The 56019-nt window shown below is 62.6% G+C and carries 57 protein-coding genes, 1 tRNA gene, 1 pseudogene and 1 riboswitch (1 of these 60 only partly in view); of the genes and pseudogenes, 34 read left to right on the top strand and 25 right to left on the bottom strand.

Annotated features, from left to right (window positions below; all coding sequences use genetic code 11):
- The 4 genes from NKH52_RS27110 to NKH52_RS27095 form a co-directional block, all read left to right on the top strand.
- Positions 1-64, top strand: the final stretch of a protein-coding gene (locus NKH52_RS27110; RefSeq protein ID WP_352968120.1) for a hypothetical protein. Its footprint begins 10829 nt before the window's first position; only the last 64 of its 10893 coding nucleotides appear in the window; its start codon lies beyond the left edge, outside the window; it ends in the stop codon at positions 62-64.
- Positions 65-321: 257 nt separating this feature from the next.
- Positions 322-1503: a pilus assembly protein TadG-related protein gene (locus tag NKH52_RS27105; protein WP_502908124.1), complete on the top strand. Its 1182-nt coding sequence runs from the start codon at positions 322-324 to the stop codon at positions 1501-1503.
- 19 nt (positions 1504-1522) lie between these two features.
- Positions 1523-1948 carry a TadE/TadG family type IV pilus assembly protein gene (locus tag NKH52_RS27100; RefSeq protein WP_352735298.1) on the top strand — a complete coding sequence of 142 codons (426 nt, stop codon included), beginning with the start codon at positions 1523-1525 and terminating at the stop codon, positions 1946-1948.
- Positions 1938-2345: a TadE/TadG family type IV pilus assembly protein gene (locus NKH52_RS27095; RefSeq protein WP_352735300.1), complete on the top strand. Its 408-nt coding sequence runs from the start codon at positions 1938-1940 to the stop codon at positions 2343-2345. The genes NKH52_RS27100 and NKH52_RS27095 overlap by 11 nt, the downstream gene beginning before the upstream one ends.
- A 45-nt stretch (positions 2346-2390) precedes the next feature.
- Here the strand turns inward: NKH52_RS27095 and NKH52_RS27090 are convergent, their stop codons facing one another.
- The 4 genes from NKH52_RS27090 to phaC all read right to left on the bottom strand — a co-directional run bounded on the left by NKH52_RS27090 (position 2391) and on the right by phaC (position 6984).
- A complete protein-coding gene (locus NKH52_RS27090; protein WP_352735302.1) occupies positions 2391-2552 on the bottom strand; it encodes a hypothetical protein in 162 nt (53 codons plus the stop codon).
- Positions 2553-3369: 817 nt separating this feature from the next.
- A tRNA-Glu gene (locus NKH52_RS27085) sits at positions 3370-3444 on the bottom strand.
- Positions 3445-3684: 240 nt separating this feature from the next.
- Positions 3685-4932 carry a YcbK family protein gene (locus tag NKH52_RS27080; protein WP_352735304.1) on the bottom strand — a complete coding sequence of 416 codons (1248 nt, stop codon included), beginning with the start codon at positions 4930-4932 and terminating at the stop codon, positions 3685-3687.
- A gap of 216 nt (positions 4933-5148) precedes the next feature.
- Entirely contained in the window at positions 5149-6984 is a 1836-nt protein-coding gene (phaC, locus tag NKH52_RS27075) for a class I poly(R)-hydroxyalkanoic acid synthase (protein WP_352735306.1), read from the bottom strand.
- 97 nt (positions 6985-7081) lie between these two features.
- On the opposite strand from phaC, the gene NKH52_RS27070 reads away from it, so the two are divergent.
- From NKH52_RS27070 to recJ, 8 genes are all read left to right on the top strand, one after another.
- Positions 7082-7474 carry a hypothetical protein gene (locus NKH52_RS27070; protein ID WP_352735308.1) on the top strand — a complete coding sequence of 131 codons (393 nt, stop codon included), beginning with the start codon at positions 7082-7084 and terminating at the stop codon, positions 7472-7474.
- Between the two features lie 45 nt (positions 7475-7519).
- On the top strand, positions 7520-8737 hold the full coding sequence (locus NKH52_RS27065) for an LL-diaminopimelate aminotransferase (RefSeq protein ID WP_352440223.1): 1218 nt from the start codon (positions 7520-7522) through the stop codon (positions 8735-8737).
- Between the two features lie 47 nt (positions 8738-8784).
- Complete coding sequence (locus NKH52_RS27060; RefSeq protein WP_352735311.1) at positions 8785-10098, top strand: homoserine dehydrogenase; 1314 nt, start codon at positions 8785-8787, stop codon at positions 10096-10098.
- Positions 10099-10235: 137 nt separating this feature from the next.
- The gene (locus tag NKH52_RS27055; protein ID WP_352735313.1) at positions 10236-10592 is read left to right on the top strand and encodes a hypothetical protein; all 357 of its coding nucleotides are present in this window, start codon (positions 10236-10238) and stop codon (positions 10590-10592) included.
- A 71-nt stretch (positions 10593-10663) separates the two neighbouring features.
- Positions 10664-10831: a Thivi_2564 family membrane protein gene (locus tag NKH52_RS27050; RefSeq protein WP_023810476.1), complete on the top strand. Its 168-nt coding sequence runs from the start codon at positions 10664-10666 to the stop codon at positions 10829-10831.
- Positions 10832-11033: 202 nt separating this feature from the next.
- A complete protein-coding gene (gene glpX / locus NKH52_RS27045; protein WP_352735315.1) occupies positions 11034-12017 on the top strand; it encodes a class II fructose-bisphosphatase in 984 nt (327 codons plus the stop codon).
- Between the two features lie 73 nt (positions 12018-12090).
- Positions 12091-12324: a DUF6434 domain-containing protein gene (locus NKH52_RS27040; protein WP_352735317.1), complete on the top strand. Its 234-nt coding sequence runs from the start codon at positions 12091-12093 to the stop codon at positions 12322-12324.
- A 181-nt stretch (positions 12325-12505) separates the two neighbouring features.
- Positions 12506-14290 (top strand): single-stranded-DNA-specific exonuclease RecJ, encoded by a 1785-nt coding sequence (gene recJ, locus NKH52_RS27035; protein ID WP_352735319.1) that lies wholly within the window; start codon positions 12506-12508, stop codon positions 14288-14290.
- A gap of 7 nt (positions 14291-14297) precedes the next feature.
- Here recJ and NKH52_RS27030 read toward each other — a convergent pair whose 3' ends face one another.
- The 3 genes from NKH52_RS27030 to folE form a co-directional block, all read right to left on the bottom strand.
- Positions 14298-15272 carry a patatin family protein gene (locus NKH52_RS27030; RefSeq protein WP_352735321.1) on the bottom strand — a complete coding sequence of 325 codons (975 nt, stop codon included), beginning with the start codon at positions 15270-15272 and terminating at the stop codon, positions 14298-14300.
- A gap of 81 nt (positions 15273-15353) precedes the next feature.
- Complete coding sequence (gene hisI, locus NKH52_RS27025; protein WP_352440229.1) at positions 15354-15815, bottom strand: phosphoribosyl-AMP cyclohydrolase; 462 nt, start codon at positions 15813-15815, stop codon at positions 15354-15356.
- A gap of 35 nt (positions 15816-15850) precedes the next feature.
- Entirely contained in the window at positions 15851-16486 is a 636-nt protein-coding gene (gene folE / locus NKH52_RS27020; protein ID WP_352735323.1) for a GTP cyclohydrolase I FolE, read from the bottom strand.
- A gap of 239 nt (positions 16487-16725) precedes the next feature.
- Here folE and NKH52_RS27015 point away from each other — a divergent pair, with 239 nt between their 5' ends.
- Positions 16726-17163, top strand: a complete 438-nt coding sequence (locus NKH52_RS27015; RefSeq protein ID WP_352630189.1) for an iron-sulfur cluster assembly scaffold protein — start codon at positions 16726-16728, stop codon at positions 17161-17163.
- 18 nt (positions 17164-17181) lie between these two features.
- Here NKH52_RS27015 and NKH52_RS27010 read toward each other — a convergent pair whose 3' ends face one another.
- Positions 17182-18087 carry a LysR substrate-binding domain-containing protein gene (locus NKH52_RS27010; RefSeq protein WP_352735325.1) on the bottom strand — a complete coding sequence of 302 codons (906 nt, stop codon included), beginning with the start codon at positions 18085-18087 and terminating at the stop codon, positions 17182-17184.
- 91 nt (positions 18088-18178) lie between these two features.
- Between NKH52_RS27010 and NKH52_RS27005 the strand changes: the two genes are divergently transcribed.
- The 5 genes from NKH52_RS27005 (at position 18179) to NKH52_RS26985 (ending at position 22947) form a co-directional block, all read left to right on the top strand.
- A complete protein-coding gene (locus NKH52_RS27005) occupies positions 18179-18337 on the top strand; it encodes a hypothetical protein (protein ID WP_081734812.1) in 159 nt (52 codons plus the stop codon).
- Positions 18338-18422: 85 nt separating this feature from the next.
- Positions 18423-18797, top strand: coding sequence for a membrane protein insertion efficiency factor YidD (gene yidD / locus NKH52_RS27000; RefSeq protein ID WP_127297163.1), 375 nt, complete (start codon positions 18423-18425; stop codon positions 18795-18797).
- 147 nt (positions 18798-18944) lie between these two features.
- On the top strand, positions 18945-19772 hold the full coding sequence (blaOXA, locus tag NKH52_RS26995; RefSeq protein ID WP_352735327.1) for a class D beta-lactamase: 828 nt from the start codon (positions 18945-18947) through the stop codon (positions 19770-19772).
- A 174-nt stretch (positions 19773-19946) separates the two neighbouring features.
- Entirely contained in the window at positions 19947-21923 is a 1977-nt protein-coding gene (gene thrS / locus NKH52_RS26990) for a threonine--tRNA ligase (protein ID WP_352735329.1), read from the top strand.
- An 85-nt stretch (positions 21924-22008) separates the two neighbouring features.
- Positions 22009-22947 carry a lysophospholipid acyltransferase family protein gene (locus tag NKH52_RS26985; protein WP_352735331.1) on the top strand — a complete coding sequence of 313 codons (939 nt, stop codon included), beginning with the start codon at positions 22009-22011 and terminating at the stop codon, positions 22945-22947.
- Positions 22948-22961: 14 nt separating this feature from the next.
- On the opposite strand, the gene NKH52_RS26980 is transcribed toward NKH52_RS26985, so the two are convergent.
- Positions 22962-23924, bottom strand: coding sequence for an RgsD C-terminal domain-containing protein (locus NKH52_RS26980; RefSeq protein WP_352735332.1), 963 nt, complete (start codon positions 23922-23924; stop codon positions 22962-22964).
- 153 nt (positions 23925-24077) lie between these two features.
- Here NKH52_RS26980 and NKH52_RS26975 point away from each other — a divergent pair, with 153 nt between their 5' ends.
- Together NKH52_RS26975 and NKH52_RS26970 are read left to right on the top strand one after the other, a co-directional pair.
- The gene (locus NKH52_RS26975) at positions 24078-24662 is read left to right on the top strand and encodes a nitroreductase family protein (RefSeq protein WP_352735334.1); all 585 of its coding nucleotides are present in this window, start codon (positions 24078-24080) and stop codon (positions 24660-24662) included.
- A complete protein-coding gene (locus tag NKH52_RS26970; RefSeq protein ID WP_352735336.1) occupies positions 24663-25271 on the top strand; it encodes a flavin reductase family protein in 609 nt (202 codons plus the stop codon).
- A gap of 16 nt (positions 25272-25287) precedes the next feature.
- On the opposite strand, the gene NKH52_RS26965 is transcribed toward NKH52_RS26970, so the two are convergent.
- On the bottom strand, positions 25288-26004 hold the full coding sequence (locus tag NKH52_RS26965) for a TetR/AcrR family transcriptional regulator (protein ID WP_352735338.1): 717 nt from the start codon (positions 26002-26004) through the stop codon (positions 25288-25290).
- 108 nt (positions 26005-26112) lie between these two features.
- On the opposite strand from NKH52_RS26965, the gene NKH52_RS26960 reads away from it, so the two are divergent.
- Positions 26113-26787 carry a methyltransferase family protein gene (locus tag NKH52_RS26960; protein WP_352552893.1) on the top strand — a complete coding sequence of 225 codons (675 nt, stop codon included), beginning with the start codon at positions 26113-26115 and terminating at the stop codon, positions 26785-26787.
- 7 nt (positions 26788-26794) lie between these two features.
- Here the strand turns inward: NKH52_RS26960 and NKH52_RS26955 are convergent, their stop codons facing one another.
- Together NKH52_RS26955 and NKH52_RS26950 are read right to left on the bottom strand one after the other, a co-directional pair.
- Positions 26795-27676 carry an HpcH/HpaI aldolase/citrate lyase family protein gene (locus tag NKH52_RS26955; RefSeq protein WP_352735340.1) on the bottom strand — a complete coding sequence of 294 codons (882 nt, stop codon included), beginning with the start codon at positions 27674-27676 and terminating at the stop codon, positions 26795-26797.
- Entirely contained in the window at positions 27676-28128 is a 453-nt protein-coding gene (locus NKH52_RS26950) for a MaoC family dehydratase (protein ID WP_352735342.1), read from the bottom strand. Before NKH52_RS26950 ends, NKH52_RS26955 begins: the two co-directional genes overlap by 1 nt.
- A gap of 150 nt (positions 28129-28278) precedes the next feature.
- Here NKH52_RS26950 and NKH52_RS26945 point away from each other — a divergent pair, with 150 nt between their 5' ends.
- Positions 28279-29403, top strand: coding sequence for a DUF2336 domain-containing protein (locus NKH52_RS26945; protein WP_023810498.1), 1125 nt, complete (start codon positions 28279-28281; stop codon positions 29401-29403).
- Here the strand turns inward: NKH52_RS26945 and NKH52_RS26940 are convergent.
- Entirely contained in the window at positions 29400-31466 is a 2067-nt protein-coding gene (locus NKH52_RS26940) for an FUSC family protein (protein WP_352735345.1), read from the bottom strand. The genes NKH52_RS26945 and NKH52_RS26940 overlap by 4 nt on opposite strands.
- A gap of 45 nt (positions 31467-31511) precedes the next feature.
- Positions 31512-33572 carry a DNA topoisomerase IV subunit B gene (gene parE / locus NKH52_RS26935; protein ID WP_352735347.1) on the bottom strand — a complete coding sequence of 687 codons (2061 nt, stop codon included), beginning with the start codon at positions 33570-33572 and terminating at the stop codon, positions 31512-31514.
- Positions 33573-33810: 238 nt separating this feature from the next.
- Here parE and cpaB point away from each other — a divergent pair, with 238 nt between their 5' ends.
- The 10 genes from cpaB to NKH52_RS26885 all read left to right on the top strand — a co-directional run bounded on the left by cpaB (position 33811) and on the right by NKH52_RS26885 (position 43972).
- Positions 33811-34737 carry a Flp pilus assembly protein CpaB gene (cpaB, locus tag NKH52_RS26930; RefSeq protein ID WP_352735349.1) on the top strand — a complete coding sequence of 309 codons (927 nt, stop codon included), beginning with the start codon at positions 33811-33813 and terminating at the stop codon, positions 34735-34737.
- Positions 34738-34794: 57 nt separating this feature from the next.
- Positions 34795-36213 (top strand): type II and III secretion system protein family protein, encoded by a 1419-nt coding sequence (locus NKH52_RS26925; RefSeq protein WP_502908127.1) that lies wholly within the window; start codon positions 34795-34797, stop codon positions 36211-36213.
- Positions 36214-36217: 4 nt separating this feature from the next.
- A complete protein-coding gene (locus NKH52_RS26920) occupies positions 36218-36487 on the top strand; it encodes a hypothetical protein (protein ID WP_127297211.1) in 270 nt (89 codons plus the stop codon).
- A 49-nt stretch (positions 36488-36536) separates the two neighbouring features.
- The gene (locus NKH52_RS26915; RefSeq protein ID WP_352735353.1) at positions 36537-37751 is read left to right on the top strand and encodes a CpaE/TadZ family protein; all 1215 of its coding nucleotides are present in this window, start codon (positions 36537-36539) and stop codon (positions 37749-37751) included.
- Positions 37748-39169, top strand: a complete 1422-nt coding sequence (locus tag NKH52_RS26910) for a TadA family conjugal transfer-associated ATPase (RefSeq protein WP_027036832.1) — start codon at positions 37748-37750, stop codon at positions 39167-39169. The genes NKH52_RS26915 and NKH52_RS26910 overlap by 4 nt, the downstream gene beginning before the upstream one ends.
- A gap of 4 nt (positions 39170-39173) precedes the next feature.
- On the top strand, positions 39174-40139 hold the full coding sequence (locus tag NKH52_RS26905) for a type II secretion system F family protein (protein ID WP_352735355.1): 966 nt from the start codon (positions 39174-39176) through the stop codon (positions 40137-40139).
- A gap of 1 nt (position 40140) precedes the next feature.
- Positions 40141-41103, top strand: coding sequence for a type II secretion system F family protein (locus NKH52_RS26900; RefSeq protein ID WP_352735357.1), 963 nt, complete (start codon positions 40141-40143; stop codon positions 41101-41103).
- Between the two features lie 96 nt (positions 41104-41199).
- Positions 41200-42006, top strand: coding sequence for a PA3715 family protein (locus NKH52_RS26895; protein WP_352735358.1), 807 nt, complete (start codon positions 41200-41202; stop codon positions 42004-42006).
- A gap of 160 nt (positions 42007-42166) precedes the next feature.
- Complete coding sequence (locus NKH52_RS26890) at positions 42167-42637, top strand: hypothetical protein (RefSeq protein WP_352735360.1); 471 nt, start codon at positions 42167-42169, stop codon at positions 42635-42637.
- 159 nt (positions 42638-42796) lie between these two features.
- Positions 42797-43972: a GGDEF domain-containing protein gene (locus NKH52_RS26885; RefSeq protein WP_352735376.1), complete on the top strand. Its 1176-nt coding sequence runs from the start codon at positions 42797-42799 to the stop codon at positions 43970-43972.
- Here NKH52_RS26885 and gcvP read toward each other — a convergent pair whose 3' ends face one another.
- The 3 genes from gcvP to gcvT are packed head-to-tail and all read right to left on the bottom strand — an operon-like array spanning position 43973 to position 48275.
- The gene (gene gcvP / locus NKH52_RS26880) at positions 43973-46783 is read right to left on the bottom strand and encodes an aminomethyl-transferring glycine dehydrogenase (protein WP_352735362.1); all 2811 of its coding nucleotides are present in this window, start codon (positions 46781-46783) and stop codon (positions 43973-43975) included.
- A 17-nt stretch (positions 46784-46800) separates the two neighbouring features.
- Complete coding sequence (gene gcvH / locus NKH52_RS26875) at positions 46801-47169, bottom strand: glycine cleavage system protein GcvH (protein WP_352735364.1); 369 nt, start codon at positions 47167-47169, stop codon at positions 46801-46803.
- Between the two features lie 5 nt (positions 47170-47174).
- The gene (gcvT, locus tag NKH52_RS26870) at positions 47175-48275 is read right to left on the bottom strand and encodes a glycine cleavage system aminomethyltransferase GcvT (RefSeq protein WP_352735366.1); all 1101 of its coding nucleotides are present in this window, start codon (positions 48273-48275) and stop codon (positions 47175-47177) included.
- Positions 48276-48424: 149 nt separating this feature from the next.
- Positions 48425-48511, bottom strand: a riboswitch (glycine riboswitch).
- Positions 48512-48755: 244 nt separating this feature from the next.
- On the opposite strand from gcvT, the gene NKH52_RS26865 reads away from it, so the two are divergent.
- Positions 48756-49757 (top strand): hypothetical protein, encoded by a 1002-nt coding sequence (locus NKH52_RS26865; protein WP_352735368.1) that lies wholly within the window; start codon positions 48756-48758, stop codon positions 49755-49757.
- Positions 49758-49797: 40 nt separating this feature from the next.
- Here NKH52_RS26865 and NKH52_RS26860 read toward each other — a convergent pair whose 3' ends face one another.
- The 3 genes from NKH52_RS26860 to NKH52_RS26850 form a co-directional block, all read right to left on the bottom strand.
- Positions 49798-50526, bottom strand: a complete 729-nt coding sequence (locus NKH52_RS26860) for a GntR family transcriptional regulator (RefSeq protein WP_128303371.1) — start codon at positions 50524-50526, stop codon at positions 49798-49800.
- A 7-nt stretch (positions 50527-50533) separates the two neighbouring features.
- Entirely contained in the window at positions 50534-51814 is a 1281-nt protein-coding gene (locus NKH52_RS26855) for a D-amino acid dehydrogenase (protein WP_352735370.1), read from the bottom strand.
- A gap of 89 nt (positions 51815-51903) precedes the next feature.
- Positions 51904-52389 (bottom strand): hypothetical protein, encoded by a 486-nt coding sequence (locus NKH52_RS26850; protein ID WP_352968106.1) that lies wholly within the window; start codon positions 52387-52389, stop codon positions 51904-51906.
- 146 nt (positions 52390-52535) lie between these two features.
- Between NKH52_RS26850 and NKH52_RS26845 the strand changes: the two genes are divergently transcribed.
- Positions 52536-52832 carry an aspartate racemase/maleate isomerase family protein gene (locus NKH52_RS26845; protein WP_352630159.1) on the top strand — a complete coding sequence of 99 codons (297 nt, stop codon included), beginning with the start codon at positions 52536-52538 and terminating at the stop codon, positions 52830-52832.
- A 31-nt stretch (positions 52833-52863) separates the two neighbouring features.
- Here NKH52_RS26845 and NKH52_RS26840 read toward each other — a convergent pair whose 3' ends face one another.
- The 5 genes and pseudogenes from NKH52_RS26840 to NKH52_RS26820 all read right to left on the bottom strand — a co-directional run.
- Entirely contained in the window at positions 52864-53655 is a 792-nt protein-coding gene (locus NKH52_RS26840) for a molybdopterin-binding protein (RefSeq protein ID WP_023810518.1), read from the bottom strand.
- Position 53656: 1 nt separating this feature from the next.
- Positions 53657-54538, bottom strand: coding sequence for a cytochrome b/b6 domain-containing protein (locus NKH52_RS26835; RefSeq protein ID WP_352735374.1), 882 nt, complete (start codon positions 54536-54538; stop codon positions 53657-53659).
- A 97-nt stretch (positions 54539-54635) separates the two neighbouring features.
- Entirely contained in the window at positions 54636-55313 is a 678-nt protein-coding gene (locus tag NKH52_RS26830) for a DUF1345 domain-containing protein (protein ID WP_023810520.1), read from the bottom strand.
- A 31-nt stretch (positions 55314-55344) separates the two neighbouring features.
- Positions 55345-55815: a YaiI/YqxD family protein gene (locus NKH52_RS26825; protein WP_127270240.1), complete on the bottom strand. Its 471-nt coding sequence runs from the start codon at positions 55813-55815 to the stop codon at positions 55345-55347.
- Positions 55816-55882: 67 nt separating this feature from the next.
- Positions 55883-56019 (bottom strand): annotated as a pseudogene (locus NKH52_RS26820) (S-(hydroxymethyl)glutathione dehydrogenase); the annotation flags it as partial.

Here is a 56019-nt window from a genome sequence, read left to right as displayed (position 1 = left end):
CGGCAAGTTCGCCGACCGGGTACAGACCTATGGCGGCAATGTCGGGTTCAGGGTGAACTGGTAGGGCAGGATCGCTCGCCGGCACGGTGCCCGGGGCCTGTCGCAAGCCGACGCGCCCGCTCTCGCGGTGCTGGCCTCGCGCATTTGCCAAAATGCGCGCTTGGGAGTTGGTCAGCCAGCGAAACACTTCTTTTTTGAAGCCAATGGACCACTGCTCAAAAATGCAACGAACTTTTTAGCCATTCGTTCATTTATGCGTGCTTTCTAATTTAAGCCATGGCCTTGAGTAGCTTCACCCGTCTTCGGCTTGTAATGGACGCCATGCGCCGGAGCACGGTCGCAAATGTCGCTACCATTTTTGCCCTCACCTTGCCGGTCGTTGTCGGCGCTGCGGGCTTCGGCGTGGAGACGTCCTATTGGTACTACAACAGCCTGAGGTTACAGGCGACGGCCGATGCAGCCGCCTATGCCGGAGCGCTCGAACAGATTTCGGGTTCCGACAAGCAGACGATCGTCGCGGCCGCGACCCAGTCCGCGGCGTCGAACGGGCTGGGCTCGGGCACGATCGTCGTCAATACGCCGCCGGTGTCTGGTCCGAATACGGCGAAAAAAGCGGTCGAGGTGATCGTCGGCCAGCAGCTCGACCGGATGTTCACCCTGATCTTCACGCAGGACAAGGTTCCCGAACAGGCGAGGGCGGTGGCCGTCATTACCGATGCCTCGAGTGCCTGCATACTCGCGCTCGATCCGTCCGCGTCGCAGGCGGTGCTGTTTTCCGGCAACACCAGCGTTAAGGTCACCGGCTGCTCGGTGATGTCCAATTCCATCGCCTCCGACGCCATCAAGCTTCAGGGCTCGGCAGGCCTGCAGGCCGATTGCCTGATATCGGCGGGCGGTGTCTCTCTCAGCAATCCCGTCACGACCGTCTGCGCGGCCCCGATCACCCAGGCGCTGCCTGCCGGCGATCCATTTGCCGATCTGCCGGCTCCGACGTCCTCGGCCCCCTGCCAGAACGACAACAAGGCGACGCTCGGTCCAGGCACCTATTGCAGCGGCATGAACCTGAAGGGCAATGTCACGCTTTCGCCCGGCGTCTATGTCGTCCAGGGCAGTTTCAGGATAAACGCCAACGCGGCCATCACCGGCACCGGGGTGACCATCTTCATGTCGGGCAGCTCGACCGTCAGCATGAATGGCAATGCGTCCGTGAAGCTCAGCGCCGCGACTTCGGGCACCTACTCGGGCGTTCTGTTCTACGGCGACAGGACCGGCATGAGCGCATCCAGCACATTCAACGGCACAGCGGAATCGCTTTTGACCGGGGCCATCTATTTCCCCAAGCAGCAAGTGAGCTATCTTGGCAACTTCTCGGGCAATGGCGGCTGCACCAGGGTCGTCGCCAATACGATTCAATGGTCCGGTAACTCAACCATCAATCAGGATTGCTCGAGCCTCGGAGTGCCCAACATTCCAGCCGCGCGGTCCGTGGCACTGTCCGAGTAGCTCCGTGGGGCGCCGATCGATGCCGATCCTTGGCGATGATTCGGGCGTTGCGGCGGTCGAGTTCGCGATGGTGCTGCCCATTCTGTGCCTGGTGCTGCTTGGTATTCTGGACGGCTGGTCCTACGTAACGAGCTCACTGTCGATGCGCGCCGGTGTGAAGACCGCCGCGAACCTGGTCATGAGCGGATCGACCGATGATGCGGCGACCCAGGCCCTTGCCATTGCGAGCTGGGAAAATCGACCGGAAGACGGCCAGGTCACACTAAGCCACATCCGTATGTGCGGGACGACCGTGGTCGAGGCTTCCACCATGTGCAGTGGGCCGAAGGTGCCGTCGATCTATGTCCAGATACAGGCATCGGGCACCTGGGTGCCGCCAATTGCCTTCGGCGCATTTGCCACTTCCACCGTCATCGGTCACCAGGAGATGATCCGTGTCCGCTAGGGTAAGCACGTTCCGGCGGGATCGATCGGGCGGGGCCGGGCTGGAGTTCGCGCTGATCGCGCCCTTCCTTGTCATGCTGCTGTTCGGAATATTCGCTTTTGGCTGGTCGATGCATTCGGTCTCCAGTGTTCGCTATACGCTGGAGACGTCAGCGCGCTCGCTGCAGCTTAAGAACACGCTGACCCAGGCCGACATTCAATCGATCGCCACGCAGAAATTGCAGGCCTTGGGGTTCAAGGACGTGAACGTCACCATCGCCATCGACCCGGTGAGCGGCGGCTTCCGCATGGCGCATCTGACCGCCGCCTATGCCTTCGTCATCGACTTTCCCTACTTCAGTTCCTTCCCGATCAACTACGCGACAACCGTTACGGTGCCGCTGCTTGGCAGCGGCTAGGCTGAGGCCGACAGCCATCGGCGAGAATGCGCGCTAGGGCTCTGCTTATTTGTACGCTTTGAACGCGATCAGGCCACCGAGAATGGTTATCGCCGTCAGGATCAGCGCCCACGACACGATGTTGTGTGACAGACGCCTGCGGCGACCGCGCAGGGCCCGGTCCCGCCAGCGTTTGGCCTGATCAGCCCCTGTGTTTTGTCGATCCACGTCCTTCTCCGCGAGCAGAATCCGACTATGCCGGCTGGTGTCCAGATCGGCACCGGTTTTGGCGGTCGCGATGCAAGCTTGGCACTCAGCCTGCTTTTGATGGCAGGGGGCTAGATAATATATTCAGTAGTGCTAATATTAAGGTGACGTAAGGTCATATCCGACCATCTGTCGGGTGCAATGTGGGGGTTCCAATGAGAGTGGCTATATTTTGCGCGGCTTTCGTTTTCGCTGCAACTGGTGTCGCTGTTGCCAAGGAAAAGAAGGCGGCGGTCAGTGACGCCGCCGCCTTGTGTTCCACCAACCCGTCAGCCAAGAAGCCCGTTCCAAATCTGGACTGTGGTTTCACGGGAACCGCCAAATCGGAAGATAGCGGCGCAAAGGCAGAGCCGCGTCTTGGATACGACTCCAATCCGTGGATTATAACGGGCTTCTGACTTCGCATTGGCGGATGCCGGTTGAAGCGCTGAAGAGGGGCGTCTTAAGCGGCGGGCGCCCGTTTCAGGTAGGCTCCGCACGCGCACCAGGCAAATAAACACGGACCTACCACTGCGGGTTTTTCCCGTCATCGCAGTGCCCCGAGAGCCCAACTCAACCGTGCAATGAAAAGCCCGCCACGGGGGCGACCTGCGGCGGGCTCTTGGAGCGGCTACATCCCTGAGGAATCGACCACTTTGTAGCGGGATTATGACCCGTGTGACCGCGTTAGCCTATGGTGTGATCGCGGAAGACTGCGCGTCAGTTGAAGACCGCGGCAGAGAGCCAAGCGAAATTGGCCAACATTGGGAGGGAAGTTTGCGCTAAACGCCAATTTTTCTGGTACGCCCAAGGGGAATCGAACCCCTGTTACCGCCGTGAAAGGGCGGTGTCCTAACCGCTAGACGATGGGCGCGCTCAGACGAAGCGGCTTATACTGGCGTTGTGCGCAACCGGCAACCCGTCAGGTGCCACCTTGGACAACTTTTTTCCGGGCCTGCCAAATCAACGATTTCCCGAGGTTGGCGAGCTTGACGATTAGCGGGGACGCCGCATCGCTCTGCTCCGGAATGATGAAGTTGGGAAGGCTTCGGCCAATCCGATATTCGGGATGCCAACGGAACGATCTTGGCCGCCAGCAGATCTCAGATCCGCGCTAGCCGTCACCGCCGCTGCGCCGGCGGCAGCGCCAGTTCCAGTCGCGCTCGGGACCGACGTCGACGTGAACCGATTCTGTGTGGCAGTATGTGCCGACGCCGCCGCGGCCGGGCATGGTCCGGATGTAGCTCGCCAGTTCCCACTTCGAAACACCGGGCACCTGGATGTCGGCGGCGGCGCAATACATGTGCAGCGAATTTTTAGCGCCGTTGGCGCGCCGGTTGCGGGCCGGGTCGCGATAGCCTGACGTCACCATCATCTTGCGGCCGTAGTGACCTTCGATCGTCTTCAGCACGCGCACCAGCGACGGCTTCAGGCAGGCCACGTCGACGCTCTCGTTCTGCTTGAGCAGCCCGTTGGGTGCCAACCGGGCCATGCCGGCGGCGGACGCAACTTGATAGGAGCCGCCGATTGGCCCCTCATCCTCGTTGAGGTCGACGTCGCTTTCGTCGTCGAGGCCGGACTTGCGCTTGATCTCGAACAGGGCCGTCTGGCGCACGCCGGGCAGGGCATCGCTGCCAGTGACGTGGCCGGTATCGCCGCCGAGCGAAGCCAACTGCACCGGCTTGGCCGTGGAATTGGCCGAGGCAAGCGTGATGATCGGCTTTGCCGCTGCTGGCGCCGCTTTTGCCTGCGCCGGGGGCTGCTCGCCCGTCCGGGCGTTGCTGATGAGGGGGGCTGGTGTCGCCGAGGTTGGCGTTGCGCCAAACATCGAGGCCAGGAAGCCTTTCTTCTTTGGTGCTTCGGCCTGCGGCATCTCGCCAGCCGTCACATAGACCGGGTTGTTCATGGCCGGAGCGGCAGCGGGCTTCGGCGCCGCCACGTCGGCATCGGCAGTGGCAATCTGCTGGGCGACCGCGTCGGTCTGCTGCGCGGTCTGTGCCTGCTGCGTCAGCGATTGCGGCGTGTTTCCAACGATGGTTTCGGCGCCCGCCGGCGTGGTGAGCGGAAAGGCAGCTCCCGGTTTGGACACAGGCACATAGGCCACCTTTTCAGGCAGCGCCGTATCGCTTGCCGTCATCACCGTCGTCTGCTCGGTCGTGATATCAGACGAATCGGAGGCGATCGCCTTGCCGCTGGAGGCAGCGCTTATGTCCGATGCGGTGGCATTGTAACCGGGCATTCCGACCGACATTGTCGGGTCGCCAGCCGAAGTGCAGGAGGCCAGAAGCAAGGAGCAGAGCGCAGCCACAATGGCGCGGCGTTCTCCCTTTGCGAGGCTCCATCCTGCTGATTTCAAAGTCAAATTCCCCCTCGATGTCCGGTCGGTATATCCTTGGCGCCACACGCATGCGTCGATGCCAGGGTGACCTTTGTCTCCGATCCGGAAACGAGACCTGTGTCAAATCCGCAAGCCTGAAAGTATTTTTGCGGTGATTGCCGAATTACGGCCGCTTGATGGTTGACGACACCATTTCGCCCGCTTTTGGCGGTCCGTCAACTCACCACACATTACAGTCCGTTACACACGTACTTTCACATAGGTGCCGGGAGCGTCACCCAAGGTTTTCATATGCTTGCCCGGTTTGCGGGCAGGCACGCGGGTGTTGTCCTTGGCCTCTATCCAGTCTTGCCAATGCGGCCACCAGGATCCTGGATGGTCGGTGGCATTGACTATCCACTGGCTGAAGTCGCCCGTCGGCGTACCCCCGGTCCAATACTGGTATTTGTTGGATGTCGGCGGATTGACGACACCGGCGATATGGCCCGACCCGGCCATCACATACTCGACCGTGCCGCCGAAATATTTCGAGCCGAGGAACACCGAAAGCGCCGGCGCGATGTGATCTTCCTTGGAGGCGAGGTTGTAGACCGGGATGGTGATGTCCCCGAGCGAAACCGTGTGGCCCGCCAGTTCCATCGTGCCTTGCGAAAGATTGTTCTCAAGATAGCAGTTGCGCAGGTAGAAAGAGTGATTGGCCGCCGCCATGCGGGTGGAATCTGCATTCCAGTAGAGCAGGTCGAAGGGCAGGGGATCCTTGCCGCGCATGTAGTTGTTGACGACATAGGGCCAGATCAGGTCGCCTGAGCGCAGCATGTTGAAGGCGGTCGCCATCTTGGTACCGTCGAGATAGCCTTTTTCGCTCATCGACTTCTCCACAGCGGCGACCTGTTCTTCGTCGACGAACACTTTCAGGTCGCCGGCATGGGTGAAGTCGACCTGCGTGGTGAAGAATGTGGCCGATTTTATACGGTCGTCGCCCTCTTGCGCCATCAGCGCCAGTGCCGCCGCCAAAAGCGTGCCGCCGACGCAGTAGCCGATCGCGTTGACGTCGCGTTCGCCGGTGGCCTTCTCGACCGTGTCGAGGCCGTATTGCAGACCCTCGCGGATATAGGCTTCCCAGCTCTTGGTGCCGTGGCGCTCGTCCGGATTGATCCAGGAGATGACGAACACGGTGTGGCCCTGTTCAACCGCCCAGCGAATGAAGGACTTCTGCGGGTTCAGATCGAGGATGTAGAATTTGTTGATCCATGGCGGGCAGATCAGCAGGGGCCGCTTGAGCACCATCTCGGTCGCCGGGTCGTACTGGATGATTTCGGCGACGTCGCTGCGGCCGACCACCTTGCCGGGGGTGGTGGCGATGTTCCGGCCGATCTCGAAGGGGGAGTAGTCGGCCTGCCGCAGCTTCAGGTCGCCCTTGCCGGCGGCGATGTCCTCGGCCAGCATCTTCATGCCGCGCACCAGGTTTTCGCCGTTCGAGGCGACGGTTTCACGGAACAGTTCCGGATTGGTCAGGATGAAATTCGACGGCGAGATGGCGTTGGACACCTGCTTGACGTAAAAGCCGGCCTTGTGGCGGGTGTGCTCGTCCAGACCTTCGGCGTGCTCGACCAGATCGGCCGCCCAGCGCGAGGTGACGAGATAGGCCTGCTTGAGGAAATCGAAGAAGGCATTGCGGCCCCATTCCGGGTCGAGGAAGCGCTTGTCGCCGCGCTCCGGCTTGACCGCGTCTTCGGTGTCTTGCGCGGCGTTGCTGGTGCGCTGAATGGCGTTGGCCCAGACCGTCATATAGCCGGAGAACAGCCGCGTCTGCGCTTCCAGCGCGCGCTGCGGATCGGCAAGCCAGTATTCGCTGAGCTTGGAAAAGGTCTTCACCATATCGACAACGGGCTCGGCGACATGGTCGCGCACGTCGCCTTTTTCGCGCGGCTCAGCCCAGGCGGAAGCTGCCTTGCCGGCCTGCTCGATCATGCGCGCCATGTTCAGGGCGAAGCGTTCCGGGTCCTTCACCAGATATTGCTCGACGGTCGAAGGCTCGTCATCTTCCGCTTTGCCCGAATCGGGTGTTTTGGACATGGTTGGCGGGGTTCCTCCCGAGGCCTTTTCTTGACATATTAACATGGGACATCCGACCGGGCCAATCTCGCTCTACCTCGGCTGCCAGGGAAACAATATGACGATTAATATTGGCGAGACTGTTTTTTTCGGTGCCGGACGTTTTTGCCGCATCGGCGCGGCGATCGTCCTCATCGGGATTGCCGGGTGCTCGAGCACCAACACGAATGGCCCGACGCCTGTCGCTGCGGGTACGGGGCCGAAGGATACCGGCACCTTTCCGAACCTGAACATCAAGCCGCAAGTGGCGGCGTCGCAGTTCACCGAAGCCGAGAAGAACGCCAAGCTCGCGCAATTGAAGGCGGATGAGAATGCGCAGGCGGCAAAGGGCGGCGGCCCGAAGGTCGCCAACCAGGCGGCGCTGACGGATCTGGCCAAGAAGCATGGCGACGAAACGCTGAGGCAGATCGAAGCCAAATGCGACCCCACCCTCGACCCTACCTGCAAATAAGTATATAGCGCGCGCCCAACACCCCCTTCGCTGTCTGGAACTGCCATGGAAGAATTTCACAAGGTTCGCCGGCTTCCGCCTTACGTGTTCGAGCAGGTCAACCGGCTGAAGGCCAGTGCCCGATCGCGTGGCGCCGACATCATCGACCTCGGCATGGGCAATCCGGACCTGCCGACGCCCAAGGCTATCGTCGACAAATTATGCGAGGTCGTGCGCGACCCGCGCACGCATCGCTATTCCTCGTCGCGCGGCATTCCGGGCCTGCGTCGCGCCCAGGCCGCCTACTATGGCAGGCGCTTCGGCGTGAAGCTCAACCCCGACACGCAAGTGGTGGCCACGCTTGGCTCGAAGGAAGGCTTCGCCAACATGGCGCAGGCGATCACGGCGCCCGGCGACGTGATCCTGTGCCCGAACCCGACCTATCCGATCCATGCCTTCGGCTTCATCATGTCGGGCGGCGTCATCCGCTCTTTGCAGGTGGAGCCCAATGACGGCTTCATCCCGGCGCTCGAGCGCGGCGTCAAGCATTCGATCCCGAAGCCGTTGGCGCTGATCCTCAACTATCCCTCGAACCCGACGGCTCTGGTCGCTTCGCTCGATTTCTACAAGGACGTGGTCGCCTTCGCCAAGAAGAACGACATCATCATCCTGTCCGACCTTGCCTATTCGGAGATCTATTTCGACGGCAATCCGCCGCCTTCGGTGCTGCAGGTGCCTGGCGCGATCGACGTTTGCGTCGAGTTCACCTCCATGTCGAAGACCTTCTCCATGCCCGGTTGGCGGATGGGCTTTGCCGTCGGCAACGAGCGGCTGATCTCGGCGCTGACGCGGGTGAAATCCTACCTCGATTACGGCGCCTTCACGCCGATCCAGGTGGCGGCGGCACACGCGCTCAACGGCGACGGCGCCGACATCGCCGAAGTGCGCGATATCTATCACAAGCGCCGCGACGTGATGGTCGATGCCTTCGGCCGCGCCGGCTGGACCATTCCGGCACCGGCGGCATCGATGTTCGCCTGGGCGCCAATCCCGGAGCCGTTCCGGCATCTCGGCTCGCTCGAATTCTCCAAGCTGCTCATCGAACATGCCGACGTGGCCGTGGCGCCCGGTGTCGGCTTCGGCGAGCATGGCGACGAATTCGTGCGCGTCGCTCTGGTCGAGAATGAGCACAGGATCCGGCAGGCGGCGCGCAACATCAAGCGCTTCTTGTCGACCAGCGCCAAGCAGCCCAACAATGTCGTGCCGCTCTCCGCTCACCGGTAAGCTTGCCGCACGCAAATTCGATCTGACTTTGAGGGACGTCGCCGGACATGGCTGAAGCATTGCGTGTTGGAATTGCCGGCCTCGGCACGGTCGGCTCGTCGGTGGCGCGTGTGCTGCGCGACAAGGCGGCGGAATTGACCCGCCAGTGTGGGCGTGACGTGATCGTCACCGCCGTCTCGGCGCGTGACCCGAAGCGCGATCGCGGCGTCGATCTCAGCTCGGCAAAGTGGTTCGACGATCCGGTCAAGATGGCGCAGACCGCCGAAATCGACGTGTTCGTCGAACTGATCGGCGGCGACGAGGGTCCGTCGCGCTCATCGGTGAAAGCGGCACTCGAAGCCGGCCGTCATGTCGTCACCGCCAACAAGGCGCTGCTGGCCAAGCATGGCGTTGCGCTGGCCGAAATCGCCGAGAAGAAGGGCGTGCTGCTCAACTACGAGGCGGCAGTGGCGGGCGGCATTCCCGTCATCAAGACGATGCGCGAGGCGATGGCCGGCAATTCGGTCAACCGCGTGTTCGGCATCCTCAACGGCACCTGCAACTACATCCTGACCCGCATGGAGGCCGAGGGCATCTCGTTCGATGCTTGCCTGAAGGACGCGCAGCGGCTGGGCTATGCAGAGGCTGATCCGACCTTCGACATCGAGGGTCACGACACCGCGCACAAGCTGTCGATCCTGACCAGCCTTGCCTTTGGCACCAGGATCGCCGCCAATGACATCTATATGGAAGGCATCTCCAACATCACCCAGGCCGACATCCGCGCGGCCGCCGATCTTGGCTACCGGATCAAGTTGCTGGGTGTCGCCCAGCGCACCGAGAGCGGCATCGAGCAGCGCGTGCATCCGACGATGGTGCCGACCGCATCGGTCATCGCGCAGGTGCATGGCGTCACCAATGCGGTGGCGATCGAAACCGACATTCTGGGCGAGTTGCTGCTGTCAGGCCCTGGTGCTGGCGGCAACGCCACCGCATCGGCCGTCATCGGCGACATCGCCGACATCGCCAAGAGCCGGCCAGGCTTCCAGCATGGTCCGGTCTTCGGCCGGCCGGCGAAGGAGCTGAAACCCTACAAGAAGGCGCAGATGCGCAGCCATGCCGGCGGCTATTTCATCCGCCTGACCGTGCATGATCGCATCGGCGTGTTCGCGGCTATCGCCAAGCGCATGGCCGACAATGACATTTCGCTGGAATCGATCGTCCAGCACGCAGTCAACGGCGAGGCGGCGGCACAGAAGACGGTGATCCTCGTCACCCACGAGACGACGGAGGCGGCCGTGCGCAAGGCCGTCGACGGCATCACCAAGGACGGTCATCTGACCGACAAGCCACAGGTCATCTGTATCGAGCGGGCAGGGTAGTTTTCCGCCCGATAGCCGCACGGGCTCAAGAATCCCGCCAGCATTTTCGCGTCGGTTGATGGCAAGTTGCCACGATCCGTCGGAACGAATTCGCATCGCCGCCGTTCTCTTGGTCAGCAACCAGAGGGAGCCGCTTCATGGCCGATACCAACAAATCCGACACCCCAAACATCGACGAAATCCAGAAAACGCTGGAAAAGCAGATTGCCGAACTGCGCAAGGAGATCACCAAGATCAACAGGAGCATTTCGACACGGGGCGCGGAAATGCTCGATGACGCCAGCGAGCAGGCTTCCGAGTTCTACGACACGGCGGCTAACCGCGCGTCGCGAACCGCACAGCAGTTGCGCAGCCAAGCTCAGTCCGTCTCGGAAATAGCGCGCGAAAACCCCGGTACGACGACTGCCCTGGTCGGCGTGATCGGTTTGCTCGGCTTTATGGCCGGTTTTGCCATAGGTCAGTCGACGAACGATACGTCGCGCCGCTGGTATTGACCACGGCGCGCTAGGGCCGGGTTTGCCGGCTCGTTTTCTTGTTTCAGCACATCATTTTTAAGGAGGGCACTGTGGCTTCATCCGCCTTGATCAGCATCCTGATCACATTCCTCGTCATCATCCTCGTTCTCTATCTTGTTCAGCGCCTGCCGCTCGACGGCCGGATGAGGCAGATCGTGCAGGTTATCGTCCTCATAATCGGCATCATTTCGCTGCTCAAATATCTTGCGGTTTTCTAGCGCCGAAGAGGTCTAACTTTCGCTTTTCAAGGCCGGTCCGGTTCATTGCGGCCGGCTGGCCTTGTTTCAAAAATGCGGTTTAATCGATTGATATTGCTGACTATTCGATAAAATCTTCCGCAGGTCTTGCCGTTGTCATGCTCGTTTGACAAAACAGGCCCGCCTCCGGCGGGGGCCGCATTGCCAACGAGGAAATCACCAGATGAATGTGGCCCAGAACATCGTCGCCGGCCTTGACCGGATACTCACCATGGAACTGGTGCGCGTCACCGAACGAGCCGCCGTCGCGGCCGCCAGGCTGCGCGGGCGCGGCGACGAAAAGGCGGCCGACCAGGTAGCCGTGGATGCCATGCGCCAGGAGCTCAACCGGCTTTCCATCAAGGGCACGGTGGTGATCGGCGAAGGCGAACGGGATGAGGCGCCGATGCTCTACATCGGCGAGGAAGTCGGCACTGGCAAAGGTCCGGCCGTCGATATCGCGCTCGATCCGCTCGAAGGCACGACGATTTGCGCCAAGAACCTGCCCAATGCACTCGCGGTCATCGCGATCGCCGAAAAGGGCAGCCTGCTGTTCGCGCCCGACGTCTACATGGACAAGATCGCCATCGGTCCGGGCTATGCGGACGGCGTCATCGACATCGACGCCTCGGCGGCTGAGAACATCGCCAGCCTCGCTCGGGCCAAGGGCGTCGCTGTATCGGAGATCACCACCTGCATTCTCGACCGGCCGCGCCATGCCAGGCTGATCGATGCCGTGCGCGCCACGGGGGCCGCGATCCGGCTGATCGGCGATGGCGATGTCGCCGGCGTCATCCACACCACGGACCCGGAAGAAACCGGCATCGATGTTTATCTGGGCACTGGCGGAGCACCCGAGGGCGTGCTGGCCGCTGCCGCGCTGCGCTGCACCGGCGGCCAGATGCAGGGCAGGCTGATCCTCGACACGGCGGAAAAGGTTGCTCGCGCGGCAAAGATGGGTATTTCCAATCCGAAACGGGTCTATCGGACGGAGGACATGGCGCGCGGCGATGTGCTGTTTGCGGCCACCGGTGTCACCGACGGCAACATGCTGGCTGGCGTCAAGTTCGGCCACAATTACATCACCACCCACACGATCGTGCTGCGCTCGTCGTCGCGGACGGTGCGCGAGATCAAGGCCCGCCATCAGGATCTGGATAAGTTCTGACGCCCGCTTGCGAAGCCGCCTTGCAATTGTTAGCCATTCGGGCGCATCCGATGCTGGCTGCAGGGATTTGACGATGAAACCGTTCGACTGGCATGCGGATCCGATTTCGCGTGCCACCGCCATCACAAAGTCCTATCGCAACACCCAGAATGTGCGTCGCTTTCTCATCCGGGAATGCGGCAACGCATTCAGGTTCGACCGGCCTTTCATGGCCTGGCTAAAGGACGGTGTGGAAAAGACGATGGGCGATGCGGCCGACGAATGGCTTAGGCGACAGGCTGAAAAGCGGAAAGCGCAGTTTTCTTGACCTATTCCGGGACGGCGCACACCCGTGAATCGCATGGCTGTGCCCGCCTTTGGCCTATAGAGCGTCGCGTGAACGTGACGCGCTTTAAGTTTGTTGCCAATGCAGGTCGTCGCCTCAAAACCGCTGCGCACTTATGGGCGGCATGCATTGTCGTGCGGCCAACTATGAGTTGGCAAAGCGTATGACCGGCGAAAAACGCCTCTTCCTCGATGTCAGGCAGTCGGTATCAGGGGTTTCCTGGGAACATCGGCTGACAGAACGCCAGGACATGATTGCGCTCGCCATCGCGCAAGGCCATGGCGTGCCCGACATCGTCGCGCGGGTGCTTGCCGGCCGTGGTGTCACCACCGAACAGACCGAGCGGTTTCTCGACCCGACGATCCGCGATCTTCTGCCGGATCCGGCATCGCTGACCGACATGGACAGGGCGGCGGCCCGCATCGCCGCCGCGGTGGTGGCCAGGGAAAAGGTGGCGATCTTCGGCGACTATGATGTCGACGGCGCCGCCTCGTCGGCGTTGCTGAAGCGGTTCCTCACGCATTTCTCGGTGCCGTCGGAAATCTACATCCCGGACCGTATTTTCGAGGGCTATGGCCCCAACCCCGACGCCATGCGCGAACTTGTTTCGCGTGGTGCGACACTGATCGTCACTGTCGATTGCGGCACCAACAGCGCCGTTTCAGTCGATGCCGCCAACGAGGCCGGGGCCGACGTCGTGGTGCTCGACCACCACCAGGTCGGCGGTGCCTTGCCGGCGGCAATCGCTGTCGTCAATCCCAATCGCGACGACGACCTTTCCGGGCAGGGCCATCTCTGTGCCGCCGGCGTGGTCTTCCTCGCCCTTGTGCATACGGCCAGGATCCTGCGTAGCCGCATGCCCGATGCCACGCCGCCAGACCTGCTTTCGCTGCTCGATATCGTCGCCTTGGCCACAGTCTGTGACGTGGTGCCGTTGACCGGCGTCAACCGAGCCTTCGTGGTCAAAGGGCTGCAGATGGCGCGCCAGCAGAAGAACGAAGGGCTGGCGGCGCTGGCACGGGTGTCGCGCATCGGCGAGCCGATCAGCACTTTCCATCTGGCCTATCTGATCGGGCCGCGCATCAATGCCGGCGGACGCATCGGCGATGCCGCACTTGGCAGCCGGCTGCTTGCGACCGACGACCCGGTCGAGGCGCGCACCATTGCTGAGACGCTCGACCGGCTCAACCAGGAACGGCAGTTGATGGAGCAGGAGATGCTCGCGGCGGCGCGCGCCGAGGCCGATGCAGAGCTTGCCGGCGGCAATGGCCCGGCTATCGTCGTCACCGCCAGCAACAGCTGGCATCCGGGTATTGTCGGCCTGCTCGCTTCGCGATTGAAGGACCACGCCCGCCGGCCGGCCTTTGCCATCGCCTTCAACACTGTGGGCATCGGCACCGGTTCGGGCCGCTCGGTCTCGGGTTTCGACCTCGGCCGGCTGGTGCGCGAGGCGGCCGTTGCGGGGCTGATCGTCAAGGGCGGTGGCCATGGCATGGCGGCGGGCATCACCGTGGAGCGGGCGAAGCTTGGTGAGCTCAGGGCGTTTTTCGAAGAGCGGGCCGCGGCCGATGTGTTCCGGCTGCAAGGCGAGGAGAGCCTGGCGATCGACGGCGCGCTTGCTGCCGAAGGCGCGACGCTCAGCCTGCTTGACGCGCTGGAAAAGGCCGGACCCTTCGGTGCCGGGCACGCGGCCCCCGTTTTCGCGTTGCCGCGTCACCGATTGGCCGATGCGCGGCCGGTCGGCACCAATCACATCCGCGTCGAGCTGCAATCGGAAAGCGGCGGCCGCATCCAGGCGATTGCGTTTCGCGCCGTCGATACCGCACTTGGCGAATTCCTGTTCAAGAACCGGGGCAAGACAATCCACGTCGCCGGTTCGCTGTCAGGCAATTACTGGAACGGCAACCGCACCGTGCAGTTTCGCATCACCGATGCGGCGCGTGCGTAGGTTTTGATCAGGCGAGAACGGTCTGCAGTCGGGTCAGTTCGCCGATCTGCGCCATCGTCGCCTGATAGCCTAGGTTGATCGCCTCGTCGGCGCGGTGGAACTCGGTCAGGCCGATATGGCTGAGCTTCGGCTGCAGCGACATATCGGGCGGGTCGCCGGCAAGCCTGGCGCGCGAAATGCGGTCCTGGATGATGTTGAAGGCCTCGACCATGACGCCGGTAATGCCGAGCCGCGTCTGATGCGACTGGTGCTCGGCGTCGACCTTGCCGGGCCTTGGTGCGTCCTTTTCGATGACCAGTTCGCCGGCGCTGTGTTTTATCACCGCGGCACGGCCGAACAGATCATAGTGAAGGTTGACCGCCACGACGAGCGGCTGCTCGTACGCGCGGCAGACCGAAACCGGTACGGGGTTGACCAGCGCGCCGTCGACCAGCACGCGGCCATTGCAATTCACCGGCTCGAACACGCCGGGCAGCGCATAGGAAGCGCGCATGGCGGTGATCAATGAGCCGCTCGACAGCCAGATTTCGTGGCCGGTGCGGATTTCGGAGGTGACCGCCACGAACGGCTTAGTCAGGTCCTCAAAACGAATGCCGGCCATGTGCTCGCGCAGCCTTGCATCGAGCTTCATGCCGCCGAACAGGCCGCTGCCGCGCAAATTGAGATCGAGCAGGCCGAAGATGCGGCGCTTGGTCAGGCTGCGGGCGAATTCTTCCAGTTCGTCCAGTTTACCGGCGAGATAGCAGCCGCCGACCAGCGCGCCGATCGAGGTGCCGGCGATCATCGATACTTCGATGCCGGCCTCGTCGAGCGCGCGCAGCACGCCTATATGCGCCCAGCCGCGGGCGCACCCGCCACCCAAGGCGAGCGAAATGCCTGTTTTCTTCTGGGAGTTCGTTTCGGACGCGCCGCCTGACGAGGACAGGCCGTTGGCCTCCCTGACATCTGGTCTGTTACGCAATGACGCCCACTCGAGCATCATGATCTCCCTTGTCCCACGGCTACTATACGAGCGGGCCGTATCGAAATGATGAATCTGTGTGGTCGGTGTCAGGCAGAAGGTTCAAGCTAGTGGTTTCCGATACGTTTTTTCCGCATCGAACAGCGGCTTGCTGCCGTCGTCGGCAAGCGTCCCCTTGCCATCGATCAGCCCCACCGTCCGATAAAAGCATGAACGCCGGCCAGTGTGACAGGTTGCGTCGTGGCCCAACACTTTGACGCGCAACCATATGGCATCCTGGTCACAATCCGTGAGCATCTCGACGACATGCTGAAAATTGCCTGATGTTTCGCCCTTTTTCCAAAGTGCGTCGCGCGAGCGCGACCAGTAGTGGGCTATGCCGGTCTCCAGTGTCAGTGCCAGTGCTTGCGCATTCATATGCGCAACCATCAACAGCATGCCGTCCGCGGCGTCTGTCACGATGACCGTGACCAGCCCGGCTGCATCGAAGCGCGGCGAAAACACCGCGCCTTCCTCAAGCGCTTTCTTGTCTGACGGAGCTTTTGGAAATTCCAGTGCCGACATCGCCGGTCCTTGTTTTGATGGCCGGCGAGGGCCGATCAGACCCCGCCGCCGCGCACCATGGTGACGAAACGGACCTGCTCTTCGGGCGTGTCCTTGAAAACGCCGGTAAAGGTCGAGGTCAGCGTGGTTGAACCCTGCTTGCGGATGCCGCGCATGGCCATGCACATGTGCTCGGCCTCGATCATGACGGCGACGCCGCGTGGATTGAGCACGTCCTGGATGACGCCGGCGATCTGCGCCGTCAGCGCCTCCTGGGTCTGCAGGCGGTGGGCGAAGATATCGACGACGCGGGCGATCTTGGACAGGCCGACGACCTTGCCGTCCGGAAGATAGCCGACATGCGCCTTGCCGATGATCGGCACCATATGGTGCTCGCAATGTGAATGGAATGTTATGTCCTTGACGATGACCAGATCATCGTAGCCGGCGACCTCCTCGAAGGTGCGGCCGAGCTCGTCGGCCGGGCACATGTCGTAGCCACCGAACATTTCGCGGTAGGCCTTTGCCACCCGCTTCGGCGTGTCGACCAGCCCCTCGCGGTCCGGATTGTCGCCGGTCCAGCGCAAAAGCGTGCGCACGGCGGCTTCGACTTCGGCTTCGCTCGGCCGGTCGGTGACCGGCTTTTCCATATAGGCTGACTGTGGCATGAACTTCTTGATGACGGCATCCATAAAGGCGTCTCCCGTAGTCCCTCTCGGCGGAGGAACGAGTTGAACGGACCACGACCTTTCGGTGTCGGAAACTCGCCCCGTTTCCAGCCCCGTAAGCGGCGTGAACTTCCCGGCAAGGACATTGGCTTTCGTCTTCTTGTCGATACCGGACTGCCACCATTATATAAGGTCATAGCGAGCGAAAGGAAGACACGACAGCGGCAATCGCTGTTCGCTTGGCGGCGACGGATTGGAAAATAATGATAAACGAGGTCTACAACGCGAAAATTCTCGGTTTTGCCGGGAACATTGGCCGCATCGGCCGGCTCGATCATCCTGACGCAACCGCCAAGGCGCACTCCAAGCTATGCGGTTCCACGGTCACCGTCGACCTCAAGATGCAGGACGGCGTGGTCACGGACTTTGCCCATGATGTGAAGGCCTGCGCGCTCGGCCAGGCGTCGTCATCGATCATGGCGCAACATGTCGTCGGCGCGAGCGCCGAGGAATTGCGCGCGGTGCGCGACACCATGCTGAAGATGCTCAAGGAAAATGGCGCCCCGCCGGACGGTCGCTTCGCGGACCTCAGATATCTGGAGCCGGTGCGCGATTACAAGGCCCGTCATGCCTCGACCATGCTGACTTTCGACGCCGTGGTCGACGCCATCGGCCAGATCGAGAAGCGCGCCGAAGCCTGAGGGCCGGCAACCGACCGTTTACAATGCACGTCTGCTTTCGGCAAATTCGGCGCGTACCCAGTCCGCGAACGCGGCGGCCGGCTCCGACAGATCGCGCAAGCTTCTGGCCACCAGCCAATAGGCGCCGGATGCGACGTCGATGTCGAACGGCTTGACCAGCGCGCCGGACGCGACTTCTCCGCCGATCTGCAAGAGATCGCCCAGTGCAACGCCATGTCCGAGCAAGGCGGCCTGCTTTGAAAGCGACGCATCCGCCAGCATCGGCCCGCGCGCCGGCACGGCGTCGGCGGGCACGCCGGCCGCTTCGAACCAGCGCGCCCAGCCCTGGCGGTTCTCCTCGTGCAAAAGCGTGTAGCGACCAAGATCGATCGGCTTCTCGAGGGCGGGGCCCGAGGCAAGCAGCGCCGGCGACAGAACAGGTGAGTCGACTGTCGAAGCAAGTTGCTCGGCTTCGCTGCGCGGCCACGCGGTGGCATGTGCGCTGAAGCGCAAGGCAAGCTCCGGCTGATCGCTGCGGAACTCGATCAGCCTTGGATCGACCTCGAGCGAGATGTCGATGTCAGGCCGCAATTGGCGAAACCGGTTGAGCCGTGGCACCAGCCACACGGATGCAAGCGATGGCTCGACACTGACACGCACCACAGACTGCGCCGGTGTCGCCACCAGTTCCCCAAGCAAGGTATCGATAGCGTCGAAACTTCTGACAAGCTGATCCAGCAGACGCCGTCCGGTGTCGGTCAGTTCGACACGGCGATGGTGACGTTCGAACAAGGGTTGGCGCAGGAAGATTTCGAGTTCCCGGATCTGCCGGCTGATCGCCGCCTGCGAGACGAAAAGCTCCTCGGCGGCCCGGCTGAAGCTCAGATGCCGGCCCGCCGCCTCGAAGCTCCTCAATGCCGTCAGCGGCAGGCGCCCACGCTTCATTTCGCATAACCCAGGATTATCCGAAGTGGAAATTATACTCGTTTGAGGGCGAAGGCCAGCGGCCGTCTAATCGCATCAAAGGAGACCGACCATGATCCAGTTGCTGAGCATCTTTGGCGATGTCATGCGGATCGCAACGTTTCAATGGCGTGACAGAAGACAGCATGAAAAGCGTTACGAAGAGCCGACCAGTCGTGGCCGGTGGGTGGCTTCGGCTGACTGGCAGCCGTTTCGTCGTTTCCGTCCGTGACGGTGGGGCCATGCAGGGCGCGGGGATTGCGTTCTCCAGTAGAAGCCCACATCTATCGCGTGGGAAACGCGAAACGGAGACTGTGGTGCGCGACCAGCATGGGCATGCGCATATCGCCCGGCCGCCGAAACGCGGCCGTAACTGGCCCGGTCCATGGCGCAAGACGCCGGGCCGTCTCCTCGGCACGTCGCTCGTGCGCCTCTACCAGCTGACACTGTCGGGCTTTGTCGGCAATTCCTGCCGGCATCTGCCGACCTGTTCGGAATATGCCCATGAGGCGATCGCCCGCCATGGCCTGTGGGCGGGCGGTTGGATGGGATTTTTCCGGGTGCTGCGCTGCGGGCCATTCGGCACGCATGGCATAGACCTCGTGCCGGAGGTGCTGGAGGATCGTTATGTCTGGTTCACGCCATGGCGGTACTGGCGGATCGGCAGCAAGCGCGGCGAAGCGCAGGGGTGATCGCGTCAGTCAGGTCCCGCCGGCTCTGCCCGTTTACAATCCGGTAGGGTTAACAACAGCCTGCACAAAGACTGCGCATTTGAGACAAAATCGAGACAAGAGACCTCGCTAAGCCGCTCGCGAACCCTCTTCTGGAGCGAGCAGAAAATGCGCAATTTCGACCGTCTTCCCTTCATCTTTGCCGGGATACTGTTCCTGCTCGCCTGGCTGCTGGGATTTCCGCTGCGCGCGCAATCGGCGCCGCTTGGGGACGTGCAGTGCACGGTGATCGCCGATGCGGCGAGCGGCAAGACGCTTTACCAGGACGGGGTGTGCGACGAGCGGTTCAGCCCGGCTTCGACGTTCAAGGTGCCGTTGTCGCTGATCGGCTATGACAGCGGGATCCTGAGCGACGAGCACACGCCGAGCTGGGATTACAAGCCTGAATTCAACGCGGTGAAGCGGGATCAGAAGACCGTCGATCCGGTGGTCTGGGAGCGAGATTCGATCCTGTGGTTTTCCCGGGAAATCACCCGCCGGCTTAGGTCTGGGAGTTTTGCCGGTTATGTCTCGAAATTCGACTACGGCAACGCCGATGTTTCCGGCAATCCCGGCAAGAATGATGGTTTGACCAAGTCCTGGGTGAATTCCTCGCTCAAGATCACGCCGGTCGAGCAGGTCGAATTCCTGCGCAAGCTGCTGGCCCGCAAGCTGCCTGTCTCGGCCAGGGCTTACGACATGACATCAGCCATCATCCCGACCTTCCAGGCCGGAGGCTGGACGGTGCAAGGCAAGACCGGAAGCACCAGGCTGCGCAACGACGTCGACAAGGTTCAGGACAAGCGTTCGCTCGGCTGGTTCGTCGGCTGGGCGCAAAAGGATGGCCGCCAGATCGTCTTTGCGCGGCTTGTCGTCGACACCAACCGCACCGACATGCCCAAGGGCCTCAAGACCCGGGCCGCGTTCCTGAAGGACCTGCCGCTCCTCATCAAATGAACGCTGAATTTGAGCCGGGCTTTACGGAGGCGGAATCTGTCCATAAAAGACAGCCGCTGCCGGACGCATCCGGCTTTTCCCTATGCATGTCGTAACCCAAAACCGCCATACACTTTTGGGCGACATGCATTTCAACCACCCGCGCTCGTTTGCGGGACTGGATAGGAGATATATATGCTGAATTCCGTTTCTCTGACATTTCCCGATGGCTCCGTCCGCGAATACGACGCGGCGATGACCGGTGCTGGCCTCGCCGAATCGATCTCGAAATCGCTGGCCAAGAAGGCGGTCGCCTATGCGATCGACGGCACCGTTCGCGATCTCAGCGATCCGCTCGGCAAGTCCGGCAAGGTCGAGATCGTCACCCGCGACGACCCGCGCGCGCTGGAGTTGATCCGCCACGACGCGGCCCATGTGCTGGCGGAAGCCGTGCAGGAATTGTGGCCGGGAACGCAGGTGACCATCGGGCCGGTGATCGAGAACGGGTTCTACTACGACTTCGCCCGTAACGAGCCGTTCACGCCTGACGATTTTCCGGTGATCGAGAAGAAGATGCGCGAGATCATCGCGCGCAACAAGCCGTTCACCAGGGAAGTCTGGTCGCGCGACAGGGCGAAAAAAGTCTTTGCCGACAAGGGCGAGCGCTACAAGCTGGAGCTGATCGACGCCATTCCTGAGGATCAGGATCTCAAGATCTATGCGCAGGGCGACTGGTTCGACCTCTGCCGTGGCCCGCACATGGCCTCGACCGGGCAGATCGGCAATGCCTTCAAACTCATGAAGGTGGCCGGCGCCTATTGGCGCGGGGATTCGAACAACCCGATGCTGACCCGCATCTACGGCACGGCCTGGGCCGACCAGGCGCAGCTCGAAGCCTACCAGATGATGCTTGAGGAGGCCGAGAAGCGCGACCACAGGAAGATCGGCCGTGAGATGGACCTGTTCCATTTCCAGGAAGAGGGACCGGGCGTCGTCTTCTGGCATGCCAAGGGCTGGAAGATGTTCCAGAACCTGGTCAACTACATGCGCCGCCGCCTCGACGAGCAGGGCTATCAGGAGGTCAACGCGCCGCAGGTGCTCGATAAGAGCCTGTGGGAGACGTCAGGCCATTGGGGCTGGTATCGCGACGCCATGTTCAAGGTGACGGTCGCCGGCGACGACACCGATGACGACCGGGTCTTCGCGTTGAAGCCGATGAACTGTCCGGGCCATGTGCAGATTTTCAAGCATGGGTTGAAGTCCTATCGCGACCTACCCGTGAAACTTGCGGAATTCGGCAATGTGCATCGCTACGAGCCGTCGGGCGCGCTGCACGGGCTGATGCGTGTGCGCGGCTTCACGCAGGACGATGCGCACATCTTCTGCACCGAGGAGCAGCTGGCCGCGGAGTGCCTGCGCATCAACGATTTGATCCTGTCGACCTATGCCGATTTCGGTTTTGACGAAATCAGCGTCAAGCTTTCGACGCGGCCCGACAAACGCGTCGGCACCGACGAAGCCTGGGATCATGCCGAGGCGATCATGGGGAGCGTGCTGGAGACGATCAGGACACGATCCGGCAATCGCATCAAGACCTCGATCAATCCGGGCGAGGGCGCCTTCTACGGACCGAAATTCGAATATGTGCTCAAGGATGCTATCGGCCGCGAATGGCAGTGCGGCACGACGCAGGTCGACTTCAACCTGCCGGAACGGTTCGGCGCCTTCTATATCGGCTCCGATTCCGAGAAGAAGCAGCCTGTGATGGTGCACCGCGCCATCTGCGGTTCGATGGAGCGCTTCCTCGGCATCCTGATCGAGAACTATTCCGGCCATTTCCCGCTGTGGTTCGCGCCGCTGCAGGTGGTGGTGGCGACGATCACCTCGGATGCCGACGGCTATGCGACCGAGGTGGTGGCAAAGCTGAAGGCGGCCGGGCTTTTGGCGGAAGCGGATCTGCGTAACGAGAAGATCAACTACAAGGTCCGCGAGCACTCGCTGGCTAAGGTTCCGGTCATCCTCGTCTGCGGCAAGCGCGAGGCCGAAGAGCAGACCGTCAACATGCGCCGGTTGGGCTCACGCGACCAGGAATCGCTTGGCCTTGACCAGGCGATCGCGCAACTGACCGAGGAAGCGATCACACCCGACCGCAGGCGCAAACGCGCGGCCTGATCTGCATAGTTTTCGACCAAATGGCGGTGGAGCGATCCACCGCCATTTTCATATCCTTGTCACGCCGACCTTGTAACGAGCCCCTATGCTCAAGCTGAAATTGCGCGAACGACCCTTTCCAGAGCTTTCCTATGCCAATCCGTGCCAGCCGGCGCTGACGCGCTGGTTCATTCATTCGGTTGAAGGCCTGTCGGGCCGCGACCGCTACACAGCACTTTATGATTTCTGGCGCAGCCAGGTCGTGCCGACCGGCGAACGCGTGTTCAGCCGCATGCTCGACCTGATCGACGTGCGGGTGCGGACTGCTGATCAGTGGCCGCCCGCGCAATTGCCGGACACGCCGCTGGTGATCGTCGCCAATCATCCGTTCGGTATCGGCGACGGCATCGCCGTGCTGTCGCTGGCCGAGCAGCTCGGACGTCCGTTCCGGGTCATGATCCACAAGGATCTGCTCAAGATCCGCGAGATGGAGCCCTACTCGCTGCCGATCGACTTTTCCGAGACCAAGAACGCGCTCAAGAACAACATGGCCGTGCGCCATGAAGCGGTGCGGCTGTTGAAAGAGGGCGTCACCATCGTGGTGTTTCCGGCCGGCGGTGTAGCCACCGCGCCAAAAGGTTTTGGCCGGGCGCGCGATCTGCCGTGGAAGATGTTTCCCGCCCGTCTCGTCCAGGACGCCAAGGCGTCGGTCATCCCGATGCATTTTTCCGGACAGAACGGCAGGCTGTTCCATCTGGTCAGCGGGCCGATGAACATGGCAGAGCGCGACGGCCGGGTGGCGAAATTCGTCGGCAAGGCCTCGCTGACGCTGCGTACGTCGCTGCTCATCCACGAATTCGCGCGGCTATCGGGCAAGGCGATCGACGTCCGCGTCGGCGATGTGCTGAACTGGAGCGAGTTGGAGCCATTGCGCGACCGCAAGGCATTGCTCGACCGGCTTTATCGCGGCGTGTTCGACCTGGCGCCAGTTTTGCCGCGCCGCCGCATTCCGTTCCTGCCGGCGCGGACCAAGATGGCGGCTTGATCCAGGAACGAAGGTTAATCCGCGCCTTCTTCGGGATCCATCGCCGCCGCCTCGGTGGCCAAAACCTCGATTTCCTGGTTCTGCCCGGCCACGACCGTAAAATCCTTTTGGTAGATGCGGTCGCGGTTCTTGGCGATGATGGTGTAGTCGCCCTCGGCCAGCACCATCGAGGCGAAGGCGCCGACGGTTTCCTTGATCGGATCGCCGGATTCGTTGAGCAGCGACCAGGAGGTATCGGCGATCGCCTCGCCACCGGTTTCGCGCACCAGCTTCATCGTGATCTCGGCGGCGTGGTGCTCGACGGTCGCTTCGGTCAACTTGCCGGCCTCGACGCGGATGTCGGAGCGGATGACCGCGTTGACCGCGCCATAGGTCGAGACGACATGGTAGATGCCGGCGTTGAGCCGCACGACACTGTTGGGCTCGACATCGGGAATGATCAGCGCGCGGTCGCCATTGACCTCGGCGGTGCCCTCGTAGATCGAAAAGCGCAGCTTCTTCGGTGGAATGCGCACGCCGCCGGACAGCACGGCGTCGAGCTTGAGGCCGCCGGCGTCGAGCACGAGGCTTTCGCGCTTGGCGTCCTTGCCGACAGTGATGCGCTTGGTGGCGCCGGCCCGGCCGTAGGAGGCGTGAACCAGATAGCTGCCAGGCTCGAGCTGGAAGACGGCGGTGCCGCCATGGGAGGAGGCGACCATCGGCAATTTGCCGTTGACGGCTTCGGGCTTGAAGACCCGCCAGACGATGCCGCGCGTGATGTCGGAACCCTTGTCGGTCAACTGGGCGGACAGCGTGATGGCGCCGCCGCCGCTTAGTGCCAGTGACGTCTCGCCTTTCGGCGTCGCGTAGCTCGAAATTCCCGGAAGCTTCAGGTCGCTGACACCGTCGACGTTCTGCGCCATGGCGAACGAAACCGGCGCCATCAACAGCAGGGCACCGAGCCAGATCAGGAAAAGACGGACAGTCCCCTCAAACATGCCTTGCGTTGAAGCCCATGGCGGTGGCAATTTCAAGGCTTAAGAGTCCGATACGACTCTTTCGTCCGGCGTATCCCGCGCCAATGCCCGAGCCGCCCGAATTCCCGATGGTGCGCTTCAGCTCAAAACAGAATGTTCAGGAGACTTGCGCCCATGGCGTCGCCGATCATCGATTTCCTGCTGACCCGAAACTCCGCTCCGATCCCCGATCTGAAGCAGCCGGCGCCGAGCGATGCGGAGGTCGCGACGATGATCACTGCTGCTTCGCGGGTGCCCGACCATGGCCGATTGGAGCCCTGGCGCTTCATCGTCTACCGTGGCGACGCCCGCGTCGAGATCGGCAGGCAACTGGCAGCGCTTGCAGAGCAGCGGGAGGGCCCATTGCCGGAAGGCCGCCGCAATCAGGAACTGGCGCGGTTCTCACGCGCGCCGCTGGTGATCGGCGTCGTATCTATCCCCCGGGAGAATCCCAAAATCCCGCAATGGGAAATGTTCCTGTCGGGCGGCATGGCGGCGATGAACCTGATGATAGCAGCCAACGCGCTGGGCTATGGCACCAACATGATCAGCAACTGGTATTCGGATGTGCCGGAGGGCAGGGCGCTGCTGGGGCTGGCGCCGCAGGAGCGCGTCGTCGGCTTCATCCATATCGGCTCCTATGCCGGCCCGGCGCCGGAGCGGCCGCGGCCCGATCCGGCAAAGCTTTACGGCGACTATTCGGGGCCGTGGGCGGGCTGAATGTTCTACGAGCCGTCAAAGGGCCACGGCCTGCCGCACGATCCATCGAAGGCGATCGTGGCGCCGCGTCCGATCGGCTGGATTTCGACACTGAACAGGGCTGGTGAGATCAACCTCGCGCCATACTCCTTCTTCAATGCCGTTTCGACGCGGCCTTTCATCGTCTGGTTCTCCTCCGAAGGCGAGAAGGACAGCGCCTCCTTCGCGCAGGAAACCGGCGAGTTCGTCGCCAATCTCGTCAGCCGCGATCTCGCGGAGAAGATGAACCGCACATCGGTCAACGCACCGCGCGGCGTCAACGAGTTCGTCTATGCCGATCTTGCCATGGCGCCGTCGCGCTTGGTCGGGCCGCCGCGCGTGGCGGTAGCGCCGGCAGCACTCGAATGCCGGGTGACGGAAGTCTTTCGGCCAAAGGCGCTGGACGGATCGCCGACGAGCGCTGTGATCGTCGCCGGTGAGGTGGTCGGCGTGCACATCGACGATGCCTTCCTGACAGACGGCCTGTTCGACATCACCAAGGCCGGCAACGTCGCTCGTCTCGGCTATATGGACTACGCCAGCGTCGACGAGGTGTTTTCGATGCGCCGGCCGCGCTGGGACAAGGACTAGAATCAGGCTCGGCCGGTCACCGCGCCTGGCCGGCACTCGTTCGCCGCCTGGCCGTCATGACGGTGCGCACATAGCCGGGCTCGCCGATCCGAATGCTTCCATCGGGCAGGCCCAGTATGCGGTCGAGAGCGATCTCGTAGAGCCTGACGCGTTTCTCCAGGGCCTCGATCGCGATCTCCATGTCGGCGTCGCTGCCGCCGGCAATGGCCTTGGCAACGACGTCACGCGTGGCCATGCCGAATTGCATGACGATGTCGGCGACACCTTCCGGATCGAAGGTCCTGAAAGTGCCGTCTTCGATCCCTTGCCTGATGATCTTGACCAGCAGAGGTGAAAACGACGCGCTGGCGGCCAGATTGATACGGTGGAAAAGCACCAGATTCTCAGGCCGAAACATCGTCTCGAAAAGAGTCCAAGCTTCCGGCGCGGTCTCGATCTTGGCCCGCCGCGACTGGCTGAGCAGGCCATTCAGGCGGCCAAGCGGGTCTAGGCCCGGATCGTCGATTATGTCTTGCACGCCAGCCAGTGCCTGTCTTGCGAAGCGATCGGCCAAGGCTTCCAGAAGAGCCTCCTTGGAGGGGAAGTAGTGATAGAAGGCGCCCTTGGAGACGCCGGCGGACGCAATCACGTCGTTGAGGCTCGCTTTGTCATAGCCCTGCGTCAGAAAAAGCGTCTGGGCATGGTCCAGAAGTTCTTCTCGCCTGAACTCTGGATGCTTGATGACTCGGGGCATGATGAACCTTCTGCACAGCTCGCTTGAATTACAGACCATTGGTCGGTATGGTAGACCGATGGTCTAAAATTGCTAGCGCAAGTGAGCGGATATCATGAAAGGTCGATCATGATCGCAAAATTGGTCCTTCAAACATTCGTCTGGTTTGGCGCCATGGGCGCCTTGCTCTTCCTGTCGGCCGGCACGCTGCACTGGCCGGGGGCTTGGGTCTATCTGGTGGGGATGGTGGGGCTCAGTCTCACCTTGGGCGTGGCGCTGGCAAGGCGCGATCCCGGCCTGATGAATGAGCGGCTGAGTTCTCCCATCCAGAAGAATCAGGACACGGCCGACAAGGTCCTGCTGTCCATACTACTGTTCGCCATCTTTGGTTCGCAGATATTCATGGGGTTCGACGTCCGTTTCGGCTGGTCCGTGGTTCCCGTCTGGGTGCAGGTGGTCGGCGCGCTCGTCCTGCTGCTCGGAATCTGGATCTGCTATCTGACGATGCTGGAGAACAGTTTCGCGGCGCCCGTGGTGAAGATCCAGGATGAACGCGGACAACATGTGATCTCCACGGGGCCTTACAGCTACGTCCGCCATCCGATGTACGCCGGCGCCATCCTCTTCTTCGCCGGCACGGCACTTCTGCTTGGTTCCTGGTGGGGGCTGGCGTCGGTACTCGTGATCGTCGTTCTCCTGGCCATCCGCACCTTCATTGAAGAGAAGACGCTTCGCACCGGCCTGCGCGGCTATGACGACTATGTGGCCCGGGTCCGTTACCGCCTGATCCCGTTGGTTTGGTAGCAGGCGCTCAGGCGGAAACACCTGCCGCCTTTGCCCGCGCCAGAAGCCGCTCGGCTAGCCGCAGGTGCGGGCGGTCGAACATCCTGCCGTCGATGCTGACGACGCCGGGACTTCCCGCTGCCGCGAACGCGGCAACGATTGCCGCCGATTGTCTCACGGCGTCGACCGACGGCGTGAAGGCGGCGTTGATGACCGGCACCTGATCGGGGTGGATCGCCATCTTGCCGGTGAAGCCATCGCGCTCGGCCTCGGTGCATTCCGCTTCGAAGGCCGCCATGTCGCGAAAATTCGGGAAGACGGTGTCGATCGCCTCGACCTCCGCCGCACCGGCGGCAAGTATGGTCATGGTGCGAGCGTGACGGAACACGTCCGTGTAGCGGCCATGCTCGTCGCGGGTCGTGCGCGCGCCGATCGCCGCCGACAGGTCTTCCGCGCCCCAGGTGAGGCCGGCAAGCCGCGCGCTGGTCCCGGCATAGGTCGCCGCCGCAAGCACGCCCGTCGGCGTTTCGGTGATGATCGGCAGGATCTTGATTGCGCCGTCGGCCAGGCCGTTTTCGGCCTCGCGCACCCTGAGCTTTGCCGACAGGTGCTGCACATCCTGGCCGCTGTTCGACTTGGGCAGCATTATGCCGTCGGGTTTCGCCGGAACCAGTGCGGCCAGATCGTCATCCGTCAACCCGGTCGACAGGTCGTTGACCCTGACATAGATCGCCGAACTGGTTTGCGCCCTGCGTTCGGCGATGAAGCGCGCCGCCACCTCGCGCGCCAGCGCCTTGTTGTGCGGCGCCACGGAATCTTCAAGGTCGACGATGACCACATCGGCGCCGGCACCAAAACCTTTTTCCAGCTTCTTCCCGGAATCGCCGGGGACGAACAGCAGCGAACGCATCAGGTTGCCTTCTTCAACATCATCGCTTGCCTCGTGCATTTGGCGACGAGATCGCCATGCTGGTTGTAGGCGCGATGCTCGAATTCGACGATGCCGCGATCGGGTTTCGACCTGGACTCGCGCACCGAGATGACTGTCGTCTCAACGCGAATGGTGTCGCCATGGAAGACCGGATGCGGAAACACGGTCTCCTTCATGCCGAGATTGGCGACCGTAGTGCCGACTGTGATGTCATTGACCGAAATGCCGATCATCAGGCCGAGCGTGAACAGCGAGTTGACCAGCGGCTTGCCCCATTCGCTCTTGGCGGCGAAATCGAAGTCGATGTGCAGCGGCTGCGGGTTCAGGGTCATTACCGAAAACAGCATGTTGTCGCTTTCGGTAATGGTCTTGCGCAGCGTGTGCTGGAAGACATGGCCGACAACGAACTCTTCGAGATAAAGCCCGGCCATTTCTTTCTCCTCAGGTGCTTGACGGTGATAGGCGCTGCAAATCAGCCTCGCAAGCCAGTTAATGAACATGGTGAACGGTTCGTAAACCAATTCTGCCTACGGTCGTCAGTGGGGCCGGAAGCTTCTGGCAAGGGGCGTAAGCAGACGGGCATGGTTGTTGTTTCGCATTTCCTGAAATGGATCTACACGGCCAGGGTGTCGGAGCGCGCCGCGGCGGCGAGCGCTCTGGCCCGGGCCTATATCAATTCCGAATTGCCTTTCGAGGACCGTTGCGCCGCCGAGGCGGCGCTGACGCTGTTGCTCGACGATGCCTCGTCGAAGGTGCGGCTGGCGATGGCCGAGGCGCTGTCGATGAGCCACCACGCGCCAATGCAGATCATCAGCGTGCTGGCCTCCGACCAGCCGGAAGTCGCCGGCGTGGTGTTGGCGCGCTCGCCGCTGCTCACCGACGCCGACCTGATCAACCGCGTGGCTTCAAGTCCGAAGGCGACGCAGAAATTGATCGCCGACCGGCCACTCGTCTCGATGGCGCTGTCGGCGGCCATCGCCGAGATCGGCGAGGCGGACGCCTGCGCCGTGCTGCTCGCCAACAGCGGCGCCGACATCGCCTCGCTCAGCTTCCGCCGCATGGCCGAACGGCATGGGCACCTGCCGCTGGTGCGCGAGGCGCTGATATCGGATATCAGGCTGCCGGCCGACTGCCGGCATATGCTGCTCGTCAAGCTTGGCGAAATGTTGAAAACGTCGCCACTGGTGATGGCGATGATGGGCGCGGCGCGAGCCGACCGCGTCATGCGCGACGCCTGCGTCAAGGCTTCCGTGACGCTGATCGAAGGCACGCGCCAGGAAGAACATGCGGCCCTGATCGAGCATCTCAGGCTGCGTGGCGACCTTACCGCGAGCTTTCTGATCCGCACCATTGCGCATGGCAAGGTCGATTTCTTCGGCTCGGCGCTGGTCGCGCTCAGCCAGCAGTCCGAACAAAGGGTAAGGGCGCTGCTGGCCGGCGGGCACGACGTGGCCTTGCAGGCGCTGTTCCGCAGCGCCGGACTCGCCGCAGTCACCCATGCCATCATCCTGCGTGCGCTGAAGATCTGGCGCGAGGTTGCCAACGGTAAGCGCGTCGCCGGCGTGCAGGAGGTCAGCTGGCTGATGCTCAAGGAAGTGGGTGGGCAATCCGCCGAAGGCGATCTTGCCGCCTTGATCAAGTCGATCCATCTCGATGCGCTGCGCGAGAACGCGCGAGGCCACGCGCTGGCGATCGCGGCAGCTTAACCTTTATCCCTCGCGAAAAAGTCCGGGAAATCTTCCATCGCGGCGGCGATGATGCGCAGCGATGCTGCGATTTGCAGCAATTCGCTGGTGCCGTTTCGCTCGGCGATGTTCGCTGCGTACTGCCGGGCGACGGCGACGGTCGAGGTCTGCGGATCGCTGGGGGCGCGGAAAAGCAGTTCGCGCGCCAGTCCCCTCAGGAAGTTGGCGATCGAAAGCGCGGTCTCGGATGGAATGGCATGGCTTTGGCTTGCATCGCGCAGCCGAAGGACCTCCAGGCCGACGGTGACGGCGGCGACTCCGCCGCCCAGAACCGCATCGCCCTTCTGACCGGCATTCTGCACCAGCGGCATCAGCTGGTTGATGCGGTCGTAGGCGAGGCTCTCGAAGGCCGAACGTCTCGGCACGCGCTCATGCAGGCAAAGCCGCGCCAGATCCTCGCGCATGGCGCGCACGATGCGGTTGGCCGCGAGCCACGGATCGGCGGGCAGCACGACGATGAAGACACCGATCGCCAGCAGGATGCCGACCAGGATCGACGCCGAACCGGCGAAGAAGGGTCCGGGATCGTAGGTCATCGCCTGGTGCGGGCTCAGGAAGGCAAGGAAGTTGATGGCGAAGGCCGTCGCCACGCCGACATAGCGTGGATTGGCCATTGCCAGCGCCGTCGGTACAAGGATGGGCACGACAAACAGCATGAACCAGCCGAAGCCGGGCAGGGCAGGCAATGCGATCTGGCCGACGAGAAAGGCAAACGGCAGCGCCAGAAGCGTTCCCTTGAAGAAACCCCAGGCGACCTGCACAGGGTCGGGGCGAGCAGCAAACAGGCTCGATACGACAGCAACGAGAATGACCGTACCGGCCGCTTCCGACCATTTCGTCGTCAGCCAGAAGGCCGCGACCAGCAGCGTGGCAAGGGCAGCGCGCAAGGCGTTACGCGATGCGCCGGCGTAATCGCGATGCACCACCAGCGCAGGCTGCCTGCTGCCCCGGGCCGGACCTGTGGCAGGCGCGCGCAAGGCGTCGAGGCCGCGCAGCACCTGCTTGAGCGCATCGGCGAAATCGGCGGCGATGGTCAGGCGGGTGATAGTGCCGATCCTGTCGTTGCCCTGGTCGGTCGAGGTATCGGGCATTTGCCGGGCGTTTCCGGCAATCGCATCGAGCCGAGCCATCCACAGCGCCGTATCGTCCAGCGCGCCGGGCTTGGTCGCCAGCTCGCCGACCAGCGATTGTAATTCCGAGCGCACCGGAATGAGCGCCGCATTCTTCGGGGCGGCGTGCGAATGCAGCGCGCGTGCCGCCGAGAGCGCGGAGAGCAGCTGTCCGATGGTGCGCCGGACTGGATGGGCGCGCGGCGCGAAGCTTGGCGCTTCGAGCCTGGCATAGGCGCGCATCTCGCCGAGCGTCTGGGCATCAGTGATCAGCTTTCGGTGCAGCGCGGACAGCGTTGCCGGGTCGCCGCCGGAGAACGCACCGCCGGCATAGGTGGCAAGATCAAGGATGCAGCGTTTCAGGCGCGAGACGATGGCGTCGCTGGCCAGTTTTGGCAGGATTAGGCGGCTGGTCAGGCCGGCGCAGACAATGCCAAGCACGATCTCGGCACAGCGCGCGACCGCGAGGTCGACGACGAGATGCGGCTGTCCGAAAGCGGGCAGGCCGATGATCATTGCGGTGTAGCCCGCGAGGGCGGCGCCATAGGCTTCCGGATTGCGCAGCAGCGACGAGACGAAGGTGCAGATGCCGATCCAGACGGCAAGCACCGTTACCAGCACCCAGGGGTTGGTGCCGCAAACGGTGGTGATGCCGATCGCGGCCATGCCGCCGACCAGCGTGCCGAGCAGCCGGTAGAAGCCCTTCGCCAGCACCATGCCGGCAACCGGCTGGGCGACGATGAACACCGTCATCATGGCCCATTGCGGATGGTCGAGCTTCAGCGCATAGGCGGCCAGCAGCGCGATCAGGCCGGCTGAAACGGTGCGCAAGGCAAAGATCCAGTCGGAGCGCGTCGGTTGCGTCAATCCGGCCAAACTCGTCTCGAAATAGCCTTTCAGCCGCGCCCAGGTCACATGCTCGTCTCCGCAACTGGAGCCTTGTTATGGACCGGCTGGCGGCTAGATATCCAGCACTTCCGTCTCGGCGAATTCGGCGCGTTCCTGGATGAAGCGGAAGCGGGCCTCCGGCTTGGTGCCCATCAGCGCATCGACGGCGTCCTTGGTCGCCGCCTCGGCGTCGATCACATCGATCCTAAGCAGTGTGCGCTTCCTCGGATCCATGGTGGTTTCCTTGAGCTGGGCGGCCATCATCTCGCCCAGACCCTTGAAGCGGCCGAGTTCGACCTTGCTGCGCCCGGTGAACTCGGTGCGCAGCAACTCGTCCTTGTGCGCGTCGTCGCGGGCATAGGCGACCTTGCCGCCTTGCCTGATCGAGTAAAGCGGCGGCACGGCCAGGTAAAGGTGGCCGCCGCGCACCAGCGCCGGCATCTCCTGGTAGAAGAAGGTGATCAGCAGCGAGGCGATGTGGGCGCCGTCGACATCGGCGTCGGTCATGATGATGACGCGGTCGTAGCGCAAATCCTCGTCGCGGTATTTCGACCGCGTGCCGCAGCCGAGCGCCTGGATCAGGTCCGAGATCTGCTGGTTGCCGGCGAGTTTGTCGTTGCCGGCGCTGGCAACGTTGAGGATTTTTCCGCGCAATGGCAACACCGCTTGGCTGGCGCGATCGCGCGCCTGCTTGGCCGAGCCGCCGGCCGAGTCGCCTTCGACGATGAACAGCTCAGCGCCGGCCGCGGCATTCTGCGTGCAGTCGGCGAGCTTGCCCGGCAGCCGCAATTTGCGCACCGCGCTCTTGCGCGACACTTCCTTTTCCTGGCGCCGGCGTACCCGCTCGTCGGCGCGCGCGATCACCCATTCGAGCAGCTTCGAGGCTTCCTGCGGGTTGTCGGCCAGCCAATGGTCGAACGGATCGCGGATCGCGGTCTCGACAATTCGAATTGCCTCGATCGTCGCCAGCCTGTCCTTGGTCTGGCCGACGAATTCCGGCTCGCGGATGAACACCGACAGCATGCCCGCCGCCGAGATCATGACGTCTTCCGAGGTGACGATCGAGGCGCGCTTGTTGCCGACGAGATCGGCATAAGCGCGCAGGCCCCGCGTCAGCACGTTGCGGAAGCCGGCCTCGTGTGTGCCGCCTTCGCCGGTCGGGATGGTGTTGCAGTAGGAATTAATGAAGCCGTCGCCGCCGAACCAGGTCACCGCCCATTCCAGCGACCCATGGCCGCCTTGTTTCTCGCTCTTGCCGGCGAAGATTTCGCGCGTCACCTGGAAGTCGTCGCCGAGCGATGCCTTGAGATAATCCTTCAGGCCGCCGGGAAAATGGAATTCAGCCTTGGCCGGTGTCTGGTCTTTTTCCTTGATCAGCGACGGATCGCAGGTCCAGCGGATCTCGACGCCACCGAACAGATAGGCTTTCGAGCGCGTCATGCGGTAGAGCCGCGCCGGTTCGAACGCCGCGCCCTTGCCGAAAATCTGCTCGTCGGGGTGGAAGCGGATCTTTGTGCCGCGCCGGTTGTGGACCTCGCCCAACTGTTCCAGCCCGGTCACGGGAACGCCGCGCGAGAATTTTTGCCGATAGAGTTGCCGTCCCCGCGCGACCTCGACCTCGAGATGGTCCGACAGCGCGTTGACCACGGACACACCGACGCCATGCAGGCCGCCTGATGTCTCATAAACCTTGGAGTCGAACTTGCCGCCCGAATGCAGCGTCGTCATGATCACTTCAAGCGCCGGCTTCTTGAACTTCGGGTGCGGATCGATCGGGATGCCGCGGCCATTGTCGGTCACGGCGAGATACCCGTCGGCCGAGAGCTCGACATCGATGAAGGTGGCATGGCCGGCTACCGCTTCGTCCATCGAATTGTCGATGACCTCGGCGAACAGATGGTGCATCGCCTTGTCGTCGGTGCCGCCGATATACATGCCTGGCCGGCGGCGCACCGGCTCCAGCCCTTCCAGCACCTCGATGTCGGCGGCGCTATAGCCCTCACTGCCGTCCTTGGTCGAGGCAGGACGCTTGGTGGCTTGCACGACCAGTGGATCGGCCGGGCGCGCCGGTGTGCGCACTGGCTGCTGCGGCTGCTTGTCCATATTGCCGAAGAGATCGTTGTTGTCGTCCATGCCTGCCATAGGGTCCGGTGCTGCGAATCACCTCGCGATACTGCCACGCTTTTCAGCGCCAAGCGACCGAGGTTCCTGTTCCGTTCGGGGATCTGGTCCCTCTTAGCCCAAAACCATTCGATAACCAAGCCGGCGGAAATAGATCTAATACCACCGCGCAAAATTCCTGAATCTTTAAACAATGCCGCCTAGGGTTAAGCCCAACAAAACAAGAAACTGCGGGCATCAGGGGTTCGGCGTGAGGGGCAAGGCCATATCGATGATCGGCATCGCCGCCGTTTTCGGGGCGATCTCGATCTTTGCCGCGGATTTCTGGGTCAAAAGCCAGGCCAAGGCCGATTCCGAAGAGAAGACGTCGTCGATCCCGGCACCTGTCGTGCCGAAGGTCGAGTTCAAGACCATCGTGGTGGCGAATGCCCCATTGCGCCACGGCATGGCGCTCGACCGCGCGCAGCTCAGCGAAATCCCGTGGTCGCAAGAGGCCGTGCCGCAGGGCGCCTTCACCACCATCAATGCGTTGCTTGCCGATGGCAGCCGCGTGGTGCTGTCGCCGATCGAGGTCAACGAACCGGTACTGCTGACCAAGCTGTCCGGTCCGAACGGCCGCGCGACACTCTCCAATATGATGACGCCCGGAATGCGGGCGGTCACCATCCGCACCGACGAGATAGCAGGTGTCGGCGGCTTCGTCACACCGGGCGACCGCGTTGATGTCGTGCTGACGCGCGATGCCGGCGAAATTCAGGAAGTGGCCAAGAATGCACAGGGTGCGGCCGGATCGACGGTCACCTCCGAGATCGTCGTCGCCGATGCCAAGGTGCTGAGCGTCGGGCAGGGTGCCGACGAGCGCCAGACGACGCCGCAGATTTCCAATTCGGTGACCATCGAGGTGACGACCGACGGCGCGCAGAAAGTGGCGCTGGCCCGCACCGTCGGCACCTTGTCCCTGTCGCTTCGGTCCGCCAGCGAAGGCGGTGACGGCAAGAACGGCGTCACCACCATCTCCTCCTTTGGCGGATCGGTCGCCTCGGATGTGCAGGCCGCGGCCGGCTCGGTGTTCGACGCCGTCACCAAGGAGCCGGAGAAACCGAAGTTCAAGACGGTCATCGTAACGCGCGGCACAAAGGCCGAGGAATACCAGGTTCCTTCGCGGGACCAGAAATAAGCCAGCGGGGACTGGGTGAGGGACGGGACAATGTTCGGGCTGTTCACATATCGGGTCATGGGGCGGTTGCGCGTTTTGCGTGCGGCGGCTGTCGCGTCTTCGCTGGCCGCTGCGGCGATGCTGGCCTTCGGTGCCTCGGCGAGAGCTGACAACGAGATCGTCTATGTGTCGTCGACCAAGAATGCATCGATCAAGGTCGCCAAGGGCAAGCCGAAGACGATCATGACCAGTGCCGCTTTCTACCAGATCGTCATCGGCGATCCGGAGATCGCCAACGTCAACCCGCTGACCGACAAATCCTTCTATGTGCTCGGCAACAATCTCGGTACTACCGGCATTGCGCTGTTCGATGAGAAAAAGCAGCTCGTCGGCACTGTCGACATCGAGGTGACGCTCGACACAGACCAGTTGGCCAGCACCATTCGGGCCAGCGTGCCGGATGCCAGGATCAAGGTCGGATCGGCCAATGGCCGGGTCGTGCTGTCGGGCGAGGCGGATGATGCGGTCGCCGCCGACAAGGCAAACAAGATCGCGACACGCTTTTCCGGCGCCGAAGAGGTGATCAACTCGGTCAATATCTCGTCGTCGCAGCAGGTCCAGCTCAACGTCCGCTTTGTCGAGATCAACCGCCAGGCGGGCCAGGATCTCGGCGCCAAATACGCCGCCAATTTCGCCTATGGCATGGGTGGCCGCGACGTCACGCTGCCGGCCGGATCGATACAGGGCGCGGGAACAGGCGAGATCATCGGCAAGCTGCTGTCGAATGGCGTCTCCATCGATATCGCCATCAAAGCGCTGGAAGAGCGGGGCTTGGCGCGGCGGCTGGCCGAGCCGAACCTGATCGCCCGGTCTGGCCAAACGGCCAGCTTCCTCGCCGGCGGCGAATTCCCGATTCCGGTCTCCGAGGACAACGGCAAGATCTCGGTCAGCTACAAGAAATACGGCGTCAGCCTGGATTTCACGCCGACGGTCCTGAAGGACGGGCTGGTCAGCCTGGACATCGCGCCGGAAGTCTCCTCGATCGACGCGTCCGCGTCCTACAACATAGGCAACATTTCAGTGCCTGGTTTCATCGTGCGCCGCGCCAGGACGTCGGTCGACCTGAAGAACGGCCAGAGCTTCATGATCGCCGGATTGCTGCAGTCGCAGAACGACATCACCACGTCGCGCATTCCCGGCCTCGGCAAGATGCCGGTGCTTGGGGCGCTGTTCTCGTCGAAATCCTATCAGCGGCGCGAGACCGACCTCGTCATCATCGTAACGCCCTATCTGGTCAAGCCGGTCGATCCGTCGAAGAAGCTCGTCGAGCCGACAGATGGCACGCAGCCGGCCAGCAACGCCGACTATTTTCTCAACAACACCGAGGAAGTGAAGGGCGCCGATACCGGTCGCACCGTGGCGCTGGCAGACGGCCGCGTCACTCAACCTGCAGCGGCCGCTTCGGCTGGGCATTTCCTCGACCTGCCGAAGGATTGAAGCCATGCGTCTGGTATTTGGATCGAGCGTCGCCTTGCTGCTGGCCGGCTTTGCCGCCGGCTGCACCAGCGACGACTATGTGCGCAGCGAAGGGCCAACGGCCGGCGCCGGAAATGCGCAGGCCGCCAACACCGTCATGCAGATGGTCGATCCCTGGAAATACGGGGTCCAGAACACCAGGCTCCTGGTGCCGGCCCAACGAGGCAGTGCCGCGGCCGTAACACCCGATCAGGCGGCCGGTGCCAAGGCGTCGCAGTCCAGCACGACCAATTGATCCCACAGGCAACTGATCCAACGGTCGATCGACCTGACAGGCTGACAGAATGGCAAACGGCATCAAGACCAGGAAGATCCTGCTCGTATCGACCGACAGGACGTTTGCGCAGGACACGCGCACCGCGTTTTCCGCCTCCGAGATCATACAGCTCTCGACAGTGGAGAAGAACGTTACCGAGTTGCGCGGCGAGATCCAGGAAGCCGACTTCGGCGCCATCATCGTCGACATGGATGCGGCAAGGCTGGAGGAGGTCGAGTCGCTGCAGCGCATCATGCGCCGGCTGGAGGACAAGGTTCCGGTCGTTGTCGTCACCCAGGAGTTCAACGCCGCCGCGGTGCGTATTCTCGTGCAGCTCAAGGTCGCGGATTTCCTGGTCAAGCCGATCACCACCGCCGATCTGGTGCGCTCCGTGGTGCGGGCGCTGCAAGGGCCCGGGCGCGAGGAAAACACCGAGTCGCAGATCTACACCTTCATGCCTGCGGCGGGCGGCGTCGGCACCACGACGCTGGCGCTGCAGACCGCTTTCCAGCTGCATCACTCGGTGACGCGCGGCGCCTCGACCTGCGTCGTCGATCTCAACTTCCAGCAGGGCGCCTGTGCCGAATATCTTGACCTCGAACCGCGTTTCGACATTACCGAGATCGAGAACCAGCCCGAGCGTCTCGACCGCCAACTGCTCGACGTGATGCTGTCCAAGCATGCCAGCGGGCTTTGCGTGCTGGCGGCACCGGCGCATCCAGCAGAGATGCGCTCGTTCAAGACCGATGTCGTGGTGCGTATGCTGGACCTCGTTTCGGCCTATTTCGACAATGTCGTCATCGACATGCCACGCACCTGGTTTCCATGGACGGAAACCGTGCTGCTCGGTTCCAACAAGCTCTACATCGTCGCGGAAATGACGGTGCCGTGCCTGCGCCACACGCAGCGGCTGATCCAGGCGGTCTACGAGACTGCCGGCAAGGAAGTGAAGCCGAACGTTATCGTCAATCGTTTCGAGCAGAAGATGTTCGATAACGGCATCAAGCAGGCGGACGTCCAGGAAATTCTCGGCGAGCATTTCGTCGGCGGTATCGCCAACAACTACCGGCTGGTGCGCGAAGCGGTCGATCGCGGCGTGCCGCTGCACGAGATCGATCCCAACGCCAATGTCGTCAACGATCTGAAGAAGATCATCCTGCCGGAAGAAGCGCTCCCGACCCGGGCGAAATCGCGCTCGCTGTTTGGCATGGGCCGTGGATTCCTGAAGAGGAAAGCCGGATGACCAGCCGCTTCTCCACCCTGCAGAACCGCGATGCGCGTCCGCAGCGCGCGCCTGAGACGACGCCGGTCGCCCATCATGCCGTCGTCATTCCAACCAGCCGAAAGGCTTTGCCGGCAAAGCCGGACACTGCGCCGGCAAAGAATGCCAACAAGGTGCTCGATGCGCGCGTGCGTATCCACCGGCTGCTGCTCGAGGAGATCAATCTTGTCGCGCTGGAGCGTTTGCCGAAGGATGAGATGCGCCGGCAAGTGCATGATTTCGTGTCGGAAAAGACCAAGCAGGAGCGGATGGCGATCAACACCGTCGAGCTCGACGCGCTGGTCGACGACATCGTCGACGAGATGGTCGGCCTCGGTCCGCTCGAGCCGCTGCTCAAGGATCCCGACATCAACGACATCCTGATCAACGGCCACATGAACTGTTTTGTCGAAAAGAAGGGCAAGCTGCAGCCGGTACACATTCCGTTCAAGGACGAGGCGCATCTCCTGCGCATCGTCAACAAGATCGTCGCCGCGGTCGGTCGCCGCGTCGACGAATCGCAGCCGATGGTCGATGCCCGCATGCTGGACGGCTCGCGCTTCAACGCGGCCATCCGCCCGGTTGCGGTCGATGGGCCGCTGGTGTCGATCCGCAAGTTCTCCAAGAACAAGCTCGGTCTGCACAAACTGGTCGAATTCGGCGCCATCACCCAGAACATGGCCGAAGTGCTGGCGGCGGCCGTGCATGCCCGCAAGACGACGATCATTTCGGGCGGTACCGGCACCGGCAAGACGACCATGCTCAATGCGCTGTCGGCCTTCATTCCCGAGGACGAGCGGCTGATCACCATCGAGGACGCGGCCGAGCTCCAGCTGCAGCAGCCGCATGTCGCGCGCATGGAAACACGTCCGGCCAACATCGAAGGCCATGGCGAGCTGAAGCAGCGCGACCTGGTCAAGAACGCACTGCGCATGCGCCCCGACCGCGTCATCCTCGGCGAGTGCCGCGGCGAGGAGGCATTCGACATGCTGCAGGCGATGAACACCGGCCACGAAGGGTCGATGGCGACCATCCATGCCAACACGCCGCGCGACGCCATTTCCCGGCTCGAGCAGATGCTTGGCATGACCGGCATGCCGATGACGGTGCAGTCGATCCGCAGCCAGATCGCCAGCGCGCTCGATCTGATCGTCCAGCTGACGCGCCTGTCCGACGGCAAACGCAAGGTGACCAGTGTCGCCGAGGTGACCGGCATGGAAGGTGACGTCATCCAGATGCAGGAGATCTTCCGCTTCGTGCGTACCGGCATGGAGGCCGACGGCAAGATCCTCGGCCACTACGAGGCGACCGGTATCCGGCCGCGATTCCTCGAGGATCTGCGCGCCATGGGCATCGAGTTTCCCGGACGATATTTCGAACCCGGCCGGCCTCAGGAGTAGCCAAGTGTTCGATGAAATGAGCGCGATCTATGTCGTTTATGCCGCGGCCGCGCTGACCGGCATCCTGATCGCCGAGGCCTGCTACCTGCTTTATGCCGGTCGCAGCGACAAGCGCACCGCCATCAACCGGCGCATGAAACTGCAGGAAAGCAAGATCAGCCAGGAGCAGGTGCTTGTCCAACTGCGCAAGGAACGCGGCCTCGATGCAGGCACGCCGCTGTTTTCGCTGGATCGGTTCCGCGCTTTGCGAACCCAGTCGGGCATGATCATGCCGCTGTCGAAATTCCTGACGATCACCTGCGGCGTGGCGATGGCGATGGCCTTGGTCGCCATCTGGTACGGCTTGCCGCTGCTGATGGGGTTCGTCCTGTTTGTGGTGCTCATGCCGCTATTGCCGGTGCTGACTTTGCGTTTCAAGCGCAAGCGCCGGCTGAAGCGGTTCGGCATGCAATTGCCGGAGGCGCTGGAACTGATCACGCGTGGCCTGAAGGCCGGCCATCCGGTGCCGGTGGCGATCGCCATGGTGGCGCGCGAGATGCCCGACCCGATCGGTAGCGAGTTCGGCGTCATCGCCGACGAAGTGACCTATGGCTCCGATCTGGTTTCGGCGTTGAACTCGCTGTTCGACCGGGTCGGCCAGGAAGACCTGCCGCTGTTCGTCACCGCCGTCTCGATCCAGACCAGTTCGGGCGGCAATCTGCGCGAGATCCTCGATGGCCTGGCGACGACGATCCGCGAGCGCGGCAAGCTGCGCCGCAAGGTGCGCGCCATTGCGACAGAAGGCCGGATGTCGGCCTACATCCTGACGGCGGTGCCGGCGTTGCTGTTTGCCGCCATCATGGCACTGATGCCGGGCTTCTACAGCGACGTCTGGGGCGAGCCAAAGACCTGGTATCTGCTTGGCGGGTCGATCACCTGGCTGATGCTGGGCAATTTGATGATGTTCAAGATGTCGAATTTCAAGTTCTGACATGCAGGGCTTCATCGAATTCCTCGCCTCGCTTGCGCCGACCTCATTGATGCCGGTGGCCATCCTGCTGCTGGCGGTGGGTGCTGCCGCTGTTGCCTGGCCTGTTGTCACGGCGAAGGGCGACCGCAACGAGGTCATGCGCCGGCTCAGGGTCGACAACGGTCCCGTGGCCGCCAAACCGGAGCCAGTGCAAAAGAAGAATACCGGCATCGTGCGCGAGAAGGCGGTGAAGCGGGCGCAGGAATTCTACGCCAGGAGCGATCCGGAAAATGTCGCCCGGCTGCGCATGAAGCTTATCCAGGCGGGCTACATGGAGCCGCGCGCTGTCGGTACGTTCTTCCTGATCCGGTTCACCGCGATGATCGGCACGGCAATCGGTGTGTTTGTGCTCAACCGCTGGATGGCCAGCCCGGACGCGACGATGGCCAGCCGCTGGACCTTCGTCATCCTGTCGGGAGCGGCCGGCTATTTCCTGCCCGGCCTGGTGCTGAGCCAGAAAGTGCGGGAACGCAGGCGTGAGTACCGCAACGGCTTTCCCGATTTCATGGATCTGATGATTGTCTGCTCGGATGCCGGAATGAGCATGGAGGCCGGCATAGAGCGCGTCTCCAAGGAACTCGCCAAGACCTATCCCGCGCTCAGCCAGAACCTGCAGCTGGTGTCGTTGGAGCTGAGGGCAGGGCGCAGCCTTGATGATGCGCTGAAGGCGCTCGCCGACCGCCTCAGCCTGGACGAAGTGCGTTCTTTCGCCACGCTGCTGCAGCAGTCCAAGGAACTCGGCACCAGCCTGTCGGGGGCGCTGCGCGTCTTCTCCGACGACATGCGCCACAAGCGTATGTCGTTGGCCGAGGAAAAGGCGCACGCTCTGCCGGCCAAGATGTCGGTGCCGGTGGTTGTGTGCATCCTGCCGGTGGTGCTGATGATCGCGGCCATTCCAGTCATCGTCAAAATGACGGCGCACTAGCGAGCGCTTCACAAAAGCCCTAGCAAGGGGCTGATAACCATTGTTCTGACCGAACCCGGCTTTGCAGGTGAGAAGTCCATGCTGCTGCGCACTCTCTTGCTCGGCCTTGCCGCGGCCAGCCTGTCGCCCGCCTGGGCCGTGGCCGACGATTGCGGCGATGCCGCCGCCTTGGTGCAGCAGGCCTATCCCAAAGCTCGAAAGAACGCCGACGGCACCTCGTTCACGCTCGAACCCCACACCAGCATCGCCCTGACATTCGCGTATGGCGATCCGCCGGGGCTGGTTTGCAAGATCTGGCCCGCCCATGACGACCTGCTGTTGGTCGCAGTGCCGCTGATGGACGGGTCCCAACCCAGCGACTACGCGCATGCCGGCGATATCGAGCTTTTGATTGTCGACAGGAAGAGCCGGCAGGTGCGCCAGCGCTTGCTCCAGCCCGGGCTGATGAATGATGATGCCATCGCCATCCGCAAGGTCGAACTTGATACCAGCCGCTATGCGCTGGCGCCCGATGTTACTGCCTTTGGCCTGCGCATCGAAATGGCGAACAATTCGCTGCCTAATCCCTTCAGTGAAACCGACCTGCGGCTCTATGCCGTTGATGGCGATTCCCTGAGGATGGTGCTCGATGGCCTAGTCGTGGGCGGCAATGGCGGCGAGGGCGATACCAATTGCGCCGGATCCTTCCATACCAGTCGGGTTAGCCTGGCGATGAGCCCGGCCAAACATCATGGCTACCACGACGTAACGGTGGTCGAGCAAATGGATACCGACAATCCGTTGCCCGACAAGGATGGCGAGTGCCAGTCCCATCCCGGCAAGTCCGTGAGCCAAACCTACCGGCTGCGCTATGATGGCAGCCGGTATACGGCTCCTGCGGGGCTCAAAGCCCTGGAGCCGTGAGGACGCCGCTGGCTGCGACTGAAGCAGCGTGGCCTGGTGGTTAATGGCTGGTGTGCCCGAAGCCGAATTTTGGCGGCATTTCGGCACCGAAGTTTAATCGCCGCTGATATAGTGTGTTTCCTGAAGAACGACCCGGCAAATCGGGCGATGAGGCAGGGGTATGCGTCACAGTAATTTCACGGCAATGGCCGCAATGGCGGCCGTCTTGATGATGTCTGGCTGTACGACGAGTGGCGTCGACACCACCAAGACCACCGCCATCCAACCGGCGGCAAAAGACATCGAAACTTCCGATCTGGCGCAAGGCAAGGCGCAGTTTCGCGACGCCAATTACGGCCTTGCCGAGCAGCATTTCCGCAAGGCCGTCGAGTTGAAAGCCGACAATGCCGAGGCCTGGATGGGGCTCGCCGCTTCCTATGATGAACTCGGCCGGTTCGACTTCGCCGACCGTGCCTACGGCCAGCTTTTGAAGGTCGCCGGCCGCAAGCCGCAGATCGTCAACAATATGGGCTATTCGCAACTGCTGCGCGGCAATCGCAAGAAGGCCAAGGCGCTGCTCCTCGAAGCGAAGGCCGGCATGGCCGATCCCACCGTCGTCAACGCCAACCTTGCTCTCTTGAACAAGGGTTGATCTCGCATCCATGGGTCCGGTTTCGGGACACGTGGCATCGACGCTTTGTAAACCTTATCCGCAGGTTGGTCGAACGATCGGCTGAAAACCCGTATCTGAGGGCTGCCGCTAACCTAGAATGCAGCGCAACCGCCGACGCTCGAGAGGCCCTTGCCCGATATGCTGGACTTCAGTTCGCTCCTGCTCGCAGCCGCGCTGTCGGGCATCTGCCTCAGCGTCACCATGTTTGCGATCTGGTTCACCGCGCCCAAGGCAGGCTTCGTGCTGACGGTGGCGTGCGGCATCCTGGTGCTGGTCGCGCATGTGATCCTGTTCTGGCGATACACCAAGGATCCCGATCCGCTGCTCTGCCAGATCGTGCTTGCGCTGCTCAGCCTGGGGTTCCTGATCCTCTGCGTGTCGGCCATGCAATATCTGGGCGTGCCCGGCCACAGACGCGCCGTTGTACCGGCGCTTGCCGCCATGGCTGCCTGTGCCGCCGTGACCTTCCTGGGGCTTGACGGTGTCGGCTTCATTGTCACCTACGCCACGGTGACGGCGCTGCTGTCGGCGATCGGCGCCATGTTCTGGATCAATGGCAGTCACGATCGCCGGATCCTGCTGGTGGTTTCGTTTCTGAGCGGCACCTGCGCTGTGTCGTTTGCGCTTTGCGGCGTGGTTCTACTGACTAAGGGGCAATGGACGCTCGCGGTCGCGCCCGACAACTGGGCCGAACGATTGAATTCCGTCGTGGCGGTCGCCTGCATGACCGGGCTCGGAGCGTTGACGCTCTCCCTCCATCATCTGCAGGCGCAGATCGAGCTCAAGGCCGAGACCATGACCGACCCGCTGACAGGGTTGCTGAACCGCCGGGCATTGACGTCGCTCTACGGCGAACGGAGTTTCGGTCCGTTCATGTCCATCGTCATGTTCGACCTCGACCACTTCAAGCGGACGAACGATGTCTACGGTCACCCGGTAGGGGATCAGGTCCTGTGCCGCTTTGCCGCCGTCATCAAGCGATATGCCAGGACCGGCGTCGACGCCTTTCGCCTGGGCGGCGAAGAGTTCGCAATCGTCATGTCGCGGATGACGGATGAAAAGGCCTACGATCTCGCCAGCAAGATCGGCGTGGCGTTCGGCACCGAAATCGTCCCCACCCAGCTCGGCAAATTGCGCAGCACGGTCAGCGGCGGCATCGGCTTTGGCGAGGCAAGCGGCAGCAGCCTCGACAACGTGCTGGCCGAGGCAGACGCGGCGCTCTATGCCGCCAAACGCGCCGGCCGAAATTGCGTCATCAGCCGCAAGAGGATGGGCAAGGCCGAGCCGATCAAGCCGGCCTTGCGCTCAGCGTAATTATTCCGCGGCCCCCAGATAGTCCGACAGCGGCGGGCACGAGCAGACCAGGTTGCGGTCGCCGGCGACATTGTCGATGCGTGACACCGGAGGCCAGTACTTGGCCGCCGTGTCGGCATCGCCGGCGGGATAGGCCGCCTCCAGGCGCGAGTAGGGATGGTTCCACTGGCCGGCCAGTGCCTCGGCGGCGGTGTGCGGCGCGTTGACCAGCGGATTGTCGGCCAAAGGCCATTCGCCCCTGGCGACTTTTGCTGCCTCTGCCGATATGGCGATCATGGCCTCGCAGAAGCGGTCGAGTTCCCGCTTCGGCTCGGACTCGGTCGGCTCCACCATCAGCGTGCCGGCGACCGGGAACGACATGGTCGGCGCGTGAAAACCATAATCGATCAAGCGCTTGGCGATATCGTCGACACTGATGCCGGCACTCTCCTTGAGCACGCGTGTGTCGAGGATACATTCATGCGCGACGCGATCATGCCTGCCCTTGTAGAGAAGTGGGAAGTGCGGCGCGAGCCGTGTCGCCACGTAGTTGGCCGAGATGATGGCGGTCTCCGTCGCCTGCTTCAGTCCGGCGGCGCCCATCATGCGGATATACATCCAGGTGATCGGCAGGATCGAGGCGCTGCCGAACGGCGCGGCCGACACAGCGTGCGCAGAACCCTCGGTGACATGTCCCGGCAGATAGGGCTCCAGATGCGCCTTGACGCCGATCGGGCCGATGCCCGGGCCACCGCCGCCATGAGGGATGCAGAAAGTCTTGTGCAGGTTCATGTGACAGACGTCGGCGCCGATATCGGCGGGTCGCGCCAAGGCGACCAGGGCGTTGAGGTTGGCGCCATCGAAATAGACCTGGCCGCCATGCTCGTGGATGAGGGCGCAGAGGTGGCGTGCACCTTCCTCGTAGACGCCATGCGTCGAGGGGTAGGTGAACATCAGCGCCGCGAGATTCTTGGAATGCTCATTGGCCTTTGCCCTCATATCGTCCATGTCGATATTGCCGTCCTCCAGGCAGCGCACGACGACAACGCTCATGCCGGCCATCGCCGCACTCGCCGGATTGGTGCCATGCGCGGAGGAGGGGATCAGGCAGACGGTGCGATGGCCTTCGCCGCGTGAGCGGTGATAGGCGCGGATGGCTAGCAGGCCGGCATATTCGCCCTGGCTGCCGGCATTGGGCTGCAGGCTAACGGCGTCGAAGCCCGTGATCTCCGACAGCCATCCTTCCAGTTCGCCGATCATGGCGCGATAGCCGGCAGAGTGTGCGGCCGGTGCGAAGGGATGCAAATTAGCGATTTCAGGCCAGCTTACCGGCATCATTTCCGCCGCCGCGTTGAGCTTCATGGTGCAGGATCCGAGCGGGATCATGCTGCGGTCGAGCGCCAGATCCTTGTCGGCCAGCCGGCGCAGCAAGCGCATCATGTCGGTTTCCGACTTGTTCTCATGGAAGACCGGCTGCGTGAGAAACTCCTTGCCGCGCGGCTTGCCAGGCACGGTGCTGTCGGCCGACGGAGCGGCCTTGGCGCCGAACAGGGCCGCGATCGCATCGAGATCGGCATCGGTCGAGGTCTCATCGAAGCTGATGCCGACATGGTCGGCATCGATGACGCGCAGCAGCAGGCCGGCCTTTTCAGCCGCAGCGGCGATCTGCGCCGCTTTGCCCTTGGTCTTCACGGTCACAGTGTCGAAACGGCTCGCGCCGATCACCGACACGCCTGCCGCTCCGAGGCCGCTTGCCAGACGGTTGGCTAGGGCATGGATGCGCCCGGCAATCGCCTGCAGCCCGGCGGGGCCGTGCCAGATGGCATAGGCGGTCGCCATGTTGGCGAGCAGCGCCTGCGCGGTGCAGATGTTGGAGGTCGCCTTGTCGCGGCGGATATGCTGTTCGCGCGTCTGCAAGGCAAGCCGGTAGCCGGGACGCCCCTTGCTGTCTGTCGACTGGCCGACGAGGCGGCCGGGCATCAACCGCGTTAATTTGTCGGAGACGGCGCAATAGGCGGCGTGCGGCCCGCCAAAGCCCATCGGCACGCCAAAACGCTGCATCGGGCCGACGGCAATGTCCGCGCCAAGTTTGGCCGGCGCATCGGTCAGCGCCAGGCCGAGCGGGTCGGCGATGAAAACGACGATGGCGCCGGTCGCACGCGCCTTGTCGATCGCCGCCTTGTGGTCGCCATAGACGCCAAACGTATCCGGCCAGGAGACGAGCAAAGCAGCGGTGTTGTCGTCGATCGTCTCGCCGTCGATCTCGATGCCGAGCGGCTCGGCGCGGGTACGCACAACGTCCAGCGTCTGCGGGTGTGGCGTGCCGGCAAGTGCGACCTTGGTGCGCTTGTCGCGGTGGTGGCGCAAGGCGATGCCGACAGCTTCAGCCACCGCCGTCGCCTCGTCGAGCAGCGATGCCGATGCCACCGGCAGACCAGTCAATTCAGTGACCAGCGTCTGGAAGTTGAACAGCATTTCGAGCCTGCCCTGGCTGATCTCGGCCTGATAGGGCGTGTAGGCCGTATACCAAGCCGGATTCTCGAACAGGTTGCGCTGGATCACCGGCGGCACATGGACGCCGTGATAGCCGGCGCCGATGAAGCTCTTCAGCACCGTATTCTTGGCCATGGTCGCCGACAATTCGGCCAGCGCTTCCGCTTCGCTGGCCGGTGCGGGCAGGGTCAGCGGCAAGTCGAGGCGGATCGACTGCGGCACGGCTTGGCTGATCAGCGTCTCGACGGACGGAACGCCGATCACGGCAAGCATGGCTCTGACATCGTTGACGCTCGGACCGATATGGCGAGCCGAGAAGGGAGTGAGTGCTGCGGTCATGTCAATACGTCCTGATATCAGCCGATATGAGCTTTGTAGGCGGCCTCATCCATGAGACCCGCGAGCTGGCTTTCGTCGGCAAGCCTCATCTTCCACAGCCAGCCGGCCCCGGTTGCCGCCGAGTTGACCAGTGACGGATCCGACGACAGCGTGCCGTTGGCCTCGGTGATCTCGCCATCGACCGGTGCATAGACATCGGATGCCGCCTTGACGGATTCGACCACGACGGTGGTGTCCCCCTTGGTCAATTTCTTTCCGGTCTCCGGCAGTTCGACGAAGACGAGGTCGCCGAGCTGCTCCTGCGCGTAATCGGTGATGCCGACAGTGGCGACGCCGCCCTCGACGCGGAGCCACTCGTGATCTGATGTGAAATAGGTCGTTGCCATGGAAATCATCCTTTGCGGTAGCGATGCGGTGTGAAGGGCAGGGAACTGATATCGACTGGGATTTTCGTGCCGCGTACGTCGGCGAAGACCCGCGTTCCGGGCTTTGCCAGAGGTGTCGAGACATAGCCCATGGCGACCGGATGGCCGGCCGAGGGGCCGAAACCGCCCGATGTGACCTGGCCGGCCGGATTGCCGTCGGCGTCGAAGAGCGCGGCACCGCCACGCACCGGCTGGCGACCTTCCGGCTTAAGCCCGACCCGCTTTTGCGCGGGGCCTCGTTCCACGGCGGCGCGGAGCGCATCGGCGCCGATGAAAGCGCCGGAAGCGCGGATGTCCTTTGGAATTGCCCACGTCAACGCGGCGCTGGCCGGATCGGTCTCCGGCGTGATGTCCTGGCCATGCAGGCACAGCCCTGCCTCCAGCCGCAGACTGTCGCGGGCGGCCAGGCCGATCCACAGCACGCGTTCATCGCCGAGCAGCTTCGCGACGAGGTCGCGCGCATCGGCTTCCGACAGGCCGATCTCGAAACCGTCCTCGCCGGTATAGCCCGACCGGCTCATGAACCAGTTCTTGCGCGGTTCGACACCATGCATGAACAGCAGCGAGCCGGTCTCGATGCCGGCGCGGGAAAGGGCGGCCCAGGCTTCAGGACCCTGAATGGCCAGGAAGACGCGGTCGAGCGGCTCGATCCTCGCGTCGAAATCCGCCGCAAGTGCACGCAAATGCTTTTCGTCGGCGACGGCGTTGCCTGCGTTGGCGACCACCATGAATCTGCTATCGCCAAGTCTGGTGACGATCAGGTCGTCCAGAATGCCGCCTGCCTCGTTGAGGAAAAAGGACAGTTTGGACTGTGAGATTTGGAGTGCGCCTGCATCCAAGGGGCAAGCGCGGTTGAGCAGCGCAACCGCCTCCGGCCCGCTGACTTCGAACAGCTTCATATGCGAGATGTCGAACAGGCCGGCCTGTTCGCGGGTGTGAAGATGTTCCTTCATGACGCCCGCCGGATAGGTCAGCGGCATCGACCAGCCGGCAAAAGCGCCAAAGCGCGCACCGGCGGCCACATGGATGTCTTCGAGGGGTAGGTGTCTTGTATCGTCGCCCGTCATGTCGTCTCCAGAGTCGCACGCAATCGGTCGCGAATGGCGACCAGTCCGTGCCCCTCTGTCTGAAGCCTGAGAGACTCGCGCAGCCGGAGCTCTGTCAGCGGCGCTTACACCTTCGGCGCGGGGGCAAGCCCCGACTTTCCAGAGTGTCTTTCCCGTCTACGGTTCTTTTGCCTGAGAGATTTCGGGCGATTTCCCCTTCGGCGACAGCTCTCGCTGTTCTCTCCCGCAAACAGGTAGGACTCAGACCCTGAGTCCTCGACGCGCCATCCATAGCTCGCGCGCGACGGCTTGTCACCTGTCAGCGACATCTAAAGCGCGTGCATGCCATTCTTCAAAACTGCGGCACGTTTTTGGGCGGCATGCGTTGGCCGACAAGTCTTCGCTAACCACGCCGTTTGCCGGTTTTTCAAGACACTGCTGATATGTTGGCTTGTATGACGCTTGGGGCCGGCGCTTGGCGACGGCGGACGGGGACGACAAATGGGCGAATTGATCATGAGCGCGCCGGTGGCCGGGCTGACCTCAAAAAGCCGCATCGCCGCGGAGGACGTGGCGATGTTGCGCCATGAAGTGTTCCGCGATGGCGTCGTGACGCGCGGCGAGGCCGAGGCGCTGTTTGCGCTCGATGCAACGGCGAAGGACAAATGCGAGGAATGGCCGCCCTTCTTCGTCGAGGCGGTTACCGACTATATCGTCCACCAGGAAAAGCCGTCGGGCTATATCTCGCAGGACAATGCCGACTGGCTGATCCGCACCATCTCGCGCGATGGCATGGTCGACAGCCGGACCGAGCTCGAATTGCTGGTGCACGTGCTGGAACAGGCGAAATCGTCGCCGGGCCAGCTCTGCGTCTATGCGCTGGAGCAGGTGGCGCATGCCGTCATTGACGGCAAGGGGCCGCTGATGCTCGGCGGCACGCTGGCTCCCGGCCTCATCGCAAGGGCGGAGGTCGAGCTGCTGCGCCGGATCCTCCATGCCCATGGCGGCGACGGCAACATCGCCATCACGCGCGCCGAGGCCGAGGTGCTGTTCAAGATCAACGAGTGCACTGCTCAAGGGCACAACGATCCGTCCTGGAACGAGCTGTTCGTCAAGGCGATCGCCAATTTCGTCATGTGCTCGGCCGGCTACGAAGCACCGACGCGCGATGTGGCGCTGCGCCGCGATGCCTTCCTCGAACATGCCGATCCGGAAATCGGCGGCTTCTTCAGCCGCATGATCTCTGGCGGCCTTGCCGGCATCATGGAAGCCTATCGGTCTCCAGGCGACATCGAGGCCGAGTGGGAAGCCAGGAACAGGGCGGCCGAGGCCCTGGCCCGCCGCGCCGAGACGATCGATGCCGGCGAAGCCGGCTGGCTGATCGAACATATCGGCGTCGACAGGCCTCTTTACGAGAACGAACGCGCGCTGCTGACGCTGATCAAGCACGCCTCACCGGAAATCCATCCGGCGCTGAGGCCGCTGCTCGACAAGGTTGCCTGAGCGGTAGGGGGTTGCCTCGGTCAAAGCCGGGGTTGCCCGATTAGATCTGGTCGACGTCGATGTATATCCTTGCCAAGCCTTCCCTGACGGTCGACATGGCATCGGCGACGCTGATGGCGATGTGGTCGTGCATGAGCCTTGCGGCCCTGTTGGCATCGCGGGCTACCATGGCCCGGGCGATTTCGCTGTGTTCGGTGTAGGTCGTCGACAATCGCCGGTGCTTCTCCACTTCGATCTTGCGAACGAAATGGATGCGCGTGTTGATGCCTTCGAGCATGCGCGCCAGTTCGGAATTACCTGACAGCCTGGCGATGCGGATGTGAAATTCCTCGTCCCTGGCGGTCAGCTCAGTGCTGGAAAATGAGTCGGCGCGCGCCATGGTGAGCGTCCACCAGTCGACGAGCGCGGCAAGCTCCTCATCTGTCGAGCGCTGGATCGCCAGCCTGACGGAGCGCTCCTCGAGCACCGCCCGCACGTCGGAAAGATTGACGATCTCGTCGACATCGAAGCCCCGGCAAAAGAAGCCGCGATTGGTCTGGAAAGTGATGAGTTCTTCTGTGACCAACCGCTGGAGCGCCTCCCGGATCGGGCTGCGGCTGACATTCAACCTGGCGGCAAGCGCCACTTCGTTGATGCGCTCGTTCGGCTTGAAGCGATAGTCCATCGCCATGCCACGGATTTCTTCATAGACACGCGGGCCGGTCTTGATCGGCTTGGATGCCAACGCCGCGCTGTTGTCCTGGTTGCTTTGCCTGGTGGGTCGGGGCATGGCCTCGTCAAGCCTTTGCGGCGCTTGGTTCGGTGAACCGCGCCTGTGTGGGAAGGATACCGTCGAGGGCGATCGGCGCGGTCCGGCCGGCGATCAGATCGGCGATGATACGGGCCGATCCATGCGCCATCGTCCAGCCGATATGGCCGTGCCCGGTGTTCAGCCACAGGTTTCGGATGTCGCGCAGGCCGAGGATCGGCAGGTTGTCGGGCGTCATGGGCCTCAGGCAGGCCCGCATCTCGGCGCGATCATAGGCGATGCCGCGCGGGAACAAGTCCTGCGTGACGCGCTTCATGAAGGCGAAATCCGAAGGCTTGTGGCTGCGATCATAGCCTGCGAATTCCGCGGTGGCGGTCACGCGGATGCGATCGCCCATCGGCGTGATGGCGACGAGGTTGTGCTCATCGATGACAGGGAGTTTTGGAGCCAGCGCCCGATCGACGATGGGAATGGTCAGGGAATATCCCTTGACCGGATAGATCGGCAGACCAAGGCCGATCTTGCGGGCGAGGATCGGGCTTTCCGCGCCCAGACACAGAACGTAGGTGTCGGCCAGAAACTCTCCCTTGTCGGTGACGACCTTGGTGATCGTTTCCTTTCTGCGTTCGATCCCCACGATCCTGGTCCCTGTCAGGATCTTGCCGCCCCTATTTTCGACGATGGCCGCCAGCGCGCGCGTGAACTTGGCGGCGTCGCCGGTTTCGTCGGTCGGACACAATACGCCGCCGGCAATGTTGTCGCGCGACGAAGCCAGCGCCGGCTCGCGGTCAACGATTTCCTGCGCGTCTACGATACGGATCTCCTGGCCGTCGGCTTCCAGCAGGCGCATGTTGGCGATGCCCTTGTCGAGCGCCTGATGGCTGCGGTGGAAATAAAGAATGCCGTCCGACGTCCTGTCGTACGGGATCGCCTCTTCCCTGACGACCGCCTGCAGGACCGATTGGGAATGGACCGCGAGCCGATGCTTGAGCAGGGTGTTGCGACGTGCTTTGGCGGCCGTGCATTGCATGAGGAAGCGCAGCGACCAGCTGTAGAGATGCGGGTCGGTGGAGAGCTTGAAACGAAGCGCCTGGTCTTTCAGGAACAGTGACTTCAGCAGGGTTTTTGGCGCGGCCGGCGATGACCAGACGAAGGAATGGCCGGGCGCGATCATGCCGGCATTTGCCCAGCTTGCCCCTTCGGCCACCTGTGATGCCTGCTCGAGAACGGTGACCGTGTGGCCGTCCTTCTGCAACTGATAGGCCGTGGTGATCCCGACAACGCCGCCGCCCAAGATCAATACGCGCATCGCTGTCCCGAATGGTTGTCGTTTCTATTGTCGACAATTCAATAGGAAGACGCTGGTCATTGTCAACGGCGCGTGGGTCGACGATCGATTCACCGTTCAGACAGGACGAAACCCCGGCATTTCTCGGTTCCCAAAATTCGAACGGAGCTCTTGACACGTTTGGCAAAGTTGTCGTTTCTATTGTCGACAATTCTGATTGGCATCAGGAAGGGGACTGCGCCATGGACGCCCCGCTTAGCCGCGCCGACGACACGCTTGTCCTCGACAAGGAACACATTCCCTTCACGACCGACAACGGCATCGGCACCCGCGCCAATCTCGGCCTGCTCGTCCTTCGGACCGACCAGACCATCGAGGATGAATTCCGCTATGCGCTGCCCGCGCGCGACATCGCGCTGTACGAGGCGCGGCTCTACAGCGATGTCGAGATCACGCCTGAAAACCTGATGAAGATGTCGGCCGTCATCCCGGGAACGGTCGGGCTCTTGCCGGACGTCAAGTTCGATGTGATCGGCTTTGCCTGCACTTCGGGAGCGCTGGTTATCGGCGAGGACAAGGTCGCCGAACGCGTTCACGAGGTGCTGCCGGGCGTGCAAGTGACCAACCCGGTGACGGCGGCGCGGGCGGCGCTGAAGGCCCTGGGCGTTTCGCGGATCGCGTTGCTCACCCCTTATTTGGCAAAAATCAATCATTCCCTGCGGGCATCGCTGATGGCGCGGGGATGGATATTCCGGTCATGGGCTCCTTCAACGAGGCGGACGACAATGTCGTTGCACGCATCACGCCGGCATCGGTCAAGCAGGCCATTTTGGAGATCGGCGCGTCGAGCGACTGTGAGGCGGTGTTTGTTTCCTGCACGAGCATGCGCGTTGCCCGCATCATCGAGGACGTCGAGAAGGAACTGGGGAAACCGGTAACCTCGAGCAATCACGCCCTTGCCTGGCACATGCTGCGGCTCGGCGGCATTGGTGAGCAGATTGCCGAAAAGGGCGAACTGTTTCGCCGCTCGCTAGGCTAGCATCTTCAGAGCCGGATTTGCGGTGTGCAGCTCAGATCCCGCCGTACCAGTCGTAGCCATTGTCTTCCCAATAGCCGCCGCGACCGCCGCCGACTGTGGCGAAGCCATCGACCAACTCGATCTTGTAGAGATATTTCGGCATCTTGTAGCCGAGCTGGCGCTCGACGCGAACCCGCAGCGGCGCGCCGTTCTCGACCGGCAGCGGCTTGCCGTTCAGGCCATAGGCGAGGATCGTCTGCGGGTGACGGGCATCGATCAGGTCGATGCTGCCGTAATATTTGATGTCGCCCGACAGGCTGCGGTCGATCGTGTCGAGGCAATGGAACATGACATAGCGCGCCTGTGGTTTGACCACCGCCTGGTCCAGCACCAGCGACAGCGGGGTGCCGGTCCATTTGGCTATGCAGCTCCAGCCTTCGACGCAGTCATGGCGGGTGATCTGGGTGCGGCTCGGCATGTTCTGAAGCTGCTCGCGGCTGAGCGACAGCGGCTTTTCGACGAGACCCGTCACTTCCAGACGCCAGTCGGCGAAATTGTTGGCGAGCAGGCCTTTGTAAACATCGTCATCGGGAGCGGTGACACCGTTCGGCCGCTGCGGCTGGCGTATGTCGGCCTCGGTGAATTCCGGCGCCAGCGCGTCACGTCCGGCAAGCAGGCGCTGTGCCCGGTATGTCAGGTCATTGGCGTTTTCGAGAAAACTGCGCAGGCCGCTGCCAACACCTAGCTGACTGTCGAAGGCGTCGCAGCCCGACAGCATGATGCCGGAGACGCCAAGGCTGGCACCGGTCAGGAATTTGCGGCGGCTGATCTGGAATTTTGCCATGTCAGGCATTCCTCTCGACGGGTTTGTCGTCCTGTGCGGGAGGATCGGTGCGATACCAGCCGGTGATGATCGAGCGCAGTTCGTTGATCGGGCCGGCGGCCAGGATCATCAGGATATGGACGACGAAGAAGGCGACCAGCAGCACCATGACGGTGAAATGGATGGTGCGTGCCGTCTGCCGGCCACCGAGCAGATCGTTGAGGAACGGCAGCACCGAATTCATGCTCGGCGACATGGCCAGACCGGTGATGATCATCAGCGGCAACAGCACGAACAGCACGCCGCCATAGGCCATCTTCTGCAGCGTGTTATATTCGCGCGTGTGGTGGAATTTGAGCTTGGCGTGGTCGACGATGTCTTGCGGCAATCGTTTCAAATCGTCGAGACGTGGCGCGAGATCGCGCCGCAGATGACCGTTCACGGTGCTGGCGACAAACCAGACGATCAACGTCGTGGTGAGTATCCAGGCAAAGAAGAAATGGATGACGCGCGCGGTGCCGAGATCATAGTAGGACGGGATGGTCGCCCAGGACGGAAAGGCGCGGGACGTCTCCTGGCCGGCCGGACCCGACCAGCCGAGCACGCCAGTCGTGTCGAAGCGCTTGCCGAAGATTTCCGTGTAGCCGCGCGGACCCGCGTCGGAATTCTCAGCGCCGATGGCGAAGATGGTGTTGTTGTATTCGAAGCCCGATTCTTTGCCGATATAGAGCTGCGGACGGGCATTGAAGATCTGCAGGCCTGACAGCAGCATGAAGAACAAAGAGATAGCCCATAGCCAATGCGTCAGCCGCGTCCAGCGCGACTGCCGGTAAATCAGCGTTTTGTCGTTCGACGCAGAAGCGCCTGGATCGGCGGCGGATTGGCTTCTGGCAACGGATTCCATCGTCTTTCGTCTCCCGGCCTCGCGGCATGGCCTGCGCGTCCATTGTCCTCCTGATACGTCGCGATCCAAACCGATGTTTCATCCGATCACGGATTTATTACGGACCGCCCAGGCTGACGGCGAGATTGACGGCGGCGGCGACGATAACCGTGTTGAAGAAAAACGACAGAATCGAATGGACAAGCACGACACGACGCATATGCGTTGTCGAGATGTTGGTATCGGCGGTCTGTGCGGTCATGCCGATCACCGTCGAGAAGTACAGGAAGTCCCAGCCCTCCGGCCGTTTGTCGCCCGGAAACAGCAGTCCGCCGACCGGGATTTTCTTCCTGGTCTCGGCATCCACCGCATCGCCGTCCATCCAGTAGACATGGGCATAATGGAGCGCTGCCATGGCATGGATGGTGAACCAGCCGAGCGGGATCGACAGCAGCGCGAAGGTGAGCTCGACGGGATGGCTTCTGTCCTTCTGATTGATCAGCAGAAACAATGAGATAACGGCAACGCCGACGACGACAAGCGTCACAGCGAAGATGACCAGCACCGGCTGGTCCGTGGCACGCGCATTCCTGCTCAGATACCTGCCGGTGAACTTCGGCATCTGGGCGACGACGAGAATGACATAGGCGGCAAAGAACGCGTTGGCGCCGATCGAATAGGCAAGCGGGGCGTGCAGCAGCAACGCCACGAGAAGCGCAAAAACGCCAACGCAGGCCGACACAGCGAACAGCATGTGGCGCTGAATGGGAGACTTCACCGGGGTTTCGGCAGCCATGTCGGTTCCAACCTTGGATGGCGCTCGGTTTCTAGTCTGGTGTGGCGGATTTGAGCGCTCGCCGCAAGATGCGGTCGAGTTCGCCCAGAAACCGCGACCGGTCTTGTGGCGCGAAGCTGGCATTGTAGCCCTTGCTTTCGCCGGTCTCGCGCAGATGCTGCTTCAGGTCACGCATCGCCACCGCCATGCCGATCGTTTCCGGCGTGAAAGGACGCCCCGTGGGTCCAAGCACATGCGCGCCAAGTGCCACCGCGCGGGCGGCCAGCGGAATGTCGGCGGTAATCACGATGTCGTTGGTGCGTGCATTGTCCACGATCCAGTCGTCGGCGGCATCAGCGCCCTTGGAGACCACGACATTGCGGATCATCGGATCGCGCGATGGCCGCAGGCCGCCATTGGAGACGTAGGTGACAACGACGCCATGCCGGTCGGCCACTTTTTCGACCTCGGCCTTGACCGGGCAGGCGTCTGCATCGACGAGAATGGCGGGGAGTTCGCTCATGTTTCTTTTCTCCTCCCATTGTGAACCACGGAGGTCTCGGGCCGGTTAGGCGGCGGCTTGTGGTCCCTCAGTAAATCACGACGCTTCTTATCGATTTGCCCTCATGCATGAGATCGAACCCCTTGTTGATGTCCTCGAGCTTCAGCGTGTGGGTGATCATCGGGTCGATCTGGATCTTGCCGTCCATGTACCAGTCGACGATCT

The organism is Mesorhizobium sp. M1066 (assembly GCF_040318635.1).
Lineage (GTDB): Bacteria > Pseudomonadota > Alphaproteobacteria > Rhizobiales > Rhizobiaceae > Mesorhizobium.
Note: the sequence above shows the minus strand (reverse complement) of the source record. Positions and strands in the feature narration are given on the sequence as shown.

Bases quoted from the DNA above. Each gene is read 5' to 3' on its own strand.
- NKH52_RS27105 (WP_502908124.1), top strand. From the start codon at position 322: ATGCGCCGGAGCACGGTCGCAAATGTCGCTACCATTTTTGCCCTCACC.
- NKH52_RS27100 (WP_352735298.1), top strand. From the start codon at position 1,523: ATGCCGATCCTTGGCGATGATTCGGGCGTTGCGGCGGTCGAGTTCGCG.
- phaC (WP_352735306.1), bottom strand. From the start codon at position 6,984: ATGTCCAAAACACCCGATTCGGGCAAAGCGGAAGATGACGAGCCTTCG.
- NKH52_RS27070 (WP_352735308.1), top strand. From the start codon at position 7,082: ATGACGATTAATATTGGCGAGACTGTTTTTTTCGGTGCCGGACGTTTT.
- NKH52_RS27065 (WP_352440223.1), top strand. From the start codon at position 7,520: ATGGAAGAATTTCACAAGGTTCGCCGGCTTCCGCCTTACGTGTTCGAG.
- NKH52_RS27060 (WP_352735311.1), top strand. From the start codon at position 8,785: ATGGCTGAAGCATTGCGTGTTGGAATTGCCGGCCTCGGCACGGTCGGC.
- NKH52_RS27055 (WP_352735313.1), top strand. From the start codon at position 10,236: ATGGCCGATACCAACAAATCCGACACCCCAAACATCGACGAAATCCAG.
- glpX (WP_352735315.1), top strand. From the start codon at position 11,034: ATGAATGTGGCCCAGAACATCGTCGCCGGCCTTGACCGGATACTCACC.
- NKH52_RS27040 (WP_352735317.1), top strand. From the start codon at position 12,091: ATGAAACCGTTCGACTGGCATGCGGATCCGATTTCGCGTGCCACCGCC.
- recJ (WP_352735319.1), top strand. From the start codon at position 12,506: ATGACCGGCGAAAAACGCCTCTTCCTCGATGTCAGGCAGTCGGTATCA.
- NKH52_RS27030 (WP_352735321.1), bottom strand. From the start codon at position 15,272: ATGATGCTCGAGTGGGCGTCATTGCGTAACAGACCAGATGTCAGGGAG.
- hisI (WP_352440229.1), bottom strand. From the start codon at position 15,815: ATGTCGGCACTGGAATTTCCAAAAGCTCCGTCAGACAAGAAAGCGCTT.
- folE (WP_352735323.1), bottom strand. From the start codon at position 16,486: ATGGATGCCGTCATCAAGAAGTTCATGCCACAGTCAGCCTATATGGAA.
- NKH52_RS27015 (WP_352630189.1), top strand. From the start codon at position 16,726: ATGATAAACGAGGTCTACAACGCGAAAATTCTCGGTTTTGCCGGGAAC.
- NKH52_RS27010 (WP_352735325.1), bottom strand. From the start codon at position 18,087: ATGAAGCGTGGGCGCCTGCCGCTGACGGCATTGAGGAGCTTCGAGGCG.
- NKH52_RS27005 (WP_081734812.1), top strand. From the start codon at position 18,179: ATGATCCAGTTGCTGAGCATCTTTGGCGATGTCATGCGGATCGCAACG.
- blaOXA (WP_352735327.1), top strand. From the start codon at position 18,945: ATGCGCAATTTCGACCGTCTTCCCTTCATCTTTGCCGGGATACTGTTC.
- thrS (WP_352735329.1), top strand. From the start codon at position 19,947: ATGCTGAATTCCGTTTCTCTGACATTTCCCGATGGCTCCGTCCGCGAA.
- NKH52_RS26985 (WP_352735331.1), top strand. From the start codon at position 22,009: ATGCTCAAGCTGAAATTGCGCGAACGACCCTTTCCAGAGCTTTCCTAT.
- NKH52_RS26980 (WP_352735332.1), bottom strand. From the start codon at position 23,924: ATGTTTGAGGGGACTGTCCGTCTTTTCCTGATCTGGCTCGGTGCCCTG.
- NKH52_RS26975 (WP_352735334.1), top strand. From the start codon at position 24,078: ATGGCGTCGCCGATCATCGATTTCCTGCTGACCCGAAACTCCGCTCCG.
- NKH52_RS26970 (WP_352735336.1), top strand. From the start codon at position 24,663: ATGTTCTACGAGCCGTCAAAGGGCCACGGCCTGCCGCACGATCCATCG.
- NKH52_RS26965 (WP_352735338.1), bottom strand. From the start codon at position 26,004: ATGCCCCGAGTCATCAAGCATCCAGAGTTCAGGCGAGAAGAACTTCTG.
- NKH52_RS26960 (WP_352552893.1), top strand. From the start codon at position 26,113: ATGATCGCAAAATTGGTCCTTCAAACATTCGTCTGGTTTGGCGCCATG.
- NKH52_RS26955 (WP_352735340.1), bottom strand. From the start codon at position 27,676: ATGCGTTCGCTGCTGTTCGTCCCCGGCGATTCCGGGAAGAAGCTGGAA.
- NKH52_RS26950 (WP_352735342.1), bottom strand. From the start codon at position 28,128: ATGGCCGGGCTTTATCTCGAAGAGTTCGTTGTCGGCCATGTCTTCCAG.
- NKH52_RS26945 (WP_023810498.1), top strand. From the start codon at position 28,279: ATGGTTGTTGTTTCGCATTTCCTGAAATGGATCTACACGGCCAGGGTG.
- parE (WP_352735347.1), bottom strand. From the start codon at position 33,572: ATGGACGACAACAACGATCTCTTCGGCAATATGGACAAGCAGCCGCAG.
- NKH52_RS26925 (WP_502908127.1), top strand. From the start codon at position 34,795: ATGGGGCGGTTGCGCGTTTTGCGTGCGGCGGCTGTCGCGTCTTCGCTG.
- NKH52_RS26920 (WP_127297211.1), top strand. From the start codon at position 36,218: ATGCGTCTGGTATTTGGATCGAGCGTCGCCTTGCTGCTGGCCGGCTTT.
- NKH52_RS26915 (WP_352735353.1), top strand. From the start codon at position 36,537: ATGGCAAACGGCATCAAGACCAGGAAGATCCTGCTCGTATCGACCGAC.
- NKH52_RS26910 (WP_027036832.1), top strand. From the start codon at position 37,748: ATGACCAGCCGCTTCTCCACCCTGCAGAACCGCGATGCGCGTCCGCAG.
- NKH52_RS26900 (WP_352735357.1), top strand. From the start codon at position 40,141: ATGCAGGGCTTCATCGAATTCCTCGCCTCGCTTGCGCCGACCTCATTG.
- NKH52_RS26890 (WP_352735360.1), top strand. From the start codon at position 42,167: ATGCGTCACAGTAATTTCACGGCAATGGCCGCAATGGCGGCCGTCTTG.
- NKH52_RS26885 (WP_352735376.1), top strand. From the start codon at position 42,797: ATGCTGGACTTCAGTTCGCTCCTGCTCGCAGCCGCGCTGTCGGGCATC.
- gcvP (WP_352735362.1), bottom strand. From the start codon at position 46,783: ATGACCGCAGCACTCACTCCCTTCTCGGCTCGCCATATCGGTCCGAGC.
- gcvH (WP_352735364.1), bottom strand. From the start codon at position 47,169: ATGGCAACGACCTATTTCACATCAGATCACGAGTGGCTCCGCGTCGAG.
- gcvT (WP_352735366.1), bottom strand. From the start codon at position 48,275: ATGACGGGCGACGATACAAGACACCTACCCCTCGAAGACATCCATGTG.
- NKH52_RS26865 (WP_352735368.1), top strand. From the start codon at position 48,756: ATGGGCGAATTGATCATGAGCGCGCCGGTGGCCGGGCTGACCTCAAAA.
- NKH52_RS26860 (WP_128303371.1), bottom strand. From the start codon at position 50,526: ATGCCCCGACCCACCAGGCAAAGCAACCAGGACAACAGCGCGGCGTTG.
- NKH52_RS26855 (WP_352735370.1), bottom strand. From the start codon at position 51,814: ATGCGCGTATTGATCTTGGGCGGCGGCGTTGTCGGGATCACCACGGCC.
- NKH52_RS26845 (WP_352630159.1), top strand. From the start codon at position 52,536: ATGGATATTCCGGTCATGGGCTCCTTCAACGAGGCGGACGACAATGTC.
- NKH52_RS26840 (WP_023810518.1), bottom strand. From the start codon at position 53,655: ATGGCAAAATTCCAGATCAGCCGCCGCAAATTCCTGACCGGTGCCAGC.
- NKH52_RS26835 (WP_352735374.1), bottom strand. From the start codon at position 54,538: ATGGAATCCGTTGCCAGAAGCCAATCCGCCGCCGATCCAGGCGCTTCT.
- NKH52_RS26830 (WP_023810520.1), bottom strand. From the start codon at position 55,313: ATGGCTGCCGAAACCCCGGTGAAGTCTCCCATTCAGCGCCACATGCTG.
- NKH52_RS26825 (WP_127270240.1), bottom strand. From the start codon at position 55,815: ATGAGCGAACTCCCCGCCATTCTCGTCGATGCAGACGCCTGCCCGGTC.